Below are 57,671 nucleotides of genomic sequence, written 5' to 3'. Positions count from 1 at the left end.
AAGCTCGTAGCCCTCGCGACGCATGTTTTCCAGCAGGATGGTCAGGTGCAGTTCGCCACGGCCGGACACTTCGAAGACCGTGTCGTCGCCCGTCTCCTTCACGCGCAGCGCGACGTTGGACTTGAGTTCGCGCTCCAGACGATCGCGCAACTGGCGGCTCGTCACGAACTTGCCTTCGCGGCCGGCCAGCGGCGAGGTGTTCACGCAGAAATTCATCGTGAGGGTCGGCTCGTCTACCTTCAGCATCGGCAGCGCGTCCGGTGCTTCGGGTGCGCACACCGTGCAGCCGATCCCGATGTCTTCAATGCCGTTGATCAGCACGATGTCGCCGGCTTCGGCTTCAGGCACGATCTCGCGCTCCAGGCCACGGAACTTCAGCACCTGGTTGATGCGGCCCTTGATCGGCGCACCTTCCGGGCCGAACTTGACCACCACATCCTGCAGCGGGCGCACGCGGCCGCGCGTGATGCGGCCCACGCCGATCTTGCCGACATAGCTCGAATAATCGAGCGAGATGATCTGCAGCTGGAACGGGCCGTTCGGATCGTCGTCGCGCTGCGGCACCTTCTCGAGGATGGTCTCGAACAGCGGCTTCATGTCGCCGCTGCGCACGTCTTCGGTCAGGCCGGCATAGCCGTTCAGGCCCGAGGCGTACACGACCGGGAAGTCGAGCTGGTCGTCGTTCGCGCCGAGCTTGTCGAACAGGTCGAAGGTCTGGTTGATGACCCACTCCGGACGCGCGCCCGGGCGGTCGACCTTGTTGATCACGACGATCGGCTTCAGGCCCAGGGCCAGGGCCTTGCGCGTCACGAAACGCGTCTGCGGCATCGGCCCCTCCACGGCGTCGACCAGCAGCAGCACGCCATCGACCATCGACAGCACGCGCTCGACCTCGCCACCGAAGTCCGCGTGGCCCGGGGTGTCGACGATGTTGATGTGCGTGCCGTTGTACTCGACCGCGCAGTTCTTGGCCAGGATCGTGATGCCGCGCTCTTTTTCGATGTCGTTGGAGTCCATCACGCGCTCGGCGATCTGCTCGTTCTCGCGGAACGTACCGGACTGGCGGAGGAGCTGGTCGACCAGCGTGGTTTTGCCGTGGTCAACGTGGGCAATGATGGCGATGTTGCGAAGCGCGCGCATGGGATGTGAACTCGAAAAGACGTGGCGCGAGCCCGGAAATTCGCTCGCGGAATAACCTGACATTCTAGCATGCTGCAATGCGCAAGACGTGACACCCCCTGATGAATCTATGAGCCGATGTTGCTCGAGAGACGTTTCGCTCACTTATTATTTCCAAAACTGAAATCGCACATTCAGTACCTTGCTGTTTGCTGCATCGATTCGTATATTTGTCCCGACAATGATTGCACATACATAAGATGTCCGAACAGACAAGCCGCACCACCGAAACCCCTGCCGCTGGAGCCCTGTTCCGCGTGGAGGACTACCGCATGTGCGAAAGCGTGGGCTACCTCGTCGGGCGTGCCAAGACGGCACTCTCCATGGCGATCGAACAGGAAGTCGCGCAGATGGACGTCACGCACTCGCAGGCCAGCTGCCTGGTGCTGCTAGCCAACGGGCGCTGCCAGACGGCCACCGATCTGGGCCGCGAACTGAACACCGACATCGGCTCGCTCACCCGCATGCTCAGCCGCATGGAAAAGCGCGGCCTGATCGAGCGCGTGCGCAGCGAGTCCGACCGCCGCGTGGTTCACCTGGAAGTGACCGAGGCAGGGCGTGAGCTGGCCGACCGCATGCCGGCCATCTATACGCATGTGTTGAACCGGTTCTTTGCCGGATTCACGCAGGGCGACGTGGACACGCTGCGCACGCTGCTCAAGCGCATCCTCGATAACGGCGCCGGCGCCGAAGGCAGCCGCTCGCGCGCCAGCCAACACTGACGTCTGGAATCCGGATGCCCACGTTTTCGTCTCTCCCGATCGCTTGACCTATCAACCAACATGAACGCCTCGACCTCCGCCACCCAGGCACCTCCGCTCCCAGGCCGTCGGCCTGCGTGCAGCATGGCTGTGGCGCTTTCCGCCATCGCAGTGGCCGTGCTGGCCGGCTGCGCCAATCTCGGCAATTCGCACAGCACGCAGACCCTGACCTCCCCCGGGCAACTGGCCAGCACCCGGACACTTCCGTCGCAGGGCGGCCAATGGCCGTCGGTGAACTGGGTGGACCAGTTCAATGACCCGCAACTGCGCGCGTTGGTGGACGAGGCGATCAAGGACAACCCGAACCTGCAAGTGGCCTTCGCCCGCGTGCACGCCTCGCGCGGCATGGCCGACGTGGTGCGCGGCAACCTGTACCCGAGCGTGGGCCTCGAGGCGGAATCCACGCGCCAGCGCCTGTCGGAGTACGACATGTTCGAAGGCACGCCGCTGGCCGGCCGCTGGTTCACGGAATCGAAGATCCAGCTCGGTGTGAGCTACGACCTCGACTTCTGGGGCAAGAACCGTTCCGCGCTGGAAGCCGCCCTGTCCGACGACAAAGCGATGGAGGCCGAAAGCCAGGCTGCGCGGCTGATGCTGTCCACCACCGTTGCGCGCACCTACGCCAAGCTGGCTGCGCTCTATGCACAGCGCGACGTGGCCGAACGCACCATCGCCCAGCGTAAGGACCTGACCTCGCTGGCCGGCCAGCGCCTGCGTGCGGGCCTCGATACACAGGTCGAAACGACGCAGGCCCGCGCCAACGTTGCAGCGGCGCAGACCGAACTCGAGCAGGTCGACGAACAGATCACGCTGGCGCGCAACCAGCTGGCCGCGCTCCTGGGCAAGGGCCCCGACCGCGGCCAGTCGATCACGCGCCCGACACTGCTGGCGCAACCCACGCCGCGGCTGCCGGACAACCTGACCATCGACCTCATCGGCCGCCGCCCGGATCTCGTGGCCGCGCGCTGGCGCGTCGAGGCGGCGTCCAAGGACATCGACGTGGCCAAGGCGGAGTTCCTGCCGGACATCAGCCTGACGGCGTTCCTCGGACTTGCATCCATCGCGCCCGAAAACCTGCTGCTCGGCGCGTCGCGTCAACTCGGCATCGGCCCGGCGCTGAAGCTGCCGATCTTCCAGGGCGGCAAGCTGCGCGCGAACCTGCGCGGCAAGTACGCCAGCTATGACGCGGCGGTCGCGAGCTACAACCAGACGCTGACCGAAGCCCTGCACGACACGGCCGACCAGATCACGGCGCTGCACAGCCTGGACTCGCAGATCGCCATCCAGCGCACGGCGCTCAGTGAGGCAGAACGTGCCTACAGCCTCGCACGCACGCGCTACAGCGCAGGCCTCGGCACGCAGCTGACCGTGCTCAACGCGGAGACGACCGTGCTGCAGCAGCGCAAGCTCGCGACCGACCTGCAGGCGCGCCGCCTGGACGCACAGATGGCCCTGATCAAGGCCCTGGGCGGCGGCTATACCGCCGAAGAACTGCCTGGCGCGAAGCGTGCACAGGCCACGTCGAACAGCTGACCCGGATTCCAGAACCCAACGTTCCAACGCATTCTTTCGAGCCAACATCATGAGTGACAACAAGCCCCAAGCCGCCCCGTCCGCTGCCCCCGCGCCGACGCCGGCGGCCGCCCCGAACGGCAATGGCAACGGAAAACGCAAGCGCATGCTGACCACGCTGGCCGCCGCACTGGTGGTGGCCGGTGTCGGCTACGGTCTCTACTGGGGCCTCTACGGCCGCTGGTTCGAGTCGACCGACGATGCGTACGTGCAAGGCAACGTGGTCCAAGTGACTCCGCAAGTGGCGGGCACCGTGGTGGCCATCCGCGCCGACGACACGCAACTCGTGACCGCCGGCCAGCCGCTGATCGAACTGGACCGCGCGGACGCACGCGTCGCCCTGGAGCAGGCCGAAGCCGCGCTTGCGCAGACGGTGCGCCAGGTGCGCACGCTGTATTCGAACACCAGCGCCTACACCGCCACGCTCGCCATGCGCGAAAGCGACCTCGCCAAGGCCAAGGATGACCTGGCACGCCGCAAGCAAATCGCCGGCACGGGCGCGGTCTCGCAAGAAGAGATCTCGCACGCGCAAACCGCCGTGCAGGCTGCGCAGGCTGCGCTCGAAGCCGCCAAGGAGCAGCTGCAGGGCAACCGCGTGCTGACCGAGCAGACCACGCTGGAGCGTCACCCGAACGTGCTGCAGGCCGCAGCCAAGGTGCGCGAGGCCTACCTCGCGTATGCGCGGACGAGCCTGCCCGCCTCGGTGACGGGCTATGTGGCCAAGCGCTCGGTGCAGGTCGGCCAGCGCGTCGCGCCGGGCACGCCGCTGATGGCGATCGTGCCGCTGGACCAGTTGTGGGTGGACGCGAACTTCAAGGAAGTGCAGGTGCGCCACATGCGCGTGGGCCAGCCGGTGGAACTGGTGGCCGACGTGTATGGCAGCAGCGTGACGTACCACGGCAAGGTGGTCGGCTTCTCGGCCGGCACGGGCTCGGCGTTCTCACTGCTGCCGGCACAGAACGCCACGGGCAACTGGATCAAGGTGGTGCAACGCCTGCCGGTGCGCGTGTCGCTCGATCCGAAGGAACTGAAAGAGCATCCGCTGCGCGTGGGCCTGTCGATGGAAGCCAAGGTCGATATCCACGACGAAGGCGGCCAGGCACTGGCTACCGCGGCGACGGCCTCTCCGCTGCAAACGACGGTGTACGACCAAGCCGGCAAGGAAGCCGACCAGGTCATCGCCAGCATCATCGCCGCCAACGCCGGCCGCGGCGCGGCAAGCACCGCACCGGCCGCCGCATCACGCACTTCGCAACCCGCACCCAAGGTCTGACGCATGGCAACCGCCGCGCCCAAGCCGCTACCGCCACTGACCGGCGCCAAACTGGCGATCGGTACGGTGGCGCTGTCACTGGCGACATTCATGAACGTGCTGGACTCGTCCATCGCCAACGTGTCGATCCCGGCCATCTCAGGCGACCTCGGCGTGGCTCCGAACCAGGGCACGTGGGTCATCACCTCGTTCGCGGTGGCCAACGCCATCTCGGTGCCGCTCACGGGGTGGCTGACGCAGCGTTTCGGGCAGGTGCGCCTGTTCGTCACGTCGATCATCCTGTTCGTACTGTCGTCGTGGGCGTGCGGTTTGGCGCCCAACATGGGCATGCTGATTGCCGCCCGGATCATCCAGGGCGCAGTGGCCGGCCCGATGATTCCGCTGTCGCAATCGCTGCTGCTGTCGACGTATCCGCCCGCGAAAAGCTCCATGGCGCTGGCGCTGTGGGGCATGACCACACTCGTTGCGCCAATCATGGGGCCGATCTTCGGCGGCTGGATCTCCGACAACATGACGTGGCCGTGGATCTTCTACATCAACATCCCCGTGGGGATTCTGGCCGCCTATGCGACCTGGGTCATCTACAAGGACCGCGAATCGCCCACGCGTTCCCTGCCGATCGACAAGATCGGTCTCGCGCTGCTCGTGCTGTGGGTGGGCTCGCTGCAACTGATGCTTGATCGCGGCAAAGAGCTGGACTGGTTCAACTCGACGGAGATCGTGCTGCTAACGGTCATCGCGGTCGTAGGCTTCGCGTTCTTCCTCGTCTGGGAGCTGACCGAAGATCATCCGGTGGTGGACCTGACGTTGTTCAAGGGCCGCAACTTCAGCGCCGGAGTGGTGGCGATCTCCGTGGCGTACGGGCTGTTCTTCGGCAACTTGGTGATCCTGCCGCTGTGGCTGCAGACCATCGTCGGCTACACCGCGACGGACGCGGGTCTGATCATGGCCCCGGTGGGCATCTTCGCCATCATCCTCTCGCCCGTGATCGGCAAGAACCTGCCGAAGATGGACGCCCGCTGGGTGGCAACCACCGCGTTCATGACCTTCGCGCTCGTGTTCTGGATGCGCTCGCACTTCACGACGCAGGTCGACACCTGGACGCTGATGATTCCGACGCTCATCCAGGGCGCGGCCATGGCGATGTTCTTCATCCCGCTCACGTCGATCATCCTCTCGGGCCTGCCACCCGAGCGGATTCCGGCTGCATCGGGCCTGTCGAACTTCGTGCGGATCATGTTTGGCGGTATCGGCGCGTCGGTCTCGACCACGGTGTGGGACAACCGGTCTGCCCTGCACCACGCGCAGCTGGTCGAACATGCGAATCCGTACAACCCTGCCTATGCTTCGTCGATCAACCAGTACACGCAACTGGGCATGCCGAACCTGCAGGCCAACGGCGTGATCGAGCGGGTGATCTCGCAACAGGCCGCGATGCTCGGCGCCAACGATATCTTCTGGATCTCGGCGGTGCTGTTCATCGTGCTGATCGTCTTCATCTGGCTGACGAAGCCGGCGAAGTCGGCGGGCGGGGCAGAGGCTGCGGCCGGGGCACACTGAGGCGGCCATCGCGTCAACAAAAAAGCCACGCAGCAACGCGTGGTTTTTTTGTCCGGATTCGCTCAGAGGTGCACCAGGCGTTCAGGGCGCAACACCCCGCCGCGCCACACCGCCACACCGAGCAGCGATGCAACCGCGCCATCGCGTACGCCATAGACGCGGACGTGATCGGCGTTCGGCAACGTCAAGTGCAAGGGCAGGCGCTGGCCATGCAGAAAACGGCGGCTCTGCTCAGCATCGAGTTCCAGGCGGGGCAGCGTTTGCAGCAACGCGTCCACCGGCGCCAACAAGGCGATGCGGGCGTCCTCCGTGGCAGCGTCCAGCGCTTCCAGCCTCACCGCACCGTCTAGCGTCAGCTCGCCTACCCGCGTACGGCGCAACGCAACGAGGTGCGCGCCGCAGCCCAGCGCCTCACCAATGTCTTCGCCGAGTGTGCGGATATAGGTGCCCTTGCTGCACGACACGCGCAAGGTGACCGTCGGCTCTGCGGCCTCCAGGTCCGTTGCGAGCACATCGATGGCATGAATCGTCACCCGGCGCGCGGCGCGGTCCACGGTCTGGCCGGCACGGGCGTATTCGTACAGCGGCTTACCGTCTTTCTTCAAGGCAGAGTGCATCGGCGGCACCTGGTCGATCTCACCGACAAAACCGGCGACGGCCGCCTGCAATTGCTCTGGCGTGACCGATACCGGGCGCTCACTCAGCACCTCGCCTTCCGCGTCAGCGGTGCTTGTCCTGATGCCGAGCCGCACGATGGTTTCATACGTCTTGTCGGCTTCGAGCAGATCCTGGGAAAACTTCGTCGCCTCGCCAAAGCACAGCGGTAGCAGGCCCGTGGCGAGCGGGTCCAGCGTTCCGGTATGCCCGGCCTTCTTGGCCCACAGCAGACGCTTGGCGCGCACGAGCGCATCGTTGCTCGACCAGCCGATCGGCTTGTCCAACAGGAGCACGCCATGCACGTCGCGGCGCGGCGGCTTCACCGGCTTGGGCGCGGGTTGCTCAGCCATCATCAGTCGTCTTTGGCTCGCGTGGCGTTGGCCTCGTCGATCAGGCGCGACATCTCGATCCCGCGCTCCACCGAGCCGTCAAAGTGGAAATGCAGCGTCGGCACCGTGTGGATGTGCAGACGCTTGAACAGCAGCGAGTGCAGATAACCGGCCTTCTCGTTCAGGATGGCGGCGGCGGCCTCGGGTTCGGCGCCCAGCACCGTGAAATAGACCTTGGCGTGCGCGTAGTCCGGCGTGAGCGTCACCGACTGCAGCGTCACCAGGCCCATCGCGGGGTTCTTGATTTCGCGCTGGATCAGTTCGGCCAGATCGCGCTGGATCTGGTCTGCGATGCGCACATTGCGGCCCGAGGCCGACCCGGATTTCTTCGGCATAGTGTGGTTCCTCACATGAGCGTGCCGGCATCATGGTCAGCCCGCCCCAAAAAACAAAACGGTGGCGCGGGACGCGCCCGGCCACCGTCGCAAATTCGTGCCGGACGCCATAGCGCCCGGCCACTGCATTACAGCGTACGCGCCACCTCGGTGATCTCGTAGATCTCGAGCTGATCGCCTTCCTTGACGTCGTTGAAGTTCTTGATCGACAGACCGCATTCAAAACCGGCCTTCACTTCCTTCACGTCGTCCTTGAAGCGCTTGAGCGAATCGAGCTCGCCCGAGAAGATGACCACGTTGTCGCGCAGCACACGCACCAGCGAGCTGCGCTTGACGATGCCATCGAGCACCATACAGCCGGCCACCGCACCGACCTTCGGCACATGGAAGACTTGGCGCACCTCGACGAGGCCCGTCGTTTCTTCCTTCTTCTCCGGCGAGAGCATGCCCGACATGGCCGCCTTCACCTCATCCACAGCGTCATAGATGATGTTGTAGTAGCGAATGTCGATGCCCTGATGCTCGGCCAGCTTGCGTGCACCCGCATCGGCGCGCGTGTTGAAGCCGATGATGACGGCCTTCGACGCGGTTGCCAGGTTGACGTCGGATTCGCTGATGCCGCCCACGCCGGCGTGCACGACCTGCACACGCACTTCGTCGGTCGACAGCTTCTGCAGCGAATGCACCAGTGCTTCCTGCGAACCCTGCACGTCGGCCTTGATGATCAGCGCAAGCGTCTTCACGTCGCCTTCGCTCATCTGCTCCAGCATGTTTTCCAGCTTGGCAGCCTGCTGGCGCGCCAGCTTCACGTCGCGGAACTTGCCCTGGCGGAACAGTGCGATTTCGCGTGCCTTGCGTTCGTCCGGCAGCACCAGCACTTCTTCGCCGGCACCCGGCACTTCCGACAGGCCCTGGATCTCCACCGGGATCGACGGACCGGCTTCCTTGGCCGGCTTGCCGTTCTCGTCAAGCATCGCACGCACGCGGCCATAGGCCGTGCCCGCCAATACGACGTCGCCCCGCTTGAGCGTGCCGCTCTGCACCAGCACGGTCGCGATCGGGCCCTTGCCCTTGTCGAGCTGGGCTTCGACCACCAGGCCCTTGGCCGGAGCATCCACCGGCGCCTTCAATTCCAGCACTTCGGCCTGCAGCAGCACGTTTTCCAGCAGGTCGTCGATGCCTTGGCCAGTCTTGGCCGACACCGCCACGAACGGCGAGTCACCGCCGTACTCTTCCGGAATCACGCTCTCGGCAACCAGTTCCTGCTTGACGCGGTCCGGGTTCGCTTCGGGCTTGTCCACCTTGGTGATCGCCACCACGATCGGCACGCCAGCGGCCTTCGCGTGGGAAATGGCTTCCTTCGTCTGAGGCATGACGCCGTCGTCGGCAGCCACGACCAGAATCACGATGTCGGTCGCCTTGGCACCGCGTGCACGCATGGCCGTGAAGGCCTCGTGACCCGGGGTGTCGAGGAAGGTGATGACGCCGCGCGGCGTTTCGACGTGGTACGCGCCGATATGCTGCGTGATGCCACCGGCTTCGCCCGCCGCCACCTTGGCGCGGCGGATGTAGTCGAGCAGCGAGGTCTTGCCGTGGTCGACGTGGCCCATCACGGTCACGACCGGCGGACGGGTCTGCGCCTCGGCATTCGTCTGCTCCTCAGCGCCCTCGATCAGCAGTGCTTCGGGGTCGTCCAGCTTGGCAGCAACCGCCTGATGGCCCATTTCCTCGACCACGATCATCGCGGTCTCCTGGTCCAGGACCTGGTTGATCGTGACCATCTGGCCGAGCTTCATCATCTGTTTGATGACCTCGGCGGCCTTCACCGACATCTTGTGCGCCAGATCGGCCACGGAGATGGTTTCCGGCACGTGCACTTCGCGCACCACCGGTTCCGTCGGCGCCTGGAAGGCGTTGCGATTGTCGTCGCCGTGACGGTTGCGGCCACCCTTGGAACCCGCACGCCAGCCGTCCACACCACCGCCGGTGTCGCCGCGCGTCTTCAGACCGCCGCGCTTGCCACCGCGGGAATCTTCCTGCCAACCCGACTTGCCGCGGCCACCCTTCTTGTCGCCGGACGGTGCGGCCGCAGGTGTAGATACCGGTGCAGCAGCCTTCTTGGCAGCGGGAGCGGTGCGCGCTTCGCCCGCCGGCTTAACCGGCTTGTGGAGCGTGCCCGATTGCTCGGCCTTCTTCGTTTCTTCGGCCTTGCGCTCGGCAGGCGTCTTCAGCACGCGCGCCGGCGCGTTCATCATTTCGCGGATGGCGCGCGCCTCGGCCTCGGCAGCTTCGCGGCGCTTGCGTGCAGCGTCCTCTTCAGCCTTGATCTTGTCGGCGGCCACGCGGGCCTCGTCGGCGGCCTTCTGCGCGGCTTCGCGCTCGCTCGCCAGACGTGCGGCGTCCTCCTCGGCCTTGCGGCGCGGGGCTTCGTCCGACGCTTCGGCTGCGGCGCGGGCGGCTGCAGCTTCTTCCTCCGCCTTCTTGGCGGCGAGTTCAGCCTGGCGCTTCTGCTCCGCTTCGGCAGCTTCCTGGCGCGCGCGACGCTCGGCCTCTTCGCGCTCCATCGCTTCCTGGCGCGCCTTGAGCTCGGCTTCCTGGCGGGCCAGCAACTCGGCCTGACGGCGTTGTTCTTCCTCGCGGCGCGCCATCTCTTCAGCATCGACCACCGGAGCAGCCGGTGCGGCTTCCGCGTCCGCGGCCGCCGAAGTCGGCTCATCACGCTTGACGAGCACGCGCTTCTTCTTGACTTCCACTTGCACGGTGCGCGTCTTGCCGGTGGCATCCGCCTGGCGGATCTCGCTGGTTTCGCGTTTCGTGATCGTGATCTTCTTGCGCGCGCCATCCTCGGCGCTGCCGTGTGCTCGCTTGAGATAGTCGAGCAGACGGGTCTTGTCCGATTCGGTGATGACGTCTTCCGGCGTCGCCTTTTGCACGCCCGCGGCCTGCAATTGTTCCAGCAGCGCCGAAGCGCTACGGTTCAATTCGCCAGCGAGTTGGGCAACTGTTGTGCTTGCCATTCAAACCCTTTCGATGCTTGGTTTCAGTGAGGATGCGATAGAACGATCAACGTTTATGCGGCTCACGAAAACCAGTGTTCACGCGCCTTCATGATCAGCGCCTTGGCCTGTTCTTCGTTGACGCCGGTCATTTCGACCAGTTCGTCTACGGCCAGCTCGGCCAAGTCGTCACGCGTCTGGATGTTCCCCTCGGCCAGCTTGCCGATCAGCTCCGGGGTCAGCCCCTCGAGGTCGCGCAGGTCTTGCGACACCTTCTCGACCTTTTCTTCCTTCGCCAGCTCCATCGTCAACAGCACGTCACGGGCGCGGTTGCGCAGCTCGTTGACGGTGTCTTCGTCGAACGCTTCGATTTCCAGCATTTCCTGCAGCGGCACGTAGGCAACTTCCTCGAGCGAGCTGAAGCCCTCTTCGATCAGGATGTCGGCCACTTCCTCGTCCACGTCGAGCTTGTCCATGAACAGCTTGCGGACCACGGAGCTTTCCTCGGCCTGCTTCTGTGCCGATTCGGCCGGCGTCATGATGTTGATCTGCCAGCCGGTCAGCTCGGACGCCAGGCGAACGTTCTGGCCACTGCGGCCAATGGCCACTGCGAGGTTTTCCTCGTCGACCACCACGTCCATGCTGTGCTTTTCTTCGTCAACGACGATGGACTGCACCTGCGCCGGCGCCAGCGCACCGATCACGAACTGCGCCGGGTCTTCCGACCACAGGACGATGTCCACAGCCTCGCCGCCGACTTCATTGCGCACAGCCGTCACGCGCGTACCGCGCACACCGACGCAGGTGCCGATCGGGTCGATGCGCTTGTCGTGCGCGACGACCGCGATTTTCGCACGCACGCCCGGGTCACGCGCAGCGGCCTTGATCTCGAGCAGGCCCTGTTCCATTTCAGGCACTTCGTTCTCGAAGAGCTTGATGAGGAACTCGGGGCACGTGCGCGAGAGCTCGATCTGAGGGCCGCGTGCGCTGCGGTCGACGTTCAGGATGTAGGCACGCACGCGGTCGCCGGTGCGCAGATTTTCCTTCGGGATCATCTGGTCGCGCGTCAGCAGCGCTTCGACGCGGCCGGATTCGACGATCAGGCCCTTCTTGTCGGCACGCTTGATGGTGCCGGTCATGATCTTCTCGCCGCGATCCAGGTAGTCGTTCAGGATCTGCTCGCGCTCCGCATCGCGGATGCGCTGCAGGATCACCTGCTTTGCCGCCTGGGCGCCAATGCGGCCGAACTCCACCGACTCGATCTGCTCTTCGATGAAGTCGTCGACATTGATATCCGGGTCCTGCTCCCGGGCTTCGAACAGCAGGATCTGCTTGTCCGGCTCCTGCAGCCCAGCATCGTCGGGAACGACGAGCCAGCGGCGGAAGGTTTCGTGTTCGCCCGACTCACGGTCGATCGCCACGCGCACATCCACGTCTTCTTCAAAGCGCTTCTTGGTCGCCGAAGCCAGTGCAGCTTCCAGCGCCCCGAACACCACATCCTTGTCGACGTTCTTTTCGCGCGCAAGCGCATCGACGAGCAACAGAACTTCGCGGCTCATTGCTTGTTCCCTTTGTTTCGATTTCCTTTGAAGTCCAGCACGGGCACGAGCCGGGCGCGGTCGAGTTCCGACAGCGTGAATTCCAGCAGCGCCGGGCCATCCTTGCCCTCGAATTCGAGGCCGATCCGTTCCTGGCCGGGCTCTCCCGTCGGAGCCTGAACGATTCCCGTGAAATTCTTCTGCCCACCCACCGGCAGGCGCAGCGTCACCTTGGCCTCGAGGCCTGCGAAACGCGTGAAGTCGGCCAGTGTGCGCAGCGGGCGGTCCAGCCCCGGCGAGGACACTTCGAGCCGCTCGTAGTTGACATTTTCAACTTCGAACACACGCGTGAGCTGATGGCTCACTTTTTCGCAATCTTCAATGACGATGCCGCGTTCCGCCTGATCGATATACACACGCAGCAACCCTGCCGGCGCGCGTTCCACTTCCACCAGTTCATAACCCATGGCGGCGAGGGTTTTCTCAATCAGATCAGTCAGATGCACGTTTTTCCTGAAGAATGTCCCGGTATTGCCAACCTGCCGAAGCAAAAAAAAATGGGCGCAACGCCCATATCATTCGCCCATCTTCTGCAGGATGACCTTTGATTAGACTCGCATTGTACTGCGTCTTGTGGCAAAACGCAAAAGTTGCCCACCATGGCTGCTCGGGCGGGCGCCGTGGCGAATTCCGCACACAACGCCCTTCAACGCCATCTCAGCGCTTGCCGCCACGTTTGCCGCCGCGAGCCTTGTTGCCGTTCGGCATGCCGCCGCCTTTTCCGCCCGGGCGCTTGTTGCCTGGCACGCGGTTTCCGTCTCGCATCGCCCCGCCTGGGCCGCGCCCGTCCGGGCGGCCGCCCATGCGGGTGCGCGCAGTCAGCGTGGTGGGGCCGCCCACGTTGATGTAGCCCATCGAGGTCTGCATCGGATCAGGCTGCCGGGGGCTGGACTGCCGGCGTTGCGGCGGCAGCGCGCGGTTGCCGTTCTCGATCCCGAGGCCGCGCGACTGGAAGTTCGCTTCGCCGGTGAAGCCGGAAGACATCGGCCCCATCAGCACGGGCGCCGGCTGGCGGCGACGATTGCCCTGGCGGTTCTGCTCACCGGAGCCGGCCGCGGGCACCTTCATGCCTAGCGTGCTCATCAGCGTACGCACGTCCTCGGCCGGCACCTCCTGCCAGCGTCCCCGCTTGAGGCCGCGCGGCAGCACGAAGCTGCCGTAGCGCGTGCGGATCAGCCGCGACACCGTCAGGTTGACCGCCTCGAACATGCGCCGCACTTCGCGGTTGCGGCCTTCGGTCAAGGCGACGTGATACCAGTGGTTGACACCCTCGCCGCCGCCGTCAACACAGCGCAGGAAGTTCGCTTCGCCGTCCTGCAGCTGGATGCCGTGAAGCAATTTCTGGCGGTCGGTTTCCGTCAGCTCACCAAGCGTGCGCACCGCGTATTCGCGCTCGACGCCGTACCGCGGGTGCATGAAACGGTTCGCAATATCGCCGGAGGTGGTGAAGATCAGCAGCCCTTCGGTGTTGAAATCCAGGCGACCAACGGCGACCCACTTGCCGGTCTTCATGCGCGGCAGCGCGTCGAACACGGTCGGACGGCCTTCCGGATCGGACTGGCTGACGATTTCGCCGGCCGGCTTGTGGTACAGCAGCACGCGCGGCGGCTTGTTGGGCAGCTTGCGCTGGATGAGCTTGCCGTTGACCCGCACCTGATCGGTCGGAAGGATACGCTGACCGATGTGCGCTGGAAGCCCGTTCACGGAAACACGGCCCTGCAGGATCAGGTCTTCCATGTCGCGGCGCGAGCCCAGGCCGGCATCCGCCAGGATCTTGTGCAGCTTGGGGGCGTCGTCCTCGGCGGTGAGCTCCCGGACCTTCGGCGGCTGCGGATTGCCGCCCGCGTCGGTCTCGGAGTCATACGCGCCCGAAATGACATACTGGAAGACATCCTCGGCGCCCTTGACACCCTTGGGGCCCTTGCCGCCGCGGTTCTGGTTCTGCGCTCCAGCCTTGCCCTGCGGCTTGCCGCTGCGGTTTTGCCCCTTGGCGCGGCCGCCCGCGTTCTTGCCAGCCGCGCCCTCGGTACGCTCGGCGCCTTGCTGGCCATCGTTCTGGCGACGGCGGTTCTTGCCGAAGCGGCCCCGCGGGCCCCTGCGCTCGTCCTGGCCCTCGGCTGACGCAGGCTCGGGCTGCGCAGCGCCCTCTGCTGCCGCCACCTCAGCGGGGGCTTCCTTGGGTTTCCGCGTGCGCGGCGCGCGGCTCTTGCGCGGCTGCGCCGACTGGTCGGCATCGGGCGCAGCGGCAGCATCCGCCCCCTCACCTTCCGGGCGGCTGTCCTGCTGCTGGCGTCGCGAAGCGACAAGGTTGCGCAGACCGCGGCGCAGTCCCTTGCGACGAGGCGCGGACGATTCGGCGCCGTCGCTGCCTTCTTGTCGGGGCGGCTGCGCGTCGGCGTCGGCCGGCATACGTGTATCCATGGAATCTGGCTCGGTGCTCACAACGTCTTTCAAATTTGGGGGTTCAGGCCACGCGCCGACTGAGCGGCTGGCGCGGCATTAAGAGTGTTCGTTGGCGGGGGCCGAAGGTGCCTCCGCCATTGCCTTGTGTTCGTCGACCGGCGTGTCTTCATCGACTTCCGGCTCAGGTTGCGCTGCGGCGTCGGCCGGCATGGCCACATGGGCGGCCTCCGCTTCTGCCTGCGCTTCGGGCACCGCTTCGGCGACGGCCTGTTCCGCCTCGGCCACGCCCGACGATTCGGCCGCCTCGATGGCCTCGACCGCCGGGCCCGCGTTGGCGGCGCCGTCATCCGGCGCCCCGTTGACGAGCGCCGTCAGCTCGTCCACTGCAGCCGCGCCGCCCGCGCCACCGTCGAACTCGATGGCGCCTTGCTCCAGCAGACTGGCTTGCGCCTGGGCACGCGCATCTTCGAGCGGCGGCAGCTCGTCGAGCGAACGCAGGCCCAGGTCGTCGAGGAATTGCTTGGTGGTTGCGTACAGCGCCGGACGGCCAGGCACGTCACGATGGCCGATCACCTCGATCCAGCCGCGGTCTTCGATCTGCTTGATGACCTGCGTGTTGACCGTCACGCCGCGGATATCTTCGATGTCCCCCCTGGTAACGGGCTGGCGGTAAGCGATGATCGCCAGCGTTTCCATCACTGCACGCGAATACTTGGGCGGCTTTTCCGGATGCAGGCGATCAAGGTACACGCGCATCTCGGGGCGGCTCTGCAGGCGCCAGCCGGAGGCCAGCGCAACGAGCTCCACACCGCGATTCAGCCAGTCCTGTCGCAGTTCTTCGAGAAGCACGCGGATCGTGTCTGCCGAGACGTCCTCGTCGAAGAGCTTGCGCAAGTCATTGACTCGCAACGGGTCCTGCGCGCAGATCAGCGCGGTCTCGAGGACGATCTTCGCCTCTTGGGTATTCATCGGGTTGAGCGGCTCGTCATTGCTCGCGCGCGGCCGGTTGCCGTCACGCTTGAGGTTTGTCGTCCCACCGCGAAGCACGCGGCATTTCTGAATGCTGTTGCCCACCCGGGCCCGGCGCGCGAGGGCCAATGACGCCATTGGGCCTTGCACCGAAACGCAGTGGCTGTGCCCGCAAAATAGGGCCGGAGGAGCGAGTTGATCCGGTGCCGGTCAGGCACCACAAGGGCAATTTCTTCCGCCGCCGCGAGGGGCGGATACTGCGCCGGGCGGCCGCCAACGAAGAATGGCGGCTTGCCCGAATCGACTGTCCAGGGCGGCCTCTCGCGGCCTTTGCGCTGGATGGCATCGCTGGGCGCCGCGCTTGGCATTGTTGATGTGCGCGGCTGGCGAGTCGAACTGTTGTCGATTGTAGGGCAATTTCGCGCGGCGCCGCAACCAGGAAGATCTTGAGCGCCCATCCCCTGCGCCGGATGGCGGTTGGCCCGTGCTTCAAACGGCTACAGCACAAGACAAAAGCCGTGTGAAGAAAGCATCTCGGGCAGCCACATCGCACGCGCAAGCCCCGCGAGGCCAAATGCGGCAATGGCGGCGGCGGCCAGGCGGCGCGCCCAGCGCCTGCGTGAGAACTCGCGTGCCCAGCCCGCCACGCCCGACATCAACAGCAGGTTGGGCAGTGTGCCGGCACCAAAGGCGAGCATGACGATCGCGCCCGACGCCGCGTTGCCAGCCAACAACGCTACAGCCAATGTGCCGTACACCATGCCGCAGGGCACGAGGCCCCATGCCAGGCCGGTGACGTAGCGCTGCACGAGCGGCGGTTGCCCGCGCAGCTTGGCACCCAAAGCTGCAGCCACGCCAGATACGCTGCCGGTCAGCCGGCCGAGCACGCGCTCGAGCCGCGAACTGCGCCACGCATCCCCGCCCGATCGCACAAGCAGCAGCAACCCGTAGGCAAGCAGCAATGCGCTGGCGAACGCAAACAGACCGCGCTGAATGGGCAGCCACTGCTGGCGCCAGACCGTTGCACCCATCGCTCCCATGGCCGCACCGAGCACGCCGTACATGGTCAATCGTCCGGCATGCATGACTGCCTGCTCAAACCACAGGCGGCGGCGCGAGACCACGCGCACCACCACGCCACGCTCTGCGGCCAGCGCGATACCACCGCACATCGCCACGCAATGCACGCCGCCCAGCAGCGCAATCAGGAAGACACTCGTGAGGACAGCCGCCGTCATTTTTCTGAGGTAATTTTGATATGGCGCAAGGTTGGTGTTTTACCGCGACAAATCCGCGGCAAATCGTGCGCTTTACGGAATGGGAGCTGCCCGATAACGGGGAGGCCGCCGCTATAATGGGCGCCAGTTGCGCCAAACGCATTACTCATCCCGACCTCCTGATAATCACAATCACTGCGCCCTGTGCTCACACGAATCGCCCTCTCCGACCAAGCCTCGCGTTGTTCCACCTGCGTTCTCGGGCAAATCTGCCTGCCGGTGGGAATGAGCTCGGATGACGTGCGCAAAATGGACGAACTCGTCGAAGAGCGCATCCGCATCAAGAAAGGACAGACGCTCTACGCGCTCGGCGAGCCGCTCGAAGCGGTGTATGGCATCCGTTTCGGCACGCTCAAGACGCATGTGACGCTCGAAGACGGGCGGCACCAGATCACCGGTTTCCATCTGCCGGGCGAGATCGTCGGGCTGGACGGCATTGGCGAGATGCGGCACGTATCGGACGCCACGGCACTCGAAGACACCGAAGTGTGCGTCGTGCGTTACGACGACCTGCAACAGCTCTCGCGCCGACTGCCCTCGCTGCAGCATCAGTTCCTGCGCATCATGAGCAAGGAGATTTCGCAGGATCACCTGATGCTGCTGACACTCGGTTCCATGCGCGCGGAAGAACGGCTGGCGGCGTTCCTGCTGAACCTTTCCAAGCGCTCGGCGCAGCGCGGTTATTCTTCGACCGAGTTTGTGCTGCGCATGAGCCGCGAAGAGTTGGGCAGCTATCTGGGCCTGAAGCTCGAAACCGTGAGCCGGCTGTTCTCGCGCTTTGCCGAGGCCGGGCTCATCCAGATCCGCCAACGCCACGTCAAGCTGATCGACCTGGCAGGCCTGCGCCAGGTGATGAGCGGCCAGGCTGCCTAAGCTGCCACTCACCGCCCGCCCCTCTTACACGAGCGGGTGTTCATGCGCTTCGAGTTTGCCGATGCCCGGCGACACGTACAGCGTGAGCGCGCTCGACAATCCGCACAACAGCCAGAACACGAAGAACGACACGGTATAAACGGCCTCGTCTGATACCGTGATCTGCTCGCCAAAGAAGCTCAGGTCGGCCGGGTTCACGACCGCGAACACGACCAACTCGGCCAGCGCGGCGCACAGGAACGCCGGCCACAGGATCCACATCAGCAGCCGACGCTTCATCGAGCGCCTCCGCGAACGTCATGGACCGGCACCGCGACAGGCTTTTCGACGACGAGCCCGCGTCGCACCACGTTGTCGTGGATCACCGCATCCGGGTGCGATGCCGCCAGCCAGATGGTCACGCCGCAGCCGATCATGGCAACGAACGGGCCGGCCATCAGGAGCCACGGCCAGGGTTCGCGCCACCACGGCCGGGCGGACGAGGAAGATTGCGTTGCATGCATCGTTGCCTCCTGTTGAGATGCCGCCTCAGCGCGGCACGATGAAACTGGACGGCTCGCGCAGCACGAGGCTGTGGCTGTCATTGTCTGCGTGGATGACAAACTGAATCTTGTGTGAACCGGGAGCCGTGTCATCAGCCGGTCGGCGCACGCGCACCGGCAGCAGACGGTTGGCTGCGGGAGGCAGCACCAACGTGGTGGATTCCCCCCGAGCGCCCTGCACGTCGAGTTGCGGCAACCCTTCTGCGGCAATGGTCACGTGCAGCGGCTGCTCGGAAGCGTTCATCAATTGGAGGCGATAGACGTTCTCGATCTTGCCGCCATCCACTTCGCGCGCGAGCGCACCGCGATCGCGGATGACGTCCACCTTGAGCGGTTGACGCATGGCCAGCGCAGCAACAAAGCCGGCGACGAGCACCACCATGATGGTCGCGTACACCAGCACACGCGGGCGCAGCATGTACCGGCGAGCCTCCTTCGGGTTGAGCCCCTCGAGCATGGCCCGCTCAGACGTGTAGCGGATCAGGCCGCGCGGATAGCGCATCTTGTCCATGACCTGATCGCACGCGTCGATGCAGGCACCACACCCGATGCACTCGTACTGCAAGCCCTGGCGGATGTCGATGCCGGTCGGACACACCTGCACGCAGATGCTGCAGTCAACGCACGAACCCAGGCCTTGCGCTGCAAAGTCGGCATTGCGCGAACGGCTGCCGCGCGGTTCGCCGCGCTGCGTGTCGTAGGTCACGACGTAGGTGTCGCGGTCGACCATCACGCTCTGGAAGCGTGCATACGGGCACATGTAGCGGCACACCTGCTCGCGCATGAAACCGGCATTGCCCCACGTGGCGAAGGCGTAGAACAGCATCCAGAACATTTGCCACGGCCCGAGCGAGAGCGTCCACACCTGCAGGCCCAGTTCGCGGATCGGCGTGAAGAAGCCGACGAAGGTGAAGCCCGTCCATAGCGCGATCAGCAGCCAGGCGGCGTGCTTGGCTGCCTTCAGGCGCAGCTTGCGCAGGCTCCAGCGCTCGCCGTCGAGCCGGATGCGGGCGAAGCGGTCGCCTTCGATGCGCCGCTCGATCCACATGAAGATTTCGGTGTAGACCGTCTGCGGACACGCATAGCCGCAGAAGAGCCGCCCGGCCACCGCCGTAAACAGAAAGAGCCCCAGCGCGGACAGCACCAGCAGCACCGTCAGGTAGATCACGTCCTGCGGCCACAGCACGAGGCCGAACAGGTAGAACTTCCGTGCGCCCAGGTCGAACAGCACCGCTTGGCGGCCATTCCACTGGAACCACGGCAAGCCATAGAAGACGGCCTGCGTGGCGAGCACCAGCCAGACGCGCCAGCGGGCAAACGCCCCTGTCACCGCGCGCGGGTAGATCTTGCGCCTGACCTCATAGAGCATCTGCTCGGTCGGGCCTTCGTCTGCGCCCGCGGCTGCAGTGGCCGGCGCCATCGGGCGCCAGGCGGCTTCCCGATCGCTCATGGCCGTGCGCCCGCGCCCGTGTTCGACAGGCCCCACACGTAGGCGGCGAGCATGCGGATCTTTTCGGGGGACAGCAGGTTCTCGTGTGCCGGCATGGTGTTGCTGCGGCCCTTGAGGATGGTCTCGACGATGGTCGCTTCGGAACTGCCGTACAGCCACGTGCGGTCGGTCAGGTTGGGCGCGCCCAGTGCCTGGTTGCCCTTGCCGGTGGCCATGTGGCAGGCCGCGCAGACGGACTTGAACGTGGGCTCGCCGCGCGCTGCCTTGATCGGGTCGTACGACAGGCCCGAGAGCGAGCGCACATAGTTCGCCACATTCACCGCCTGGTTGGCATCGACCACACCAGCCAGCGACGGCATCGTGCCCTGCCGCCCCTTGGTGATCGTCGTCAGGATCGTGTCCGGATCGCCGCCGTACAGCCAGTCGTTGTCGGTCAGATTCGGGAAGCCCTTGGAGCCGCCGGCGTCGGAGCCGTGGCACTGCGCGCAGTTGTTCAGGAACAGGCGCTGGCCGATCTCGTGCGCCTGCGGGTCTGCGGCGATCTGCTTGATGTCCATGCTCGCGTAGCGCTCGTAGACGGGCCGTACCTGCGCATCGGCCGCGGCCCGATGCGCGGCCAGCTCGCCACGCGTGGAGAACCCGAGCACGCCGCCATAGGCACCGAGCCCTGGATAGAGGATCAGGTACGCCACGGCAAAGATGCACGACAGCAGGAACATCCACATCCACCAGCGCGGCAGCGGATTGTTCAGCTCGCGCAGGTCGCCGTCCCATACGTGACCGGTATCGTCGCCCGCCTTCTGCCCCGGGGCGATCTGGATACGCCGCTGCGAGAACAGCAGCCACACGCACCACGCGATGCCCACCAGGGCTATCGCCGCGATGTAGTACCCCCAGAAATCGGAAATGAAGTCGCTCATGATTGGGTGTCCTTATTGACGCGGGTGCGACGCATCGATGCTCGCCCCGGCGACCTCAGCCTCATCAGGCAGCATGAAGGGCAGCATCGCCGATTCGGCATTGGCGGCGCGACGATGCGCCGAGAATGCCCACCAGGAGATGCCCACGAACAGCACCAGAAACACTGCCGTAGCGATTGCACTCAACATGGCCATGGTTTACTCCTTTGCCGCCACCGTGGACGGCGCGGCGGCTGCGGCCACATCGCCCACGTTGCGCAGTTCCACGCCGAGGCCCTGCAGATAGGCCACCACGGCGTCTTCCTCGGTCTTGCCGGCAAGCTGCTCGCGTGCACCGGCAATCTGCGCATCGGTGTACGGCACGCCAAGCTGGCGCAGCACATGCATCTTCGTTTCGATGTCGCGGTTGTCGAGCGGCGTCTTGGCAAGCCACGCGTAAGACGGCATGTTCGACTCAGGCACCACCTCGCGCGGGTCGCGCAGGTGGATGCGATGCCAGTCGTCGGAATAGCGCTGGCCCACCCGCGCCAGATCCGGACCGGTACGCTTGGAGCCCCACAGGAACGGGTGATCGAACACCGATTCTCCGGCCAGCGAGTAGTGCCCGTAGCGCTCGGTCTCCGCACGCAGCGTGCGCACCTGCTGCGAGTGGCAGCCGACGCAGCCTTCGCGGATGTAGATGTCGCGCCCGGCCAGCCGCAGCGGCGAATACGGCGCGATGCCCTTGACCGGCTCGGTGGTCGAATGCTGGAAGAACAGCGGCACGATCTGCACGAGCCCGGCAATGCTGACGACGACGAGCGTCAGCGCGATCAGCAGACCGACGTTTTTCTCCAGTGTCTCGTGCGAGAAGAACTTCTTGGATGCGTTGCTCATGTTCGTCTCCTCACTGTGCCGCGACCAGCGGTGCCTGCGCGGGTTGAGGAATGGGTGCGTCGACCGCCTTGCTGCCCTGGATGGTCTTGAACACGTTGAAGGCCATCAGAAGCATGCCGCCGAGGAAGCACAGCCCCCCGAGCAAGCGGATCACGTAGAACGGATACGTTGCCTTCACCGCTTCGACAAAGCTGTAGGTGAGCGTACCGTCGGCCTCGGTGGCGCGCCACATCAGGCCCTGCATCACACCGGCAACCCACATGGCAGCGATGTAGAGCACCACGCCGATGGTCGCCACCCAGAAGTGCACTTCGATCAGGCGCGTGCTGTACATGCGCTGCTGGCCGAACAGGCGCGGAATCATGTAGTACATCGAGCCGATGGTGATCATCGCCACCCAGCCCAGCGCGCCGGAGTGCACGTGGCCGATGGTCCAGTCGGTGTAGTGCGACAGCGCGTTGACGGTCTTGATGGACATCATCGAGCCCTCGAACGTCGCCATGCCGTAGAACGACAGCGCCACCACCAGGAACTTGAGGATCGGATCGGTGCGCAGCTTGTGCCAGGCACCCGAGAGGGTCATGATCCCGTTGATCATGCCGCCCCACGACGGCGCCAGCAGAATCAGCGAGAACACCATGCCGAGCGATTGCGCCCAGTCCGGCAGCGCGGTGTACTGCAGGTGGTGCGGGCCTGCCCACATGTAGGTGAAGTTCAGCGCCCAGAAGTGCACGATCGACAGACGGTACGAATAGATCGGGCGCTCCGCCTGCTTGGGCACGAAGTAGTACATCATCCCGAGGAAGCTGGTGGTCAGGAAGAATCCCACCGCGTTGTGGCCGTACCACCACTGCACCATCGCGTCCTGCACGCCCGCATAGGCCGAATACGACTTCCACAGCGACACCGGCAGCTCTGCGTTGTTGACGATATGCAGCAGTGCAATCGTGATGATGTACGCGCCGAAGAACCAGTTCGCCACGTAGATGTGCTTGGTCTTGCGTTTGACGATGGTGCCGAAGAACACGATGGCATAGGCCACCCACACCACGGTGATGAGGATGTCGATGGGCCATTCCAGTTCGGCGTATTCCTTGGAACTGGTGATGCCCAGTGGCAGCGTGATGGCCGCTGCCAAGATCACCGCCTGCCAGCCCCAGAACGTGAACGCCGCGAGCTTGTCGGAAATCAGCCGCACCTGGCACGTGCGCTGCACGACGTAGTACGACGTGGCAAACAGCGCGCTGCCGCCAAACGCAAAGATGACGGCATTGGTATGCAGCGGACGCAGCCGGCCGTACGTCAGCCATGGCACGCCAAAATTCAGTTGCGGCCAGATCAACTGGGCCGCGATCAGCGCACCGACCGCCATCCCGACGATGCCCCACACGATCGTCATGATCGAGAACTGGCGCACTACGCGGTAATTGAAGGTCTGGGTGTGCCGCAACGCGCTGGACGATTCCATGCTTGCTCCCCAAGAGTGTTGGTGTAATACGACCATGTTAAGAAGCGGGCGGCCACCCGGCCTTGACGTGCATCAAGGCTGCGGGCCACGCGCTGTCAAGAAGTTCCATCTCGCGACACGGCGTCGCGCGCAGGCGTGTCGGGGTCGAGCAGGATCGATTCAGCGGGGGCCCGGAGGTCGTCGTACTGGCCGGAACCCACAGCCCACCACAGCGCACCGACGATCGCCGCCACCAGCATCAGCGAGAGCGGAATCAGCAGAAGCAGCGTTTCCATGAGCCCGCCTAAGCCGCGCGTGACAGGCGCCACGCGTTGAGCGCAACCAGCAGCGACGACACCGACATGCCGATGCCCGCAGCCAGCGGCGAGAGCCACCCGAGCGTGGCAAGCGGGATGCTGATCGCGTTGTAGGCGAACGCCCAGCCGAGGTTCTGGCGCACCACGCGCATGGTGCGGCGTCCGATCGATATGGCTTCACTGATGGCGACGAGGCGCGGCTCCGTCAGCACGGCGTCCGCGCCGGCCTGCGCGAGCGGCGCGCCCGAGCCGATCGCGATGGAGACCTGCGCCTGCGCGAGCAGCGGCGCATCGTTGATGCCGTCGCCCACGGCCAGCACGTGTGCGCCTCGCGCCTGCAGCCTGCGCACATAGGCACGCTTGTCTTCGGGGCTGGCACCGCCGACGGCATGGTCTATGCCAAGGCCGTTCGCCCACCACTGCACGGTTTGAGGCGAATCACCCGACACCAGATGCAGGCACAGCCCCTGCGCACGCAGCGCGTCGAGGCAGGCACGCGCATCGGCGCGCGGCACATCGGCCAGCGTGAAGCACGCCAGCGGCGACCCGTCGCGGCCAAGCCAGACCGACGTGCACGCCGCATCGGGCGGTGCCTCCTGCATCGGCGGTTCGCAGCCATAGCGCAGCGAGCGCGGGGGCTCATCCGCATAACGCCGTGCCGCGAACGACCGCACACCCAAGCGCATCGTGCTGTCTCCGACACGGGCGTGGACGCCCTGTCCAGGCACATTTGTCACGGCCGACACCTCGGGCTCGGCAGCCCATCCGGACGCGGCCGAGCGCAGCGATTGCGCGATCGGATGGTTTTCGGATTGCTCCATGGCCGCGGCTATCGCGAGGCACGATTCCGCATCGACGTCGGCGAAGGTCTCGATGCGCACCAGGCGCAGTCGGCCTTCGGTGAGCGTGCCTGTCTTGTCCAGCAGCACATCGGTGACGGCGGCGAGGTGTTCGATGGCGTGGCCGCGCGTGACCAGCACACCGCGCCGCGCCAGCGCTCCACTGGCTGCTGCCAGCGCAGAAGGCGTTGCCACCGACAGCGCACACGGACAACTCACCACCAGCACCGCCACCGTGACGGCAAACATGCGTGACGGGTCGATCCACCACCACGCCACTGCAGCCAACAGCGCCCAGCCGAGCACGACCGCCACAAAGCGCCCCGCTACCCGATCGGCGAGTTCCGCAATGCGCGGCTTGTCAGTCAACGCACGTTCGAGCAGATCGACAATCGCGGACAGGCGCGTCTGCGCTCCAACACGCCCCACGCGCACGCGAATGGCACTGGCCACGTTGTAGCTGCCGGCCAGCACCGTCGCACCGACATCGCGCGGTTGCGGCAGGCTTTCACCGGAGAGGAGCGATTCGTCGATCTCGGTAGCGCCCCGCTCAATGGCGCCGTCGGCCGGCAGGACTTCGCCGGCGCGCACTTCGACGCAATCGCCCGGCTGAAGCAGCGCCACCGGAATGGTCTCGAGGGCGCCTGTCGCCGCGTCGATCCGTCGGCACGTGGCCGGCAACTGGCGCACCAGCGCTTCGGCGCCGGACACTGCGCTCTGCCGGGCGCGCAGCTCGAGATAACGCGCCGCGAGCAGGAAGGCGACGAACATCGTCACCGAGTCGAAATACGTTTCACCGTGACCGCGCACGGTGGCCAACACGCTCGCGCCAAAGGCGGCGCCTATGCCGAGCGCGACCGGCACATCCATGCCGACATGCGCGTGGCGGAGTTGCTGCCACGCACTGACGAACATCGGCCGCGCCGAAATCAGCATCACGGGCACCGTCAGCGCAAGGCTTGCCCACTGCATGAGGCGCGTCTGGCTAAGCGGAATATCGCTACCATGCAGATACACCGGCCACGCATACATCATCACCTGCATCATCCCGACCATGGCAATGCCCAGGCGGATCAGCAGGCTGCGGCGCTCACGGGCCTCGGCCGTGCGGCGCACCGAGGGCTGGTCCGGCCATGCCTCGTAACCGACGTCCGCAATGGCGGCAAACACGCTGGAGAACTGCGTGGCGCCGGCATCGCAAACGATGCGCGCACGTTCCGTGGCGTAGTTCACGGTCACGTCACGCACGCCCTTCACCTGCGACAACGCACGCTCGATGAGCCAGACGCAGGCCGCGCAACGCATGCCGACCAGGACGAGAGCCAGTTCTTCCGTGCCATCAGCACGCGCACGCACGAAGCGTTCGCGCATGACCGGCAGATCATAGGTCGCCCACACGGCTTCGGCCTCGGTGCGGCGCTCGCCGTCGATCGGCTTGGCAAATGCGATGGGGCCGTCGTAGACGTGCCCCATGCCGGAGGCGTGCAGCGTCTGTGCGACGACCTGGCAGCCGGCGCAGCAGAAGTCGCGCCGCTGTCCGGCGATATCAGCGCGCAGCGGAGCCGCCCCTTCCAACGGCGCCGCACAGTGATAGCAAGCGACGCTCGAGGCCCCCGCAAGGCGAAGCGACCCTCCGCCATCGACCGGCAGGGAGGGGCTGGGGGCAAGGGTGGTCCTCATGATGAAGACCATGCTAGCGGGCCCCGGCGTGCTGGCCCTTGATGCGTATCAAGGCTTGGCGATTCAAGGCGTGGGAGCATTTGCGGCGATTACTGCACTCGCCGCGGCTGGTCACCCTCACGCAAGAATGAATCGGCGCCTATAGTAAAAAACTGCACCGGGCAAACAGGAGGGCGCGACGTGGCAACCGAATTCAGCCTGTACAACATCCACTGTGAATGGGGCGAGCACGGGGCCTCTGCCCTGGCGCCGCACTGCGACGCAGTCATCGTGGTCGACGTGCTGTCGTTCTGCACCTGTGTGGACGTCGCCGTGGCGCGCGGCGCACGTATCTATCCATACCCCTGGCGAGATGGCAGTGCAGAAACGTTTGCCCGGCGCGCCGGCGCCATGCTCGCGGGCAATAACCGGAGCCAGCCGGGCTATACGCTCTCGCCGGCGTCACTGCGTGGACTGCCGGCGGGCAGCAGCCTCGTCCTGCCGTCCCCCAACGGGGCAACGCTGGCGCTGGCCACGGGTTCCACGCCGACATTCGCGGGCTGCCTGCGCAATGCGCGCGCAGTGGCGGAAGCCGCTTCGCGCCTGGGCCGGCGCGTGGCGGTCGTCGCTTCGGGCGAGCGCTGGGCGGACGGCAGTCTGCGCCCAGCCCTTGAAGACTGGCTCGCAGCCGGGGCCATCGTGCATCACCTGTCGGAAACGGTGGCGGGCTTCCTGCCGCAGGCGCTGTCGCCCGAGGCGCTGGCGGCGCGCGCGATCTACCGTGAAGCATCGCAGACCGGCATGATCAAGACGTGGCTGCTCGATTCGGTGTCCGGCCGCGAACTGTGCGAACGCGGCTTTGCAGAAGACGTGACCATCGCTGCGCAGACCGACGTGAGCGACGTCGCGCCGATGCTCGTGGAAGGCGCATTCCGCAACGTGAACCGCAAGACCGAGCGCGCGCCGCAAGATTTCTTTGGCGCGAGCCTGCGCCCGGCCCCGGTGCCGCCGTCGCACCGCAATCCGCCGCTGCCGCACTGATCGGCCGGCACGCGGCGGCGGAGGTGCCGTCAGGTCAGTGACGTATCGATGTCGCGCCGCGGCGACTCGAGGTATTCGCGCGACTGCATCTCGATGATGCGCGAGACAGTGCGATGGAACTCGTGGGCCATCTGGCCCTCGGTGTACAGCTCGTCGGCGGGCACCTCGGCCGACATCAGCAGCTTGACCTTGTGGTCGTAGAACACGTCGATCAGCCAGGTGAAGCGGCGCGCCTCGGACGCCATGCGCGGCGTCATCTTCGGCACATCGGCCAGGATGACGGTGTGAAAGCGCGAGGCGATCTCCAGATAGTCGTTCTGCGAGCGCGGCCCGCCACACAGCGTGGCGAAATCGAACCACACCACGCCTCCCGCCTTGCGCTGGGCGCGGATTTCGCGATGTTCGATATGCAGTACCGGCGATTCGTCCGGCACTTCGGCCACGGCGGCAAACGCATCGCGCAGCGCCGAGTTGGCCTTGGCGCCCAGCGGGGTGTGATACGCCTGCACCTGCTCCATCGCGCGCTTGCGGTAGTCGACGCCGGCGTCGACGTTCAGGATGTCGAGCTTCTCCTGCAGCAGCGCAATCGCGGGCAGGACGCGTTCGCGGTGCAGCCCGTCGGGGTACAGCTGGTCAGGCCGATAGTTCGACGTCATCACGAACTGCACGCCGTTGGCGAACAACTGGTCCAGCAAGCGGTGCAGGATCATTGCATCGGCCACATCGCTGACGTGGAACTCATCGAAGCAGATCAGCCGGTACCGCTTTGCGATGCGGCGTGCGAGTTCGTCCAGTGGATCGGCGCGACCGCGCAGCTCCTCCAGCTGACGATGCACCTCGCGCATGAACTCGTGAAAGTGCAGCCGCGTCTTGCGCACCACGGGCACGCAGCTGTAGAACGCGTCCATCAGGAACGACTTGCCGCGCCCCACCCCGCCCCACATGTAGACGCCGCGCGGCAGGTCCGGACGCACCAGCATCTTGCGCAGGGCATTCGAGCGCCGAGCCTTGTAGGCGACCCATTCGTCGTAGCACTGCTGCAGGCGATCGACGGCACGCTGCTGCGCCTCGTCGGGCTGGTAGCCCCGTGCCTTCAGTTCCTGTCGGTAGGTTTCCTGGACGTTCATCTGCTTGAAAGTGCGTAGCGCCGGCCTTTTAGCGGCTCAAATGGACCGATGCCCGGCATCTTGTGGATGACCGGGCACCGTGTGCTCGCCTGGCGGCGTGCGATTACATGTTGAGCTGACGCTTGTCGACGGCCAGCGCGGCTTCGCGCATCACTTCCGACATCGACGGGTGCGGGTGGCAGATGCGGCCGATGTCTTCCGACGCAGCCTTGAACTCCATCGCCACCACAGCTTCGGCGATGAGGTCCGACGCGTTGGCGCCGATCACGTGCACGCCCAGGATCTCATCGGTCTTCGCATCGGCGATGACCTTGACGAAGCCATCGGATGCGCCCATGCCCAGCGCACGGCCGTTGGCCATGAACGGGAACTGGCCGGCCTTGATCTCGCGGCCCTCGGCCTTGAGCTGCTGCTCCGTCTTGCCGACCCATGCGATTTCCGGGTACGTGTAGATGACCCACGGAATGCAGTTGTAGTCGATGTGGGGCTTCTGGCCGACGATGCGCTCGGCGACCGCCACGCCTTCGTCTTCAGCCTTGTGCGCCAGCATCGGGCCGCGCACCACGTCACCGATCGCCCACACGTTGGGCAGCTTGGTCGCGCAGTGGTCGTCCACCTCGATGAAGCCGCGTTGGTCCGTCGCCAGGCCGATCGCTTCCAGACCCAGGTTGTCGGTGTTCGGCACGCGGCCGATCGAGACGATCAGCTTGTCGCACTCCAGCACCTGCGCAGCGCCGGCGGCGTCGGTGTAGTTGACCTTCACGCCCTTGGCGGAGGATTCGATCTCGCCAACCTTCACGCCGACGTTGATCTTCAGGCCCTGCTTGGTCAGCAGCTTGTTGGCTTCCTTGGCTACGGATTCGTCCGCCGCACCGAGGAAGCTCGGCAGCGCTTCGAGGATCGTCACTTCGGCACCCAGACGGCGCCACACCGAGCCCAGCTCCAGGCCGATCACGCCAGCGCCGATCACGCCCAGCTTCTTCGGCACTTCGGCAAACTTCAACGCGCCTTCGTTGTCGGCGATGGTCACGTTGTCCACCGGCACGTTCGGCAGGTGGCGCGCCTTCGAGCCCGTGGCGATGATCACGTGCTTGGCAGTCACGACTTCCGTGCCGGCCTTGCCCGCGATCTCGACCTGGTAGCCGGCGTCGGTCTTGCCGACGAACTTGCCGTAGCCCTTGAGCAGCGTCACCTTGTTCTTGCGGAACAGGAACTCGATGCCCTTGGTCATCTTGCCGACGATGTCGTCCTTGCGCTTGAGCATCTTGGCCACGTCGACCTTGACGCCGTCCACCGTGATGCCGTGGTCGGCCAGGTGGTGGTTCACGTTCTCGAATTCTTCGGACGAGGCCAGCAGCGCCTTGGACGGAATACAGCCCACGTTCAGGCACGTGCCGCCCAGACGCGGCTCGCTCTTCGGATCGTCATAGGCATTGCCTTCGCAGCACGCCACGTTCAGGCCCAGCTGGCCAGCGCGGATGGCGGCGATGTAGCCGCCGGGGCCGGCGCCGATCACCAGCACGTCAAATTGTTTGCTCATGGAGAAATCCTTTGGTCCGTCGTTTCCACTCAAGCGGAAACGTCAACAATCGGTTTCAACCTGTTCACGTCCGTTGCGAGCGGCCCGAAGTTGATCCGAGACGTGCAACCGTACATGGGTACGGTGAACATCGCAGGTTCAAGATCGGGTCGCGCAACAGGACCGTGGGCAGGTTTACAGATCCAGCAGCAGGCGGGCCGGGTCTTCCAGCGCTTCCTTCATCGCCACCAGGCCCAGCACGGCTTCGCGGCCGTCGATGATGCGGTGGTCGTACGACATGGCGAGGTAGTTGATCGGACGGATCACGACCTGGCCGTTCTCGACCACCGGGCGCTCCTTGGTAGCGTGCACGCCCAGGATGGCCGATTGCGGCGGGTTGATGATCGGGGTGGAGAGCATCGAGCCGAACGTACCGCCGTTCGAGATCGAGAACGTGCCGCCGGTCAGGTCGTCCAGCGTCAGCTTGCCGTCCTTGGCCTTCTGGCCGAATTCGGCGATCTTCTTTTCGATGTCGGCCAGGCTCATCTGGTCGGCATTGCGCAGGATGGGCACCACCAGGCCGCGCGGCGAGCCGACCGCGATACCGATGTCGAAGTAGCCGTGGTAGACGATGTCGTTGCCGTCCACCGAGGCGTTGAGGATCGGGTACTTCTTCAGCGCGTGGACAGCCGCCTTCACGAAGAACGACATGAAGCCCAGCTTCACGCCGTGGGTCTTCTCGAACTGGTCCTTGAACTTGGCTCGCAGGTCCATCACCGGCTTCATGTTGACTTCGTTGAAGGTGGTGAGGATTGCGTTGGTCGACTGCGACTGGATCAGGCGCTCGGCAATACGGGCGCGCAGGCGGCTCATCGGCACGCGCTCTTCCGGACGGTCGCCCAGGGCAGCGAAGTCCACGGGCGCCGCCACTTGCTGCAGCGCCGGACGTGCGGCTTGCGGAGCCGCGGCAGCAGCCGGCTTGGCGCCACCGGCCACGGCACCCAGCACGTCGCCCTTGGTGATGCGGCCATCGCGGCCCGTGCCGGCCACCTGGCCAGCCGACAGGTTGTTCTCGGCCATCAGCTTGGCGGCCGACGGCATGGCCACGCCACCCGTGGCTGCGGCAGCCGGTGCCGGCGCAGCGGCGGCCGGAGCCGGTGCAGCTGCTGCAGGCGCCGGTGCGGCGGCGGCCGGGGCGGCAGCGCCAGCCTTGCCTTCGGTGTCGATCTTGGCCAGCAGCTGCTCCGACGTGACGGTCGCGCCGTCCGCCACCAGCACCTCGGCCAGCACGCCAGCGGCCGGCGCCGGCACTTCCAGCACGACCTTGTCGGTTTCGACTTCGATCAGGATTTCGTCCTGGGCCACGGCTTCGCCCGGCTTCTTCTTCCAGGAGATCAGCGTGCCTTCTTCAACGGACTCGGAAAACTGCGGGACCTTGACATCAACGATAGCCATTTCAGTGGTTCCTTGGATTCATGTGCGCGCGCTCGATTGCATTTGCGACGCGGCGCTTCTATTCGGTAAACGGTGAAATCGGGAGCGGAGATGCGCCAAGGCGACAGCCGAAGCTGCCGCCCTGGTGCGCGCGTCGCTTACTTGGTCAGCACGAAGCCCTTGAGCTTGGCGAATGCTGCGTCGATCAGCGCCTTCTGCTGCTCGTTGTGCTTCGCGTAGTACCCCACTGCCGGCGATGCAGAGGCCGGGCGGCCCGCGTAGCCCAGCTTCTGACCTTCTGTCATGTTTTCCATGATGTAGTGCTGCACGAAGAACCAGGCGCCCTGGTTCTGCGGCTCGTCCTGGCACCACACCACCTCGGTCAGATTCGGGTATTTTTTCAGCTCAGCCGCGAACGCCTTGTGCGGGAACGGATAGAGCTGTTCCACGCGGATGATCGCGGTGTCGGTCAGGCCACGCTCCTTGCGGGCGTTGACGAGGTCGTAGTAGACCTTGCCCGAGCATGCGACCACGCGCTTGACCTTGGCCGCGTTCAGGTCTTCGGCCGTGTCGCCGATGACCGTCTCGAAGTGGCCCTTGGCCAGGTCCGACAGCGGCGAGACGGCATCCTTGCTGCGCAGCAGCGACTTCGGCGTCAGGATGATCAGCGGCTTGCGGAACAGGCGGATCATCTGGCGACGCAGCAGGTGGAAAATCTGCGCCGGCGTGGTCGGCTGCACCACTTGCATGTTGTGGTCTGCGCAGAGCTGCAGGTAGCGCTCCAGGCGCGCCGAGCTGTGCTCCGGGCCTTGGCCTTCATAGCCGTGCGGGAGCATCAGCGTCAGGCCCGAGGCGCGGCCCCACTTCACTTCACCCGACGAGATGAACTGGTCGATGACGACCTGCGCACCGTTGGCGAAGTCACCGAACTGGGCTTCCCAGATGACGAGTGCATTCGGCTCGGCCGTCGAGTAGCCGTACTCGAAGCCCATCACGGCTTCTTCGGACAGCACCGAGTCGATCACGGTGAACGGTGCCTGGTTGTCCGACACATTCTGCAGCGGGACGTACGTACCGGCATCCCAGCGCTCGCGGTTCTGGTCGTGCAGCACAGCGTGGCGGTGCGTGAACGTACCGCGGCCGGCATCCTGGCCGGTGATGCGCACCGGGTAGCCCGATGCCACCAGCGACGCAAAGGCGAGGTGTTCGCCCATGCCCCAGTCCAGCGGCAGCTCGCCCTTGCCCATCTTGGCGCGGTTGTTGACGACGTTCTCCACCAGCGGGTGCAGCTTGAACTGCTCGGGGATCGTGGTGATGCGCTCGGCCAGGCGCTTGAGCTCGGCCATCGGCACGGCGGTGTCGGCGGCATCCGTCCACTTGCGGTTCAGGAACGGCATCCAGTCCACGGCGAACTTGTTCTTGAAGTTCGACAGGACCGGGTCGACCGTGTGCTTGCCGGCGTCCATGGCGGCGCGGTATTCCTGCACCAGCGCGTCCGGCTCTTCCGGCTTCAGCGTGTTCTGCGTGACGAGCTTGTCTGCGTACAGCTTGCGCGTGCCGGGGTGCTGGCCGATCTTCTTGTACATCAGCGGCTGCGTCATTGCCGGCGTGTCCTGCTCGTTGTGGCCGAGCTTGCGGTAGCAGATGATGTCGACCGCCACGTCCTTCTTGAACTCGGTGCGGAAGTCGATGGCCAGTTGCATGGCCAGCACGACGGCTTCCGGATCGTCGCCGTTCACGTGCAGCACCGGCGCCTCGATCATCTTGACGACGTCGGTGCAGTACAGCGTCGAGCGCGAATCGCGCGGGTCCGACGTCGTGAAACCGATCTGGTTATTGATGACGATGTGGATCGTGCCGCCCGTGCCGTAACCGCGCGTCTGGGCGAGGTTCAGCGTTTCCATCACGACGCCTTGGCCGGCGAAGGCCGCGTCACCGTGCACCTGCACGGCCAGCACCTGCTCGCCGGTCTTGTCGCCGCGGCGCTCCTGGCGCGCCTTGACGGAGCCTTCCACGACAGGGTTGACGATTTCCAGGTGCGACGGGTTGAACGCCAGCGACAGGTGCACGGGGCCGCCCGGCGTGGTCACGTCGCTCGAGAAGCCCTTGTGGTACTTCACGTCGCCGGCCGGCAAGTCGTCCACGTGCTTGCCTTCGAATTCGGCAAACAGGTCGGCCGGCATCTTGCCGAGCGTGTTGACCAGCACGTTCAGACGGCCGCGGTGGGCCATGCCGATGACGATTTCCTGAACGCCCTTGGCACCGGCGTGCTGGATCAGTTCGTCCATCGCCGCGATGAAGCTCTCGCCGCCTTCGAGCGAGAAGCGCTTCTGGCCGACGTACTTGGTATGGAGGAAGCGCTCGAGGCCTTCGGCGGCCGTCAGGCGTTCCAGGATGTGCTTCTTCTTTTCAGCCGAGAAGGTCGGCTTGGAGCGGATCGACTCCAGGCGCTCCTGCCACCAGCGCTTCTGCGCCTGGTCGCTGATGTACATGAACTCGGCACCAATGGAGCCGCAGTAGGTTTCGCGCAGGTTGTTGATCAGCTCGCGCAGGCTCATCGACTCCTTGCCGAAATACGTGTTGCTGGCATTGAAGATGATGTCCTGGTCGGCTTCGGTAAAGCCGTAGAAAGCGGGGTCGAGGTCCGGAACCGGCGGGCGCTCCTGGCGCTTGAGCGGATCCAGGTCGGCCCAGCGCAGGCCCACGTTGCGGTACGCGGCAACCAGCTGCGTCGCGGCCACGCGCTTGCGGCCCATGTCGGAGTCGGCAGAGGCGACGATCGTGCGGATCGGGCCTTGCTTGGCGCGCTCGGCAAACGACGTGATGATCGGGGCGTGGGGGATATCCCGGGCGTTCGAGCCGTCGACGGCGGGGACGTTCTGCAGCGCATCGAAATAGGCGCGCAGTGCCTCGCTAACGGACGTGGGATCTTGCAGATACGCTTCGTACTGGTCTTCAACGTAGGCGGCATTGCCACCGGACAGGTACGAGGTGTCCAGGTACTGCTTGTACAGCTCAGTCATGGGGCGCTCACTTTTCTCCGGGTCTGCCGGAGTTCAGCGGGTTCATCAACCTTCCGCGACACGGCTTGACCGGTTAGCGGATCGCAAACTTTGAATCGCCTGAAATCACCTGGTCGGACCGGATCTCGCGTGGCGGGAAGGAGGGACCGAGACAGCTTTTACAGACAAGTTGTGCGGGAAGGACCTAAGTCTTCACGGACAGGAAGCATAGCACGTTTATGATCAATATTCCGGTTCTTTGACGCGACAATGAAACGTTGCTTTATCGCGTCGAAAGCATGACTTTGATCACATTCCGGCCGGCGAGATGCGGTCCACCCAATCGGTGATCAATCCGTCCAGTCCGGCGCTCCACAGCCGCTGCGCGCGGTCGACGTCGTTGACGGTGTAGCAACAGACGCGGAAGCCTGCCGCGTGGGCCTGCGCGATGATCTCCGGCGTCAGTTCGCGGTGGTTGGCGTCGAGCGCCACGCAATCGAGGGCACGCAGGCGAGCCAGCCAATCCGCTGGCAGCTTGTCGAGCAGCAGCGCACGCGGCAGTTCCGGCGCGGCATCGCGCGCGGCGGCCAACGCCTCTTCCGAGAATGACGACAGCAGCGGCGGCACGTCCGCGCCCGCCCACAGCGCGCGGGCATCGAGCGCAACCGCCGCCCCCGTGCGCCATTCCGCGCCCGGCACCGGCTTGATCTCGATGTTGGCGAGCAAGCCGTTGGCGCGCAGATAGCGTGCGATGGCCGCAAGCGTCGGCACCGGCTCGCCGGCGTAGGCAGCGCTATGCCAGCCGCCGGCGTCCAGCTGGACGATCTGGTCGAGCGTGAACGCATCGAGCCGGCCGGTGCCGCTGGTCGTGCGATCCAGCGTCGCGTCGTGCAACAGCACCGCAACGCCGTCGCCCGACAGCTTCACGTCGAACTCGAACATGCGGTAGCCGAAGGAGGCGCCGTGGCGGAACGCGGCCAGCGTGTTTTCCGGCGCGAGCTTGCCTGCGCCACGGTGCGCGATCGCGCGCGGATACGGCCAAGCCGGCAAGGGGCGCACGTCGCTCATGCCAGGGCCTCGATGCGGCGCGTCGTCTGCGGGTCGAACCAGTGCAGGTGATCGGCCGAGGCCGTGATCGGCAGCTTGTCGCCTGCCTTCACCGTCGCGTGCGGTTCCAGGCGCACGACGATCGGGTGCCCGGCCAGGGAGCCGTACGCGAACGCATCGGCGCCCAGCGCTTCCACCACGCGCACATCGACGAAGGCGATGGCCTGATCCGCCGAGCATGGCTCGATATGCTCCGGACGCAGGCCCATCAGCGCACGCTCGGGCAGGTGCAAGCCCATCGGCAGGTGGCCCAGCGTTGCCGCGGCATCACCCTCCTTCGCGCCATCCACGCGGATCTGCGTGCCGCCGCCGGCATGGCGTGACACGGGCACCAGGTTCATCGGCGGCGAACCGATGAAGCCTGCCACGAACGTGCTCGCGGGGCGCGAATACACCTCCAGCGGCGTGCCGATCTGCTCGACGCGGCCAGCGTTGAGCACCATCATGCGGTCGGCCAGCGTCATGGCTTCGACCTGGTCGTGCGTGACGTACAGGCTGGTGGTGCGCAGGCGGCGGTGAAGCTCCTTGAGCTCCAGGCGCATCTGCACGCGCAGCTTGGCGTCGAGGTTGGAGAGTGGCTCGTCGAACAGAAACACCGCCGGCTCACGCACGATCGCACGGCCCATGGCCACACGCTGGCGCTGGCCGCCAGAGAGCTGCCGCGGCTTGCGATCGAGGAGCTTGCCAAGTTCGAGAATGCCCGCGGCCTGCTCCACACGGGCTTGAATATCTGCCTTGGGCAAGCCGCGGATCTTCAGCCCATATGCCATGTTGTCGAACACGCTCATGTGCGGATACAGCGCGTAGTTCTGGAACACCATCGCGATGTCGCGCTCGGCCGGTTCCAGTTCGTTGACCACGCGGTCGCCGATCCACACCTCGCCGCCGGTGATGGGCTCCAGGCCCGCCACCATGCGCAGGAGCGTGGACTTGCCGCAGCCCGAGGGGCCGACGATGACGATGAATTCACCATCGCCGATTTCCATGTCGATGCCGTGCACGACCTGGAGGTTGGCGTAGTGCTTCTGGACGTTGCGTAGAGACAGTTTTGCCATCTTGAGTCTTCGATTCTTTTATTTCTCGGTTTCCACCAGGCCCTTCACAAACCACCGCTGCATGCCGATCACCACGGCAGCAGGCGGCAGCATGGCGAGCATCACGACGGCCATTAGCAGGTTCCAGTCGGTGGCGGAATCGCCGGAGCGCGAGATCATCTGCGTCACACCCAGCACGATCGGCGTCATGTTCTTTTCCGTCGTGATGAGCAGCGGCCAGAGGTACTGGTTCCAGCCGTAGATGAACTGGATCACGAACAGCGCCGCGATGCTCGTGCGCGAGAGCGGCAGGACCACGTCCCAGAAGAACTTGAGCGGGCCGGCGCCGTCGATGCGCGCGGCTTCTGCAAGCTCGTCCGGAATGGTGAGGAAGAACTGCCGGAACAGGAACGTGGCCGTCGCCGATGCGATGATCGGAATCGTCAGGCCGAAGTAGCTGTTCAGCATGCCGAGGTCGGACACGACCTTGTATGTCGGCAGGATGCGCACTTCCACCGGCAGCATCAGCGTGACGAAGATCAGCCAGAAGAAGGTCTTGCGCAGCGGAAAGCGGAAGTAGACGATCGCGAAGGCGGAGATGATGGAGATCGCGATCTTCCCGAGCGAGATGCCCAGCGCCATGATGAGGCTGTTCATCAGCATGGTGCCGACCGGCGTGGCGGAGTTGCCCATGCCGTGCGTGAGCACTTCGCTGTAGTTGTCGATGAGGTGCGGACCGGGAATCAGCGTCATCGGCGCCTGCAGCACGTCTTCGGCCGTCAGCGACGAGGCGACGAAGACCACATACACGGGAAACGCCACGACGATCACGCCCAGGATCAGCACGACGTGGGTGAGGAAGTCCAGGAATGGACGGCGTTCGATCATGAAGTGTGCCCTCCTTTCAGTATTGGACTTTGCGTTCAACGTAGCGGAACTGCACGATCGTCAGCACGATCACCAGCACCATCAGGATCACCGACTGCGCCGCCGAGCCACCGATGTCCAGCCCGCGCACGCCGTCCTGGTACACCTTGAAGACGAGCGTCTCGGTCGCCTTGAACGGGCCGCCCTGCGTGACCGAATCGATGATGGCGAAGGTATCGAAGAACGCATACACGACGTTTACGACCATCAGGAAGAACGTGGTCGGCGAGAGCAGCGGAAAGATGATCGACCAGAAGCGCCTCCATGGCCCGGCACCGTCGATGGCCGCTGCCTCGATCAGCGATTTGGGGATGCTCTGCAGCCCGGCCAGGAAGAACAGGAAGTTGTAGCTGATCTGCTTCCACGCCGCGATGATGACCACGAGCAGCAGCGCCTGGTTGCCGTTGAGCACGAAGTTCCAGTCCACGCCCATCTTGCGGATGACGAACGACACGATCCCCAGCGACGGGTTGAACAGGAAGCTCCAGAGCACGCCCGCCACGGCCGGCGCAATCGCATACGGCCAGATCAGCAGCGTCTTGTAGAACGTGGCCCCACGCAGCGCGCGGTCGGCAAAGTACGCCAGCGCCAGCGAGATCCCGAGCCCGACCAGCGTCACGCCGATGGCAAACACCGCCGTGGTCTTGAACGAGCCGAGATAGTTCGGGTCGGCAATGAGGTCGTGGAAGTTCTCCAGCCCGACAAACTCGAGGTTGATGCCGAAGGCGTCCTGGCGCAGCAGCGACTGATACAGCGCCTGCCCTGCGGGCCAGAAGAAGAACACCAGGGTGATGACGATCTGCGGGGCCACCAGCGCATACGGCAGCCAGCGCGATCGGAAAACGACGCGTTTTTCCATGCGACATTCCAAAAACGCACCGCCGGCCTGCTGCTAGCAAGGCCGGCGGTTGACGACAAGCGCAGGGCTGCGCTTATTCCTTGACGGTCTTCTCGAAGCGGGCGAGCAGCTCGTTGCCGCGGGCAACGGCTGCGTCCAGCGCTTCCTTCGGCTGCTTCTTGCCGGCCCAGACGGCTTCCAGCTCCTCGTCGATCACCTGACGGATCTGAGGGAAATTGCCCAGGCGGATGCCGCGCGACTTGTCGGTCGTCTTGACGATCATCTGTTTGACGGCTACGTCGGCGCCGGGATTCTTGTCGTAGTAGCCCGACTTCTTCGTCAGCTCATACGCTTCCAGCGTCACGGGCAGATAGCCCGTCGACTGGTGCCAGTCGGCTTGCACTTCCGGACGGGACAGGTACGTGAAGAATTTCGCCACGCCCTTGTACTCCTCGGCCTTGTGGCCGCCCATCACCCACAGCGAAGCGCCGCCGATGATCGTGTTCTGCGGGGCACCCGCCACGCCGGCTTCGTACGGAAGCGGCGCGGGGCTGAAGCTGAACTTGGCGTTCTTGCGGATGTTCGCCAGCGCCGCGGACGAACCCGTGTGCATGGCGCACTCGCCGGCGATGAACTTCGCCTTCGGCTCGTCCTTGCGGCCGGCGTAGGTGAAGTAGCCCTTCTTCTGCATGTCCAGCAGGTTCTCGATGTGCTTGATCTGCACCGGCCCGTTGAAGTTCAGGCGAGCCTTTGCACCACCAAAGCCGTTGTTCTCCGTGGCGAACGACACGTTGTGCCACGCCGAGAAGCTCTCCAGATGCACCCACGACTGCCAGTCCGTCGTGTAGCCGCAGGAGTAGCCGGCCGCCTTCAGCTTGGCTGCGTCGATGGCCACTTCCTGCCACGTTGCGGGCGGCTTGTTGGGGTCAAGGCCGGCCTTCTTGAAGGCGTCCTTGTTGTAATACATGATCGTCGTCGAGCTGTTGAACGGGAACGACAGCATCTCGCCCTTGTTCGACGTGTAATAACCCGCCACGGCCGGCACGTAGGCCTTCGGGTCGAACTTCTCGCCGGCGTCCTTCATGATCTTGGCGACCGGCACGATGGCGCCCTTGGCGTTCATCATCGTTGCGGTACCGACCTCGAACACCTGCAGGATGGCCGGTGCATTGCCGGCGCGGAAGGCCGCGATGCCCGCAGCCAGCGATTCATCGTACTGGCCCTTGTAGACCGGCACGACCTTGTAGTCGGACTGGCTCGCGTTGAACTTGTTGGCGATCTCATTCACCTTGTCGTTCAAGGCGCCTTCCATCGAATGCCACCACTGGATTTCCGTCACTGCGTACGCGCCTTGCGCAAACGTACACGCGGCCAGCACTGCCGCCGCCCCCGCAATCCTTTTGATCGTCATTGTTTCTCCTGTATTACGACGTTCTGGCGGGCTGCCTCGCTCCGCCCCACGGCGCGCCGACTCTAAACGAACGGTCGGACACTTTTATGACAGCGGGATGTTACGTCTCTTTCTGTCACAAAGACATCGGGAAATCCCTCCAAAGCTTGCCGACAAAGCGCCGTTAGAATGGATTGAAGGCAATCTTTCCCCGCTTTTTTTGCACTTGCAGCATGCTCGCTCCGCCCACCACACCTGCCGCCCCCGACTCGCCTGAAACCGCGCCGGTCCTTGCCGCACGGCGCGTTCCGCTACCGCTGCGCCAGCTTCCCGATGATGCACTGCGCAACATCGTCGGCGTCTTCACCGACGTGGACGGCACGCTGACAACGCGGGGCAAGCTCCCCGCGCTGACGTACTCCGCGCTCGAGCGACTGCACCGCGCCGGCATCAAGGTTGTACCTGTGACGGGGCGTTCGATCGCGTGGTGCGAGGTCATTGCGCGGCTGTGGCCCGTCGATGCGGTGATCGGCGAGAACGGCGCGTTCGCCATGCGCGTCGATTCGCGCGGGCACCTCGCCACCGATTTCGTCGACGATGCCCAGACGCGCGCACGCAATCTCGAGCGCATCCGCGAGGTGGGCGCGGAGATCCGGCGCGCGGTACCGGGCTCGGCGCTGGCGTCGGACCAGGCGTGGCATGCCGCGGATCTCGCCGTCGACCATGCGGAGCAAGTCCCGCCGCTGCCCCCGCACGCCGTGCAGCACATCGTCGACATCATGCGCACGCACGGCATGCATGCAACGGTGAGCTCGATCCACGTCAACGGCTGGTTCGGCAAGCACGACAAGCTCAGCGCCAGCGTGTCGCTCGCGCGCCGCGCATTCGGCATGGACCTGCACGTCGAGCGCGAACGCTGGGTGTTCGTGGGCGACTCGGCCAACGATGCGGCGATGTTCGAGTTCTTTCCGCTCTCCGTGGGCGTGGCCAACGTGGTCGACGTGATGGATCACCTGCCGATGCCGCCCGCCTACCTCACCGTGGCCGAAGGCGGCGGCGGTTTCGCTGAAGTGGCGGAGCGCATTCTTGCCGCGCGGCCGCCATCCCTGCCCGCGCCGCGCGCCTGACCACTCCTGCGTTCCCTGCCGCACGCGGCACGGTGCTTGCGCCGAAATTGGGCGTTGCACCGCTTTGCATCACGTGACGGCCTCATAACGGTGCAGACGGCGGCAGCGCCCTTTCAACGTCCCGACAGGAGGTTCCCCATGCAAACCCAGGAACTGCGGCAGCGGTTCGAACACGCTGAGAACACCATCGCCGAACTCGCACGGACGTGCTCCACGCACCAGGACGTGCCACAGTCGCTGAAGCAGTCGATCCAGGAACTGGACCAGCAAGCCCGCGAGTGTCACTCGCGTGTGCAGGACGGCAACGAGCAGACGTTCATTGAGGCGGTCGACAAGCTCGAGGCCTGCTCCGACCGCGCCAAGATGGCCTGCCAGAACGCCAGCAACGTCGACCAGACCGTGCAGTCCGCGGTGATGCGCACGCACCAGGAACTCTCGCAGCTCAAGCACAGCCTGCATTGAGCGCCCGACGGCATTCACGCAAAAAAAGAGGCGGATTCCCTCATCGGAAATCCGCCCAATCCCAATCGCCAAGCTCGACGATATTCAGCGCAGCCGGCTTCGATGATGCTTCAGTCGAAGCCGAGCTCCTGCAACTTGCGTGTGATGGTGTTGCGCCCGATGCCCAGGCGCGTCGCGGCTTCAACGCGGCGGCCGCGCGTGACGCCAAGGGCCGCCTCCAGGATGGCCTTCTCGAAGCGGCGCGTGAGGAGATCCATCACGTCGGGCTGACCGGCCTCCAGCATGGCCTTGGCTTCGCCGGCCAAGGCGCGCTCCCAACCCGCCGTCGACGAGGCGCCCGCGGCGACGGTGGTCGTCAGCACGTCGCTGGCCGCAGTCGCGCCATACGGCTCGTGCGACGGCTCGCTGACGAAGACCGGCCGTGCCGCGCCCTCGCCCGTGGCAGGCAGCATCTGCGCGCTGCCGCGCACCAAGTCCGCCGGCAGGTCCTTGATCTCGATCATCTGCGCCGGCGCCATCACGGTCAGCCAGTTGCAGAGGTTTTCCAGCTGGCGCACGTTGCCCGGAAACGGCAGCGTCGCGATATGCGCCAGCGCCTCATCCGACATGCGCTTGGGCTCGACGCCCAGCTCCTTTGCGCTCTTCTGCAGAAAATGGCGCGCGAGCAGCGTGATGTCTTCCGGGCGCTCACGCAGGGCCGGCAGGCGCAGGCGGATCACGTTGAGGCGGTGGAACAAGTCCTCGCGGAACAGGCCGTCCTTGACGCGCGTCTCCAGGTTCTGGTGCGTGGCCGCGATGACGCGCACGTTGGCCTTGAGCGGATTGTGGCCGCCGACGCGATAGAAATGCCCGTCCGACAGCACGCGCAGCAAGCGCGTCTGCAGGTCGAACGGCATGTCGCCGATTTCGTCGAGGAAGAGCGTGCCACCCTCCGCTTGCTCGAAGCGACCGCGGCGCATGGTCTGCGCGCCGGTAAAGGCGCCGCGCTCGTGGCCGAACAGCTCGGACTCGAGCAGGTCTTTCGGGATCGCGGCAGTGTTCAGCGCGATGAAGGGGCCGCTCGCCCGCGGGCTGTGCTTGTGCAGCGCGCGCGCCACCAGCTCCTTGCCCGTGCCCGATTCGCCGGTGATCAGCACGGTCACATTCGATTGCGACAGCCGGCCGATCGCCCGGAACACATCCTGCATGGCCGGCGCCTGGCCCAGGATCTCGGGCGCATCGCCGAGGCGGTCGTCGATCTCTTCCTCACGCAGGCTTTCTTCCAGCGCGCGCCGGATGAGCTCGACCGCGCGGTCCACGTCGAACGGCTTGGCGAGGTATTCGAACGCCCCGCCCTGGAACGCTGCGACGGCGCTGTCCAGATCGGAATACGCCGTCATGATGATGACGGGCAGCCCCGGGTGCCTCGCGCGGATGGTCTGCAGCAGATCGAGCCCGGAGCCACCCGGCATGCGTACGTCGGAGATCAGGACTTGCGGCGTCTCTTCATCGAGCGCATTGAGCGCATCGCGCACGTTGGTGAAGCTGCGCGAGAGCAAGCTCTCACGCGCGAGCGCTTTTTCGAGGACCCAGCGGATGGATTGATCGTCGTCGACTATCCAGATTGGCTTCATGTGTTGGTTCGTCTGCTTGACTTCGTCTCGCCTGATCCCTCGCGCCGCTTCAATGCAGCGGCACGAGAATACGGAAATCGGTCTGCCCCGGTCTGCTCTCGCACTCGATTAGACCGTCGTGCTGCTGCACGAACGTCTGCGCGAGTGTCAGGCCCAGCCCGCTTCCGCCTTCCCGCCCCGACACCAGCGGAAAGAAAATGCGTTCGCGGATGTCGTCCGGGATACCAGGACCGTTGTCCACGACATGCAAGTCCAATGCCAGCTTGTAAAGCTGTTTTGCGATCGTGACTTTGCGGGCGACGCGCGTGCGCAGGATGATTTCCGCATCGCCCTGGGCCATGCGGGGACCAAGCGCATGCGCCGCGTTGTGGACGATGTTGAGCACGGCCTGGATGAGCTGCTCCTTGTCGCCGCGGAACTCCGGCAGGCTCGCGTCGTAGTCGCGCACGATACGCAGCCCTTGCGGAAACTCCGCCAGCACCACGGAGCGCACGCGCTCCAGCACCTCGTGGATGTTCACGTCGCCCACGATATGCGGGTGCCGGTGCGGCTCCAGCAAGCGGTCAACCAGCGTCTGCAGCCGGTCGGATTCCTTGATGATGACCTGCGTGTACTCGCGCAGTGAGCGCTCTGGCAGTTCGAACTCCAGCAGTTGCGCGGCCCCGCGGATGCCACCCAGCGGGTTCTTGATCTCGTGCGCGAGGTTGCGGATCAGTTCCTTGTTGGCGGATGACAGGTCCAGCAAGCGCTCCTCGCGTTCGCTGCGGATCTTCTGCTCGTTTGGCAGCAACTCCAGGAGCACCGCGCCCGGCGCAAAGTCGATCGCCCCGACCACGGCGTGCGCGTGCAGCGTCTCCTGGCCCAGGCGCTCGAGCGACACATCGCGGCGCTTGGCGTCGAACTGCCGCCCCGCCACGGTGGCGATCATCTCGGCCAGCTCGGACGGCTCCGCAAACAGCTCGTGCAGCGACATCTCCACCAGCTGGCGACGTGACACGGCCAGGGCAGCTTCCGCGGCGGGGTTGGCGTAGAAGATCGTCAGCGCCGGATGGCGGACGAAGAGGACGGGATTGGGCACCGCGTCGAGCCCGGGGTACGACGGGGGTGCGCCATGCGAAAACGGAATGGAGGGCAGCCCGTCGAGAGATTCGGGAACACCTGCCGACGGCGCGGAAGGCGTCGTCTGTTCCTGGACATCGCGGCGTGCCGCTTTGGGAATCAGTCGACGCGTCACTCAGCTACTCCTTTAGATTGCCCAGCTCCCGGCGGATCGAGTCGACATTCGCCTGGCTGCGTTCGATGTCACTCTTCAACTGCGCGGTGCGGTCCAGATATTTCTGGTAGTTGCGTTCGTTGCCCTGGCGCTCGGGCTGGCCGTTGTTGTATTCGGTCTTCAACGCCTGGAGCTTGCGCTCCTCTTCAGCCAATTCTGCTTCCAGCACCTGGCGGCGCTCGCCGTCACGCGCCTTCTGCGTGGCGCTGTCCACCCGCGGGAAACCGTTGCTCTGCGCCGGCGCCGGAGCGGCCCCGGCACTGCGCGGGCTGCGCGTCCCCGGCACGGTCACCACGTCGGGCAGCGTCAGTTTCCGGCACCCCTTGACGTTCCCGCTGTTGCGGTACTCCGGCACGCCGTTCGGGCCGGTGCACAGATAGACGTCATCGGCGTACGCGGGGGCCTGCGCGGACAGCGTGGCAAGCACCGCGGCAGCGGTGGCAAGCAGTCCGAATGCGATGCGTGAGGAAGGACGGAACATGAGTGGAACCTGGCTGAAACGTCGATCGGGCGCCGCTGTTCGGCAAACGCGGCGGACGCTCATTCTAGCCACAAAACCCCTCGCGCCAACAGAAAAGGGCGACCTGCGCCGCCCTTCTCCCTCAACGATGTCATGTCCTTGCCCCACGGTTGCATCGCATGGGGCAGCGGCACATTACAGCGAGTAGTACATCTCGAACTCAAGCGGGTGCGTCGTCATGCGGAAGCGCGTGACTTCTTCCATCTTGAGCTCGATGTAGGCGTCGAGCATGGCGTTGGAGAACACGCCGCCGCGGGTCAGGAACTCGCGATCCTTGTCCAGGTACTCGAGGGCCTGGTCCAGGCTCGAGCACACGGTCGGGATCTTTGCGTCTTCTTCCGGCGGCAGGTCGTACAGGTTCTTGTCGGCAGCTTCGCCCGGGTGGATCTTGTTCTGCACGCCGTCCAGACCGGCCATCAGCAGCGCAGCGAAGCCCAGGTACGGGTTCATCAGCGGATCCGGGAAGCGGGTCTCGATACGACGGCCCTTCGGGTTCGCCACGTACGGAATACGGATCGAAGCCGAGCGGTTACGCGCCGAGTAGGCCAGCTTGACCGGAGCCTCGAAGCCTGGCACCAGGCGCTTGTACGAGTTCGTGCCCGGGTTGGTGATGGCGTTCAGCGCGCGAGCGTGCTTGATGATGCCGCCGATGTAGTACAGCGCGAATTCCGACAGGCCTGCGTAGCCGTTGCCCGCGAACAGGTTCTGGCCGTCCTTCCACACCGACTGGTGAACGTGCATGCCCGAACCGTTGTCGCCCACGACCGGCTTCGGCATGAACGTAGCCGTCTTGCCGTAGGTGTGCGCGACGTTCTGGATCACGTACTTCTGCAGTTGCGTCCAGTCGGCGCGTTGCACCAGCGTGCTGAACTTCGTGCCGATTTCGTTCTGGCCCTGGCCAGCCACTTCGTGGTGGTGCACTTCAACCGGAATGCCCAGCGATTCCAGGATCAGGCACATTTCCGAACGCATGTCCTGGAACGTGTCGATCGGGGCAACCGGGAAGTAGCCGCCCTTCTTGCCCGGACGGTGGCCCGAGTTGCCGTGCTCGAACTCCTTGCCCGACGACCATGGTGCTTCTTCGGAATGGATCTTCACGAAGCAGCCTTGCATGTCGACGTTCCACGTCACGCCGTCGAAGATGAAGAATTCGGGTTCCGGACCGAAGTAGGCGGCGTCGCCCAGGCCGGAGCTCTTCAGGTAGGCTTCAGCGCGCTTGGCGATCGAGCGCGGATCGCGGTCGTAGCCCTTGCCGTCCGACGGTTCGATCACGTCGCAGGTCATCACCAGCGTCGGCTCTTCGTAGAACGGGTCGATGTGGGCGGTGCTGGCATCCGGCATCAGCAGCATGTCCGACGCTTCGATGCCCTTCCAGCCGGCGATCGACGAACCGTCGAAGGCGTGGCCGCTTTCGAACTTGTCTTCGCCGAAGTGCGAAACGGGGACCGAGACGTGCTGCTCCTTACCCTTGGTATCGGTGAAGCGGAAATCGACGAACTTGACGTCGTTTTCCTTCACGAGCTTCATCACGTCTGCAATGCTTTGGGACATGCCATTCTCCTGGTAGCGCGATAACGCAAATCATTGTGAGCCGGTTGTGTGACGGATCGCTGCCATATCGGCTGCAACTCGCGCTCACCCCCGAAACATCTTCTTTCTGGCAAGGTCGCCCGGCATGGCCCGACGCCCCTGAAAAAGACCGCGGGAATCTTAGCAGAAACCATGCCAATTTCCGTCCGCCGAGGGGCATGCGCTCCCGCAAACAGTGCAGGCCCGCAGGAGCCCAGGCCCCGGGCGGGAGAGTCGCGTTCCCGACCGGACCGCCCCGGCTCCGACGCCGCACCACGGTGAGCCGGCAGGCTGTCTGACCAGCATAGCCAATGCACGAAGGCGGTGCATAAAAACCGAATCAGCACTATTTGAGTGCGAGCGAACCATGATGGCACCATTACGGGGATTTTCGCCCGCGCCACAGGGGCCCAGCGCTAAAATGATCGCTTTCCATTTCGCCGTCCGATGCCATGACAGCCACCACACTCACTCGCGAGTCCCTGCTGGAAGCCGCCGCCGCGCGCCGCCAGGCCGATCAGCTGCCGTATTTCGGGGCGCTGTCACCGCAGGAGACTGCTGCGCTCCTGGCTGCCGACCCGCAGGCCCGGCTGGTGGACGTGCGCACGCGCGCCGAGCTGGACTGGGTGGGCACGCCAGATGTTGCGCCGGGCCAGTTCGTGCATGTGGAGTGGAACCAGTATCCGGGCGGCGTGCGCAACCCGAACTTCCTGAACGCTCTGGAAGCGGCTGTACCGAAGGACGCACCCGTGCTGTTCCTGTGCCGCAGCGCTGCACGCTCCAAGCACGCCGCCGCCGCCGCTGCACAAGCGGGCTACACGCTGGCAATGGACGTACTGGAAGGCTTCGAAGGCGCGAAGGACAGTGAAGGCCACCGCAAGACCGTGGAAGGCTGGTGCTTCCGCGGCTTGCCGTGGCACGGCGCGTAAACCGGCTCGGGCCTGGTCAGGAGGCCGCTGCGGCGTCCGCCTCGAAGATCTCGCCGCCGAGCGCCAGCGCGCCTTCTCGCAGTACCGCGTAGGCGCGCGCCACGGCCTCGGGCGTCCCCTTTACCCCCAGGTCGATGTGCGAGCGGGCATAGCGCTCGCCGCGGGCCGCATCGCCGACGCTCGGCAGGCTGAAGACCTTCACGCCGTCGAACTCGGCTTCGATGCGCTCCATCAGCGGTGTCAGCCGCGACTCCGGCAGGCCGAACACCAGGAACGATCGCTCTTCGCGCGGCGCGCTGTGGAATTGGTCGGCGTAATACGTGTCGAGCACCCACTCCATCATCGGCCACGCCATCACCGGAAAGCCCGGCATGAAGTGGTGATGCGCCACAGAGAACCCGGGGATCTTGTTGTAGCTGTTCGGGATGATGCGCGCGCCCTTTGGAAACTCACCCATCTTGAAGCGATGCTGGTTTTCGGGCGTGGAGATATCCGCCTTGACGGGATCGCCGCCGGCCGTGTCGATGATGCGCTGGGTGATCAGTTCGCGCGCTTCGCTGTGCAGCTCCAGCGGCACGCCGAGCGCCGCGGCGGCGCATTGACGCGTGTGGTCGTCGGGCGTGGCACCGATGCCGCCGGTGCAGAACACCACGTCGTCGCTGGCGAACGTGCGCTTGAGCACGCTGGTGATGCGCGCGGGCTGGTCGCCAACGTACTCGGCCCACTCCAGTGCTAGGCCGCGCTCGCCAAGCACTTCGATCAGCTTGCGCAGGTGTTTGTCTTCGCGGCGGCCGGAGAGGATCTCGTCGCCGATGATGATCATGCCGAAAGCCATGTCAGTCCTTGTTGCTTAGTCGCGGGGCAGCTCAATGGTGTGCACGTCGATGACCGATGCCTCGACCCGGCGTGCAGGGGGTGCCTCTGCGCGCAACCGCGTGAGCGCGCGCAGGCAGAAGTGCCCGAACCAAAGCGCCGAAAAGATGAAGATCAGCACATACAGCCAGATGACCGCGATGGCGATGATCGGGAACAGCACGATCGTCACCACCGACGACACCCACAGCAGTGTCGGCGCCGAGCCCAGCATGCCGACCGCAATGCCGATGCCCAGCAGCGGCAGCCGGTAGCGCTGCATGATCGCTCGGCGCTCGTCTGCGCTGGCGTGGTCAGCCAGCGCGTCGTAGGTCATCAGCCGATACGTGAGCCAGCCCCAGAGCAAGGGCGGGATCAGGGCAAAGAACGGAGGGATCAGCCACAACGGCAGCGTAAGAATCGCCACCAGGATGAACACGGCCGTGCACAGCAGCGCATGCAGCACGCTACCCGCGATGGAGCCGCCCTTGCGCCGTTCGAGCTGCGGGTAGCTGCGATCGAGAAACCGCATGACCGAAGGCACCGACGTCACGCTCACAAAGACGAGGATCGACACGACGATCACCGGCACAAGCAACGTGATGACAAGCAGCGGTGCGACGGCCGACCACAGGCCCGTCATGCCGATGGCACTGAGGCCGCTCTTGATCCAGCCCATGAAGGCCCAGCTTTCGACGGCGCTCCGGGCCATGCCGTTCATGGCATCCCAGCCGAAATACAGAACGCCGCCCCACACCACCAGGGCCACGATAAACGGCAGCACGGTCAGGAACAGCATGCGCGGATGCAGTTGCGACAGCAGCGCGCGGCCAAACGAGCGAATCAGGTCGTTCATGCGGGAATCGGAGAATCTGCGAGCGGACAGCCTAGCACAGCGCGCCGACATGACGCGCGCGCTGCTTCGCTCGCACTTAGGCGCGGCCGAAAAGCCGCTTGATGCCCAGCCACTGCTGGCGCAGCACGCCGCGGCCGTAGTCGCGTGAGCGGCCTTGCGGCGCCGGAAGCTGATCGCGGATGCCGGTGGCGTGGTACTCCGGCGAGAAGACGGCGGTGCCGAACAGCATGTCCCACCACGGGAACAGCACGCCGAAGTTGCAGCCGCCCAGCACACCCGGCTTGCCGGGCACCTCGTGCCCCAGCCCGATGGCGTGGTGCAGCCGGTGGAAGCGCGGCGAGATCAGCAGCCGCTCGCCGAGCCAGCCAAAGTGCAAACGTACGTTGGCGTGCTGCAGGCTCTGCAGCAGTTGCGAGATGGCGACCAGCAGCACGTACTGCGAAGGCTCGACGCCGATGACCAGCGCCGCGATGGCAAACACCGCGCCGCGCAGCACGTCGTCGATGATGTGAGCGCGGTCGTCCGACCACAGCGTCATCTGCCGCTGGCTGTGGTGCAGCGCATGCAGGCTCCACCACCAGTGGAACTTGTGCGATAGCCGGTGATACCAGTAGTCGAGCAGGTCGAACAGCACCAGATAGACCAGGAAGCTCACGATGGCGATGGACGTCACGCCCGGCCACCAGTCTTCCACGTTCAGGTGCGCCCAGCCCCAGAAACGCAGCTCGCCGTCCAGCGCATCGATGAGCGGCTGCAGCGTGAAGAACATCAGCAGCGGAAAAAAGCCGAGCCGGTGGAACAGCGTATAGATGACATCGGCGCGCACGGCCTTGCGATCGTGCATCGGCTCTACGGGACGCCAACGCTCCAGCGGACGAAAGACGAGCAGCAACACGGCGATCTGCAGGAGACCCATCAGTAGCCACTCGGTGCCGGGGTAGGCATCCTCGACATAACCGCCGAGGCCGATGGCATAGGTGAGCGGCATCACGACATGCTGAAACAGCAGGTCCTGCGCTTGCGTGAAGGTGTCGGCAATCCAGTCGAACATGTCAGTGTGCCGCCGGGTGAGCGGCAAACCAGGCCTTGTACTGCGGATGATCGCGCAGGGTGGCAAAACAGAAACCCTTGCGCTCCAGGCCGGTGATCAGCGGCTCCAGATCGGCGGGCGCCCACGGGTCCTTGCGCGACCAGATGCCCAGGTGCGCCATCGTGATGTCGCCATCGCGCAGGCTCGCGAGCGCCTTGTCGAGCAAGGCCGCATTCGAATACCGCTCGGACGGCAGCTCGTCGCCGAGAAAGCCCGCCGGCGCCCATGCCACATGCGCAAAGCCGCATTGCTGGGCCCAGCGTTCCGTCGTCGCAGAAAGATGGCCGCCGGGCGCGCGCCACAGCGGGTCCATCGGCTGGCCGGTCATGGCCTTGAAGCGTTCGGCGCTGCGCTTGAGTTCGGCGCAGAATTCGGGCTCGCCCCAGACGACGCTGCGGCCGCCCTGCTCGCCGAACTGCGGGCGGAAGCGGACCTTGCCGGCGCCAGCCTCGCCCTTGTAGTAGACGTGATCGAAGGTGTGCGTACCGAAAGCGTGGCCGTCGGCCGCGAGCGATTTCCAGTACGGCACCCATCCGTCATCGAGCGTGCTGTCGCCGTGGATCGTCTTCTCGTTGGCAAGGAAGAACGTGGCGTGGACGCGGTGGCGGCGCAGCGTGTCGGCAATCAGCTGCGCCTGGCTCATGCTGCCCGTGTCGAACGTCAGGTACACCGTGCCCTTGCAGGCGCCGGCGTTGACCCCACCCGGCGCAGCCGTGGCGATCGCGCACAGGCTCAGCGCCGCTGCGGCAGCCACCGTACGCAGGATCAGGCCGGGCTTCATGATGACCACGCCTCAGATGAGCGGCGCGCGCGAACGGAAGTAGATGCCATGCGGCGAGCGGCCGACCTTGATCTCTTCCACCACCTTGCGGCTGGCAACGTCAACGATGGCCACGCGCTTGGCCCAGCGGCACGTCACCCAGAGCTGCTTGCCGTCGGCGGTGAGTTCCATGTCGTCGGGGCCTGGTGGCAGTCCGGTGATGTCGCCCACCTTGGTCAGCGTCTGCTGATCGACGATGCTGATCGTGCCTGACACGCGGTTCGACAGGAACAGATGGCGCTTGTCGCCCAGCGCGCGGAAGTTGTGTGCACCCTTGCCGGTCTGGATGCGCTTGACGCTGGTGCGGTTGCGCCAGTCAATGACTTCGACGTAGTCCGCGCCCGTCATGCCGACGAGCAGGTATTTCTGGTCGGTCGTGACCCACACGCCTGCGGGGGCCGAGCCGATGGTCATGCGCCACATCACGGTCTGCGTGGGCAGGTCGATGGCCATGACCTCGTTGGAATCCTGCAGCGTGATGAAGGCGATCTTGCTGTCGGCCGTGAACGCAATGTGGCTCGGCGTCTTGGCGGCGGGAATCTGCTTGGCGATGGTGAGCGCATGGCCGTCCCAGCGGTACACGTCGACCCGGTCCAGGCGGTTGCCGGTGGTCAGAAACCACTTCTGGTCGGGCGAGAAGCCGATCTGGTATGGGTCATCAATGCGCGGCACCCGCTGCTGAATCTTGCCCGTGATCGGGTCGAGGAACACCAGATCGTTGCCGACCGCGTTCGCCACGATCAGCGATTTCTCGTCTGGTGTCGCAATCAGGTGGTGCGGCTCCTTGCCGACGGGGAAGGTCTCCAGCACCTTGCGGGTGTCCTTGTCGATCAGGGTGACGCTGGCGTCTCCCGAATTGAGCACGGTGACGACTTCAGCACGCGCGGCATGCGTTGCCGCCAGGGCGGCGGCCGACAGGACAAGCGTGGAAAACCAGCGGGAGGCAAACGAGGCGCGCACAGCGGACATAACGAGAAGATTCAGCGACTTAGCCAGCCATTCTAACGCCGGCCCTCAGGCGGTCGCTGACACAAATCAAAAAAGAAAATGGGAACTTTCAGCGCGCAAGACAATGCACAGCCGGGCTACCGCTGCATCGACTCCCATACCTTCTGCAGCCGCTTGACCGACATCGGCACGGGCGTGCGCAATTCCTGCGCGAACAAGGCGATGCGCAACTCCTCCAGCATCCAGCGGAACTCTTCCATGCGCGGGTCGGTGCCGCCCTGCCCTTGCACGCGCAGCGCCTTCTCGGCGCGCTGGTATTGCTGGATGAGCGGGGCCATCTCGTGCATGCGCTGCGTGTCGCGCGTGGGATCCGCCTTGAGCTTGTCGATGCGCAGGGCGATGCCCTTGAGGTAGCGCGGAAAATGCGTCAGCTGCGCATACGGCGTCGCTTCGATGAAACGCTTGTGCATCAGCACCTTCAACTGCGCGTCGATGTCCGCATAGGCGGCGGCAAACGGTTTGGCGATCTGCAGCTTGCGCGGCAGGTGGGCGTACTCGGCCAGGATGGCGCCCACCAGCCGCGCAATCTCCTGCGCCAGCAGCGTAAGGCGTGCTCGGCTCTCGTCCTTGCGGGCGCCGAAGCTGGCGTCATCGGTGGGCAGTGGGTCCTGCAGGCAGGCGCGCTCCAGCGTGGCGTCCAGGATCTGGTTACGCAGTTCATCCTGCGTGCCCAGGTTCATGAACTGGATCGCCATCTGCGACAGGCCGGGGATGTTCTTCTCCAGGTACTTCAACGGCTCGCGCAGCTGGATCGCAAAGAGCCGGCGCAGGCCCAGGCGGTGGATGCGTGCCGCCTCGGCGGGGTCGTCGAAGACTTCCACGTCGCAGTGATCGCCGGCGTCGACGAGTGCCGGGTAGCCGAACAGCGTCTGGTTGCCCTTGCGGATTTCGAGCAACTCCGGCAATGCCCCGAAATTCCACGTCGTGAGACCCGAATACAGCGCAGCGTTCGAGGGTGCGTCGCCCTTGCTGCTCTTGGCCGGCTTGGCACCATCCTGCGCGCCGGCCACGGCCGCGTCCTTGGCGGCGATCGACTGGAACGTCTGCTGCGCCCGCCCGCCCAGTTCCGCGCGCAGCTGGGCCAGGTTGCGGCCCATGTCGAGTTGGCGGCCGTGCTCGTCGATCACCTTGAAGTTCATGAAGTGATGCGCGGGCAGCGTTTCGAGCTTGAAGTCGGCACGCTTGAGCGGCGTGCCGGTCTGCTCGCGCACGTCGGCGATCAGGCGGTCCAGCAGATCGCCGTCGCCGAGCTTCACACGCGAGACGAATCCGGCCGCGTAATCGGGCAGCGGCACGCAATGGCGGCGCAGCTTCTGCGGCAGGCTCTTGAGCAGCAGGTGCACCTTCTCCTTGAGCATGCCGGGCACCAGCCATTCCGCCCGCTGCGCGGGCACCTGATTGAGCGCATACAGCGGCACCGTCAGCGTCACGCCGTCGCGCGGGCTGCCGGGCTCGAAGTGGTACGTCAGGCCCATGTCGATGCCGGCGATCGGCAGCGTCTTGGGGAACAGGTCGGTGGTGATGCCGGCCGCCTCGTGCCGCATCAGGTCATCGCGATTCAGGTACAGCAGCTTCGGATTACCCTTGGCCGCCTCGGCATACCAGCGCTCGAACGAAACCGTGTGGTAGACGTCCGCCGGAATCTGGCTGTCGTAGAACGCGTAGATCAGTTCGTCGTCCACCAGCACGTCCTGCCGGCGGGACTTGTGCTCGAGATTCTCGATCTCGCGCACCAGGCGCTGGTTGTGCGCAAAGAAGGGCAGGCGCGTCTCGAATTCGCCATCGACGAGCGCCCGGCGGATGAACAGCTCGCGCGCCTCCTTCGGCTGCATCGGCCCGAAATGCACGCGGCGCTGCTGGTAGATCGGCAGGCCGTACAGCGTGCCGCGCTCGAAGGCCATCACCTGGCCGGCCTTCTTCTCCCAATGCGGATCGCTCCACGACACCTTCAGCAGGTGCGCGCCGACCTTCTCGACCCACTCCGGCTCAATGCGTGCGAGCGTGCGGCCGAACAGGCGGCTGGTCTCCACGAGCTCTCCCGCCACCACCCACTTGCCGGCCTTGCGTGCGATGGCCGAACCGGGCCACAGGAAGAACCTGATGCCGCGTGCGCCCAGGTATTCGCGGCCTTTGCCGTCGGCCTCTTCAATGCGCACGCCGATGTTGCCGAGCAAGCCCGTCAGCAGCGCCAGATGCAGTTGCTCGTACGTCGGCTCGGATTCGTTGAGCTTCCAGCCCTGCTCCGCCACCGTGGTGTGCAATTGCGAATGTACATCGCGCCATTCTCGCAGCCGTACGTGCGAGAGGAAATGCGCGCGGCAATTCTCCTGCAACTGCTTGTTCGATTTCTTGTGCGCGACCGCCTCTTCAAACCACTTCCACAACTTCACCCAACCGAGAAATTCAGACTTCTCGTCGGCAAACTCGCGGTGGGCCTGGTCGGCCTGCTGCTGCAACTCCTGCGGGCGCTCCCGCGGATCCTGCACCGACAACGCGCTCGCAATGATGAGCATTTCGCGCAGGCACTGGTGGTCGCGCCCGGCCAGAATCATCCGCGCGACACGCGGGTCCAGTGGCAGGCGGGCGATCTGCTTGCCCAGGGGGGTCAGCGCATTCTCGTCGTTGACGGCGCCGAGTTCCTGCAGGAGCTGGTAGCCATCCGCAATCGCCCGGCCCAGCGGCGGCTCGATGAACGGAAACTGCTCGACGTCGGTCAGCCGCAGCGCCTTCATGCGCAGGATCACCGACGCCAGCGACGATCGCAGGATCTCCGGATCGGTAAAGCGCGGCCGCGCGATGAAATCGGCCTCTTCATACAGACGGATGCACACGCCGTCGGCCACCCGGCCGCAACGGCCCGCGCGCTGGTTCGCCGCGGCCTGCGACACCGGCTCGATCTGCAATTGCTCGACCTTGTTCCGATACGAATAGCGCTTGACGCGCGCCAGCCCCGTATCGACGACATACCGAATGCCCGGCACCGTGAGCGACGTCTCCGCCACGTTGGTGGCCAGCACGATGCGCCGCGCGTTGGACGGGCGAAACACGCGTTCCTGCTCCTGCACCGACAGCCGCGCAAACAGCGGCAGGATCTCGGTATGCGCCGGATGGTGCTTGCGCAGCGCCTCGGCTGCTTCGCGGATCTCGCGCTCGCCGGGCAGGAAGATCAGCACGTCGCCGGGGCCTTCGCGGGCCAGTTCGTCCACCGCGTCGACGATGCCGTCATAGAGGTCGCGGTCCTTGTCATTCTCGTCGCGCTGAACAGGGCGATAGCGCACCTCGACCGGATACAGCCGGCCGCTGACCTCGATGACCGGCGCCGGCCCTTTCGGCCCCGCAAAGTGCTCGGCAAACCGCTGGGCGTCGATGGTCGCCGAGGTGATGATCACCTTCAGATCGGGCCGGCGCGGCAGCAACTGCTTCAGGTAGCCGAGCAGGAAGTCGATGTTGAGGCTGCGCTCGTGCGCCTCGTCGATGATGATCGTGTCGTACGCGCGCAGCAGCGGGTCGTTCTGCGTCTCGGCCAGCAGGATGCCGTCGGTCATCAGCTTGACCGACGCGCCCGCCGAGAGCGTGTCGTTGAAGCGCACCTGAAAGCCGACGTGCTCGCCCACCGGCGTGCCGATCTCCTGCGCGATGCGCTTGGCGGTCGACGTGGCGGCAATCCGTCTGGGCTGCGTATGGCCAATGAGCCCGGTGCCACCCGCCCCGATGCCTCGCCCGATCGACAGGCATATCTTGGGCAGCTGCGTGGTCTTGCCCGAGCCCGTCTCGCCGGAAACGATTACCACCTGGTGTTTGGCGATGGCCCCGGCGATTTCGTCGCGCCGGGCCGACACGGGCAGCGCTTCCGGAAACGTGATCGGCGGAACGGGATTGGCGCGTGCGCGGCGGGCCTCGAGGGCGGCTGCGAGCGCTTCCGGCGTCGGCGTGGGGCGGCGCGGGCGGCGGCCATCACCGCCCGGCTGGCGTGCAGGCCGGTTGGCGTCGTGGGGCTGCGGTCGGGAGGGTGCCGCAGAGCGCGGCCGGGCGTGGGAATCTGACATCGGCCGGGATTATAATCCGCGCATCTTTCCTGCACCGGCCGCGCTCTGCGCCTACCCTGCCCCCGCCCGTGACCGCTCGTTCCTCCGCCCCCGCCGCCGGCGTTCCGCCCAGTGTTTCGCTGGTCGCCCACACGCCAGCCCCCGACGTCGCCCCGATTGCACCCACGCCAGAACAGCAGCAGTTTGTCGACTGGCTGCGTGCCGTGGCGCCCTACATCCATGCGTTCCGCGACAAGACCTTCGTCATCGGATTTGGCGGCGAATTGGTCAAGGCCGGCATGCTGGGTTCGCTGGTCAACGACGTCGCCCTGCTGCACGCCATGGGCATGCGCATCGTGCTGGTGCACGGCTCGCGCCCGCAGGTGGAAGAGCAACTGGCGCTGCGCAACGTGCAGACGCAGTTTGTCGACGGCGTGCGCGTGACCGACAACGCGGCGCTTGAATCGGCCAAGGAGGCCTCGGGCGAACTGCGCCTGGATATCGAGGCGACTTTCAGCCAGGCGCTGCCCAACACGCCGATGGCCGGCGCGCGCATCTCGGTGGTGTCCGGCAATTTCGTGACGGCGCGGCCGGTCGGCATCGTCAACGGGGTGGACTTCCAGCACACCGGGCTCGTGCGCAAGATCGACGCCGATTCGATCCAGCAATCGCTGTCGAACCGCAAGATCGTGCTGCTCTCGCCGCTGGGCTTCTCGCCGACGGGGCAGGCGTTCAACCTGTCGATGGAAGACGTGGCCGCCAATACGGCCGCGGCGCTCAAGGCCGACAAGCTGATCTTCATCACTGAAGTGCAAGGCCTGGTGGACCGGGTGGGCAAGCTGCAGCAGGATCTGTCGATGGAGATGGCCATCGAGCGCCTGCGCGACGGCAGCCTGTCGCACGACGTGGCGTACTACCTGCAGCACATCGTCAAGGCCATGCGCGGGGGCGTGCGCCGCGCGCACCTGATTCCGTTCGCGCTGGACGGCAGCATCCTGCTGGAGCTCTTCCTGCACGATGGCGTGGGCAGCATGGTCTCGCACACCGACCTGGAATACCTGCGCGAAGCCACGCTGGACGACGTGGGCGGCATCGTGCAGTTGATCGAGCCGCTGGAAGCAGACGGCACACTCGTGCCGCGCGAGCGCCGCCTGCTCGAACGCGACATCGCCAACTTCTCGGTCATCGAGCACGACGGCATCATCTTCGGCTGCGCGGCGCTGTATCCGTACCCGAAGGAAGGCGTGGGCGAAATGGCGTGCCTGACGGTGTCCCCCGACAGCCAGGGCACCGGCGACGGCGAACGCCTGCTCAAGCACATCGAGGCGCGCGCGCGCGCCATCGGCCTCAAGCACCTGTTCGTGCTCACCACGCGCACGGAACACTGGTTCCTCAAGCGCGGCTTCGTGCGCGCCAGCGTGGACGATCTCCCGGAAGACCGCCGCAAGCTGTACAACTGGCAGCGGCGCTCGATGGTGCTGATGAAGAAGCTCTGAGCCGCGGTATGTCCCCGAGCGGCGTGCCGGAATCGCAGGCGAACCGGCTGCGCGCCTTACAATAGCGGGATTCGCGCGCGCCCCATGGCGACGCATCCGCCACAAGAGTCAAAGAGAGGAACCCCATGGCCCGCATGGTCCACTGCGTCAAGCTCAACAAGGAAGCCGAAGGCCTCGACTTCCCGCCCCTGCCCGGCGAACTGGGCAAGAAGATCTGGCAAAGCGTGTCGAAGGAAGCCTGGGCCGGCTGGCTCAAGCACCAGACCATGCTCATCAACGAAAACCGCCTGAACATGGCGGATTCCCGCGCCCGCCAGTACCTGCTCAAGCAAACGGAAAAGTACTTCTTTGGTGAAGGCGCCGACCAGGCTTCCGGCTACGTGCCCCCGCCCTCGGCCTGATCCGCCCTGAAGAGCAGAAAAGCCGTTCAGTATGCGCTGAACGGCTTTTTTTGTTGGCTGACCCGTCCTGAATAAGGTTGACACTTTTTCCTGGTGGAGCAAGGAGAGTCAAGATGCAAGGGGCAAAGAAGCGAACGCAGCGGGACTACAGTCTCGGTTTTACGCTGTCGGTCGTGGAGCAGGTCGAAAGAGGCGAACTGAGCTACAAGCAGGCGCAGCAGCGGTACGCAATCCAGGGTCGCTCGACGGTGCTGTCCAAGGGCTGAGTGTCGAGCGGGCCTGCCGATACATCGGCATCAGCCGCCAGGCGTACTACAAG

General features: G+C 65.2%; 48 protein-coding genes and 1 pseudogene (1 of these 49 running past the window's edge). 12 read left to right on the top strand and 37 right to left on the bottom strand.

Going from position 1 to position 57,671, the window contains the following annotated elements:
* A protein-coding gene (typA, locus tag KHN96_RS20730; protein ID WP_045786658.1) for a translational GTPase TypA crosses the window boundary here: on the bottom strand, positions 1 to 1,140 show its 5' portion. 681 nt of this gene lie to the left of the window's left edge; 1,140 of the gene's 1,821 nt are visible here — the first part of the coding sequence; it begins with the start codon at positions 1,138 to 1,140; its stop codon lies beyond the left edge, outside the window.
* Positions 1,141 to 1,451: 311 nt separating this feature from the next.
* Here typA and KHN96_RS20725 point away from each other — a divergent pair, with 311 nt between their 5' ends.
* Genes KHN96_RS20725 through KHN96_RS20710 form a run of 4 tightly spaced genes read left to right on the top strand, consistent with a single transcriptional unit; the run spans position 1,452 to position 6,345 of the window.
* A complete protein-coding gene (locus KHN96_RS20725) occupies positions 1,452 to 1,901 on the top strand; it encodes a MarR family winged helix-turn-helix transcriptional regulator (RefSeq protein ID WP_045787842.1) in 450 nt (149 codons plus the stop codon).
* A 60-nt stretch (positions 1,902 to 1,961) separates the two neighbouring features.
* Positions 1,962 to 3,473, top strand: a complete 1,512-nt coding sequence (locus tag KHN96_RS20720) for an efflux transporter outer membrane subunit (protein WP_062737537.1) — start codon at positions 1,962 to 1,964, stop codon at positions 3,471 to 3,473.
* A gap of 49 nt (positions 3,474 to 3,522) precedes the next feature.
* Entirely contained in the window at positions 3,523 to 4,785 is a 1,263-nt protein-coding gene (locus KHN96_RS20715) for an HlyD/EmrA/EmrK family protein (protein ID WP_045786656.1), read from the top strand.
* A gap of 3 nt (positions 4,786 to 4,788) precedes the next feature.
* Complete coding sequence (locus KHN96_RS20710) at positions 4,789 to 6,345, top strand: DHA2 family efflux MFS transporter permease subunit (protein ID WP_045786655.1); 1,557 nt, start codon at positions 4,789 to 4,791, stop codon at positions 6,343 to 6,345.
* A gap of 62 nt (positions 6,346 to 6,407) precedes the next feature.
* Here the strand turns inward: KHN96_RS20710 and truB are convergent, their stop codons facing one another.
* The 8 genes from truB to KHN96_RS20670 all read right to left on the bottom strand — a co-directional run bounded on the left by truB (position 6,408) and on the right by KHN96_RS20670 (position 16,930).
* Positions 6,408 to 7,352 carry a tRNA pseudouridine(55) synthase TruB gene (truB, locus tag KHN96_RS20705; RefSeq protein ID WP_045787841.1) on the bottom strand — a complete coding sequence of 315 codons (945 nt, stop codon included), beginning with the start codon at positions 7,350 to 7,352 and terminating at the stop codon, positions 6,408 to 6,410.
* A gap of 2 nt (positions 7,353 to 7,354) precedes the next feature.
* Positions 7,355 to 7,726 (bottom strand): 30S ribosome-binding factor RbfA, encoded by a 372-nt coding sequence (rbfA, locus tag KHN96_RS20700; protein ID WP_045786654.1) that lies wholly within the window; start codon positions 7,724 to 7,726, stop codon positions 7,355 to 7,357.
* A gap of 128 nt (positions 7,727 to 7,854) precedes the next feature.
* Positions 7,855 to 10,743, bottom strand: a complete 2,889-nt coding sequence (gene infB, locus KHN96_RS20695) for a translation initiation factor IF-2 (protein WP_062737536.1) — start codon at positions 10,741 to 10,743, stop codon at positions 7,855 to 7,857.
* 62 nt (positions 10,744 to 10,805) lie between these two features.
* Complete coding sequence (gene nusA / locus KHN96_RS20690) at positions 10,806 to 12,281, bottom strand: transcription termination factor NusA (RefSeq protein WP_045786652.1); 1,476 nt, start codon at positions 12,279 to 12,281, stop codon at positions 10,806 to 10,808.
* Entirely contained in the window at positions 12,278 to 12,766 is a 489-nt protein-coding gene (gene rimP / locus KHN96_RS20685; protein ID WP_045786651.1) for a ribosome maturation factor RimP, read from the bottom strand. Before rimP ends, nusA begins: the two co-directional genes overlap by 4 nt.
* Positions 12,767 to 12,977: 211 nt before the next feature.
* The gene (locus tag KHN96_RS20680) at positions 12,978 to 14,729 is read right to left on the bottom strand and encodes a pseudouridine synthase (RefSeq protein ID WP_045786650.1); all 1,752 of its coding nucleotides are present in this window, start codon (positions 14,727 to 14,729) and stop codon (positions 12,978 to 12,980) included.
* Between the two features lie 90 nt (positions 14,730 to 14,819).
* Positions 14,820 to 15,692, bottom strand: coding sequence for an SMC-Scp complex subunit ScpB (gene scpB, locus KHN96_RS20675; protein WP_045787840.1), 873 nt, complete (start codon positions 15,690 to 15,692; stop codon positions 14,820 to 14,822).
* 497 nt (positions 15,693 to 16,189) lie between these two features.
* Complete coding sequence (locus tag KHN96_RS20670; protein WP_045786649.1) at positions 16,190 to 16,930, bottom strand: sulfite exporter TauE/SafE family protein; 741 nt, start codon at positions 16,928 to 16,930, stop codon at positions 16,190 to 16,192.
* 183 nt (positions 16,931 to 17,113) lie between these two features.
* Between KHN96_RS20670 and fnr the strand changes: the two genes are divergently transcribed.
* Positions 17,114 to 17,842, top strand: a complete 729-nt coding sequence (fnr, locus tag KHN96_RS20665; RefSeq protein ID WP_082062820.1) for a fumarate/nitrate reduction transcriptional regulator Fnr — start codon at positions 17,114 to 17,116, stop codon at positions 17,840 to 17,842.
* Between the two features lie 24 nt (positions 17,843 to 17,866).
* Here the strand turns inward: fnr and KHN96_RS20660 are convergent, their stop codons facing one another.
* From KHN96_RS20660 to KHN96_RS20620, 9 genes are all read right to left on the bottom strand, one after another.
* Entirely contained in the window at positions 17,867 to 18,121 is a 255-nt protein-coding gene (locus KHN96_RS20660; RefSeq protein ID WP_045786647.1) for a hypothetical protein, read from the bottom strand.
* On the bottom strand, positions 18,118 to 18,345 hold the full coding sequence (locus KHN96_RS20655) for a FixH family protein (RefSeq protein ID WP_045786646.1): 228 nt from the start codon (positions 18,343 to 18,345) through the stop codon (positions 18,118 to 18,120). Before KHN96_RS20655 ends, KHN96_RS20660 begins: the two co-directional genes overlap by 4 nt.
* Before the next feature lie 25 nt (positions 18,346 to 18,370).
* Entirely contained in the window at positions 18,371 to 19,834 is a 1,464-nt protein-coding gene (ccoG, locus tag KHN96_RS20650; RefSeq protein WP_045786645.1) for a cytochrome c oxidase accessory protein CcoG, read from the bottom strand.
* Positions 19,831 to 20,754, bottom strand: coding sequence for a cytochrome-c oxidase, cbb3-type subunit III (gene ccoP, locus KHN96_RS20645; RefSeq protein ID WP_045786644.1), 924 nt, complete (start codon positions 20,752 to 20,754; stop codon positions 19,831 to 19,833). Before ccoP ends, ccoG begins: the two co-directional genes overlap by 4 nt.
* A gap of 12 nt (positions 20,755 to 20,766) precedes the next feature.
* Positions 20,767 to 20,949 (bottom strand): cbb3-type cytochrome oxidase subunit 3, encoded by a 183-nt coding sequence (locus tag KHN96_RS20640; RefSeq protein WP_062737534.1) that lies wholly within the window; start codon positions 20,947 to 20,949, stop codon positions 20,767 to 20,769.
* Between the two features lie 3 nt (positions 20,950 to 20,952).
* Complete coding sequence (ccoO, locus tag KHN96_RS20635) at positions 20,953 to 21,630, bottom strand: cytochrome-c oxidase, cbb3-type subunit II (RefSeq protein ID WP_045786642.1); 678 nt, start codon at positions 21,628 to 21,630, stop codon at positions 20,953 to 20,955.
* 10 nt (positions 21,631 to 21,640) lie between these two features.
* Positions 21,641 to 23,098 (bottom strand): cytochrome-c oxidase, cbb3-type subunit I, encoded by a 1,458-nt coding sequence (gene ccoN, locus KHN96_RS20630; RefSeq protein ID WP_045786641.1) that lies wholly within the window; start codon positions 23,096 to 23,098, stop codon positions 21,641 to 21,643.
* Between the two features lie 95 nt (positions 23,099 to 23,193).
* Positions 23,194 to 23,373 carry a cbb3-type cytochrome oxidase assembly protein CcoS gene (ccoS, locus tag KHN96_RS20625; protein ID WP_045786640.1) on the bottom strand — a complete coding sequence of 60 codons (180 nt, stop codon included), beginning with the start codon at positions 23,371 to 23,373 and terminating at the stop codon, positions 23,194 to 23,196.
* Positions 23,374 to 23,381: 8 nt separating this feature from the next.
* Positions 23,382 to 25,913, bottom strand: coding sequence for a heavy metal translocating P-type ATPase (locus KHN96_RS20620; RefSeq protein ID WP_062737541.1), 2,532 nt, complete (start codon positions 25,911 to 25,913; stop codon positions 23,382 to 23,384).
* Between the two features lie 180 nt (positions 25,914 to 26,093).
* Here KHN96_RS20620 and KHN96_RS20615 point away from each other — a divergent pair, with 180 nt between their 5' ends.
* Positions 26,094 to 26,933 (top strand): 2-phosphosulfolactate phosphatase, encoded by an 840-nt coding sequence (locus KHN96_RS20615; protein WP_045786639.1) that lies wholly within the window; start codon positions 26,094 to 26,096, stop codon positions 26,931 to 26,933.
* Positions 26,934 to 26,962: 29 nt separating this feature from the next.
* Here the strand turns inward: KHN96_RS20615 and zapE are convergent, their stop codons facing one another.
* The 9 genes from zapE to ugpB form a co-directional block, all read right to left on the bottom strand.
* Entirely contained in the window at positions 26,963 to 28,060 is a 1,098-nt protein-coding gene (zapE, locus tag KHN96_RS20610; RefSeq protein WP_045786638.1) for a cell division protein ZapE, read from the bottom strand.
* Between the two features lie 103 nt (positions 28,061 to 28,163).
* Positions 28,164 to 29,600, bottom strand: a complete 1,437-nt coding sequence (gene lpdA, locus KHN96_RS20605) for a dihydrolipoyl dehydrogenase (protein ID WP_045786637.1) — start codon at positions 29,598 to 29,600, stop codon at positions 28,164 to 28,166.
* Between the two features lie 174 nt (positions 29,601 to 29,774).
* On the bottom strand, positions 29,775 to 31,034 hold the full coding sequence (gene odhB / locus KHN96_RS20600; protein ID WP_045786636.1) for a 2-oxoglutarate dehydrogenase complex dihydrolipoyllysine-residue succinyltransferase: 1,260 nt from the start codon (positions 31,032 to 31,034) through the stop codon (positions 29,775 to 29,777).
* 137 nt (positions 31,035 to 31,171) lie between these two features.
* Positions 31,172 to 34,036: a 2-oxoglutarate dehydrogenase E1 component gene (locus tag KHN96_RS20595; protein ID WP_082062819.1), complete on the bottom strand. Its 2,865-nt coding sequence runs from the start codon at positions 34,034 to 34,036 to the stop codon at positions 31,172 to 31,174.
* A 288-nt stretch (positions 34,037 to 34,324) separates the two neighbouring features.
* Complete coding sequence (ugpQ, locus tag KHN96_RS20590; RefSeq protein ID WP_062737533.1) at positions 34,325 to 35,083, bottom strand: glycerophosphodiester phosphodiesterase; 759 nt, start codon at positions 35,081 to 35,083, stop codon at positions 34,325 to 34,327.
* The gene (locus tag KHN96_RS20585) at positions 35,080 to 36,177 is read right to left on the bottom strand and encodes a sn-glycerol-3-phosphate import ATP-binding protein UgpC (protein ID WP_045786634.1); all 1,098 of its coding nucleotides are present in this window, start codon (positions 36,175 to 36,177) and stop codon (positions 35,080 to 35,082) included. The genes ugpQ and KHN96_RS20585 overlap by 4 nt, the downstream gene beginning before the upstream one ends.
* An 18-nt stretch (positions 36,178 to 36,195) precedes the next feature.
* Entirely contained in the window at positions 36,196 to 37,044 is an 849-nt protein-coding gene (ugpE, locus tag KHN96_RS20580; RefSeq protein ID WP_045786633.1) for a sn-glycerol-3-phosphate ABC transporter permease UgpE, read from the bottom strand.
* Between the two features lie 16 nt (positions 37,045 to 37,060).
* The gene (gene ugpA / locus KHN96_RS20575) at positions 37,061 to 37,942 is read right to left on the bottom strand and encodes a sn-glycerol-3-phosphate ABC transporter permease UgpA (protein WP_062737532.1); all 882 of its coding nucleotides are present in this window, start codon (positions 37,940 to 37,942) and stop codon (positions 37,061 to 37,063) included.
* Between the two features lie 73 nt (positions 37,943 to 38,015).
* A complete protein-coding gene (gene ugpB, locus KHN96_RS20570; protein ID WP_062737531.1) occupies positions 38,016 to 39,332 on the bottom strand; it encodes a sn-glycerol-3-phosphate ABC transporter substrate-binding protein UgpB in 1,317 nt (438 codons plus the stop codon).
* A gap of 212 nt (positions 39,333 to 39,544) precedes the next feature.
* Between ugpB and KHN96_RS20565 the strand changes: the two genes are divergently transcribed.
* The gene (locus tag KHN96_RS20565; protein WP_062737530.1) at positions 39,545 to 40,438 is read left to right on the top strand and encodes an HAD family hydrolase; all 894 of its coding nucleotides are present in this window, start codon (positions 39,545 to 39,547) and stop codon (positions 40,436 to 40,438) included.
* Positions 40,439 to 40,576: 138 nt separating this feature from the next.
* A complete protein-coding gene (locus KHN96_RS20560; RefSeq protein ID WP_045786629.1) occupies positions 40,577 to 40,900 on the top strand; it encodes a hypothetical protein in 324 nt (107 codons plus the stop codon).
* Positions 40,901 to 41,010: 110 nt separating this feature from the next.
* Here the strand turns inward: KHN96_RS20560 and ntrC are convergent, their stop codons facing one another.
* The 4 genes from ntrC to KHN96_RS20540 all read right to left on the bottom strand — a co-directional run bounded on the left by ntrC (position 41,011) and on the right by KHN96_RS20540 (position 45,857).
* Positions 41,011 to 42,513 carry a nitrogen regulation protein NR(I) gene (gene ntrC, locus KHN96_RS20555; protein WP_045786628.1) on the bottom strand — a complete coding sequence of 501 codons (1,503 nt, stop codon included), beginning with the start codon at positions 42,511 to 42,513 and terminating at the stop codon, positions 41,011 to 41,013.
* 49 nt (positions 42,514 to 42,562) lie between these two features.
* Positions 42,563 to 43,747, bottom strand: a complete 1,185-nt coding sequence (gene glnL / locus KHN96_RS20550; RefSeq protein WP_045786627.1) for a nitrogen regulation protein NR(II) — start codon at positions 43,745 to 43,747, stop codon at positions 42,563 to 42,565.
* Between the two features lie 4 nt (positions 43,748 to 43,751).
* Entirely contained in the window at positions 43,752 to 44,267 is a 516-nt protein-coding gene (locus KHN96_RS20545; RefSeq protein ID WP_062737528.1) for a hypothetical protein, read from the bottom strand.
* Positions 44,268 to 44,441: 174 nt separating this feature from the next.
* The gene (locus tag KHN96_RS20540) at positions 44,442 to 45,857 is read right to left on the bottom strand and encodes a 3-hydroxylaminophenol mutase (protein WP_045786625.1); all 1,416 of its coding nucleotides are present in this window, start codon (positions 45,855 to 45,857) and stop codon (positions 44,442 to 44,444) included.
* A 470-nt stretch (positions 45,858 to 46,327) separates the two neighbouring features.
* Between KHN96_RS20540 and KHN96_RS20535 the strand changes: the two genes are divergently transcribed.
* Positions 46,328 to 46,804: a rhodanese-like domain-containing protein gene (locus KHN96_RS20535; protein WP_045786624.1), complete on the top strand. Its 477-nt coding sequence runs from the start codon at positions 46,328 to 46,330 to the stop codon at positions 46,802 to 46,804.
* A gap of 16 nt (positions 46,805 to 46,820) precedes the next feature.
* On the opposite strand, the gene KHN96_RS20530 is transcribed toward KHN96_RS20535, so the two are convergent.
* The 6 genes from KHN96_RS20530 to hrpA all read right to left on the bottom strand — a co-directional run bounded on the left by KHN96_RS20530 (position 46,821) and on the right by hrpA (position 55,476).
* Positions 46,821 to 47,639, bottom strand: a complete 819-nt coding sequence (locus KHN96_RS20530) for a competence/damage-inducible protein A (protein WP_062737527.1) — start codon at positions 47,637 to 47,639, stop codon at positions 46,821 to 46,823.
* Positions 47,640 to 47,654: 15 nt separating this feature from the next.
* Positions 47,655 to 48,512 carry an EI24 domain-containing protein gene (locus tag KHN96_RS20525; protein WP_045786622.1) on the bottom strand — a complete coding sequence of 286 codons (858 nt, stop codon included), beginning with the start codon at positions 48,510 to 48,512 and terminating at the stop codon, positions 47,655 to 47,657.
* A 76-nt stretch (positions 48,513 to 48,588) separates the two neighbouring features.
* A complete protein-coding gene (locus KHN96_RS20520) occupies positions 48,589 to 49,563 on the bottom strand; it encodes a sterol desaturase family protein (protein WP_062737526.1) in 975 nt (324 codons plus the stop codon).
* Between the two features lies 1 nt (position 49,564).
* Positions 49,565 to 50,383 carry a polysaccharide deacetylase family protein gene (locus KHN96_RS20515; RefSeq protein WP_062737525.1) on the bottom strand — a complete coding sequence of 273 codons (819 nt, stop codon included), beginning with the start codon at positions 50,381 to 50,383 and terminating at the stop codon, positions 49,565 to 49,567.
* A 12-nt stretch (positions 50,384 to 50,395) separates the two neighbouring features.
* A complete protein-coding gene (locus KHN96_RS20510; RefSeq protein ID WP_045786619.1) occupies positions 50,396 to 51,391 on the bottom strand; it encodes a YVTN family beta-propeller repeat protein in 996 nt (331 codons plus the stop codon).
* A 116-nt stretch (positions 51,392 to 51,507) separates the two neighbouring features.
* A complete protein-coding gene (hrpA, locus tag KHN96_RS20505; protein ID WP_062737524.1) occupies positions 51,508 to 55,476 on the bottom strand; it encodes an ATP-dependent RNA helicase HrpA in 3,969 nt (1,322 codons plus the stop codon).
* Positions 55,477 to 55,544: 68 nt separating this feature from the next.
* On the opposite strand from hrpA, the gene argA reads away from it, so the two are divergent.
* The 3 genes and pseudogenes from argA to KHN96_RS20490 form a co-directional block, all read left to right on the top strand.
* Positions 55,545 to 56,951: an amino-acid N-acetyltransferase gene (gene argA / locus KHN96_RS20500; RefSeq protein WP_045786617.1), complete on the top strand. Its 1,407-nt coding sequence runs from the start codon at positions 55,545 to 55,547 to the stop codon at positions 56,949 to 56,951.
* A 125-nt stretch (positions 56,952 to 57,076) separates the two neighbouring features.
* Positions 57,077 to 57,352 carry an oxidative damage protection protein gene (locus tag KHN96_RS20495; RefSeq protein WP_045786616.1) on the top strand — a complete coding sequence of 92 codons (276 nt, stop codon included), beginning with the start codon at positions 57,077 to 57,079 and terminating at the stop codon, positions 57,350 to 57,352.
* 113 nt (positions 57,353 to 57,465) lie between these two features.
* Positions 57,466 to 57,606, top strand: a pseudogene (locus tag KHN96_RS20490) (IS3 family transposase); the annotation flags it as partial.
* Positions 57,607 to 57,671: the final 65 nt, after the last annotated feature.

The sequence above is a fragment of the Ralstonia mannitolilytica genome, assembly GCF_905397375.1.
Lineage (GTDB): Bacteria > Pseudomonadota > Gammaproteobacteria > Burkholderiales > Burkholderiaceae > Ralstonia > Ralstonia mannitolilytica.
Note: the sequence above shows the minus strand (reverse complement) of the source record. Positions and strands in the feature narration are given on the sequence as shown.

Bases quoted from the DNA above. Each gene is read 5' to 3' on its own strand.
- KHN96_RS20725 (WP_045787842.1), top strand. From the start codon at position 1,452: ATGTGCGAAAGCGTGGGCTACCTCGTCGGGCGTGCCAAGACGGCACTC.
- KHN96_RS20720 (WP_062737537.1), top strand. From the start codon at position 1,962: ATGAACGCCTCGACCTCCGCCACCCAGGCACCTCCGCTCCCAGGCCGT.
- KHN96_RS20715 (WP_045786656.1), top strand. From the start codon at position 3,523: ATGAGTGACAACAAGCCCCAAGCCGCCCCGTCCGCTGCCCCCGCGCCG.
- KHN96_RS20710 (WP_045786655.1), top strand. From the start codon at position 4,789: ATGGCAACCGCCGCGCCCAAGCCGCTACCGCCACTGACCGGCGCCAAA.
- truB (WP_045787841.1), bottom strand. From the start codon at position 7,352: ATGGCTGAGCAACCCGCGCCCAAGCCGGTGAAGCCGCCGCGCCGCGAC.
- rbfA (WP_045786654.1), bottom strand. From the start codon at position 7,726: ATGCCGAAGAAATCCGGGTCGGCCTCGGGCCGCAATGTGCGCATCGCA.
- infB (WP_062737536.1), bottom strand. From the start codon at position 10,743: ATGGCAAGCACAACAGTTGCCCAACTCGCTGGCGAATTGAACCGTAGC.
- nusA (WP_045786652.1), bottom strand. From the start codon at position 12,281: ATGAGCCGCGAAGTTCTGTTGCTCGTCGATGCGCTTGCGCGCGAAAAG.
- KHN96_RS20680 (WP_045786650.1), bottom strand. From the start codon at position 14,729: ATGCCGGCCGACGCCGACGCGCAGCCGCCCCGACAAGAAGGCAGCGAC.
- scpB (WP_045787840.1), bottom strand. From the start codon at position 15,692: ATGAATACCCAAGAGGCGAAGATCGTCCTCGAGACCGCGCTGATCTGC.
- KHN96_RS20670 (WP_045786649.1), bottom strand. From the start codon at position 16,930: ATGACGGCGGCTGTCCTCACGAGTGTCTTCCTGATTGCGCTGCTGGGC.
- KHN96_RS20660 (WP_045786647.1), bottom strand. From the start codon at position 18,121: ATGAAGCGTCGGCTGCTGATGTGGATCCTGTGGCCGGCGTTCCTGTGC.
- KHN96_RS20655 (WP_045786646.1), bottom strand. From the start codon at position 18,345: ATGCATGCAACGCAATCTTCCTCGTCCGCCCGGCCGTGGTGGCGCGAA.
- ccoG (WP_045786645.1), bottom strand. From the start codon at position 19,834: ATGAGCGATCGGGAAGCCGCCTGGCGCCCGATGGCGCCGGCCACTGCA.
- ccoP (WP_045786644.1), bottom strand. From the start codon at position 20,754: ATGAGCGACTTCATTTCCGATTTCTGGGGGTACTACATCGCGGCGATA.
- KHN96_RS20640 (WP_062737534.1), bottom strand. From the start codon at position 20,949: ATGGCCATGTTGAGTGCAATCGCTACGGCAGTGTTTCTGGTGCTGTTC.
- ccoO (WP_045786642.1), bottom strand. From the start codon at position 21,630: ATGAGCAACGCATCCAAGAAGTTCTTCTCGCACGAGACACTGGAGAAA.
- ccoN (WP_045786641.1), bottom strand. From the start codon at position 23,098: ATGGAATCGTCCAGCGCGTTGCGGCACACCCAGACCTTCAATTACCGC.
- ccoS (WP_045786640.1), bottom strand. From the start codon at position 23,373: ATGGAAACGCTGCTTCTGCTGATTCCGCTCTCGCTGATGCTGGTGGCG.
- KHN96_RS20620 (WP_062737541.1), bottom strand. From the start codon at position 25,913: ATGAGGACCACCCTTGCCCCCAGCCCCTCCCTGCCGGTCGATGGCGGA.
- zapE (WP_045786638.1), bottom strand. From the start codon at position 28,060: ATGAACGTCCAGGAAACCTACCGACAGGAACTGAAGGCACGGGGCTAC.
- lpdA (WP_045786637.1), bottom strand. From the start codon at position 29,600: ATGAGCAAACAATTTGACGTGCTGGTGATCGGCGCCGGCCCCGGCGGC.
- odhB (WP_045786636.1), bottom strand. From the start codon at position 31,034: ATGGCTATCGTTGATGTCAAGGTCCCGCAGTTTTCCGAGTCCGTTGAA.
- KHN96_RS20595 (WP_082062819.1), bottom strand. From the start codon at position 34,036: ATGACTGAGCTGTACAAGCAGTACCTGGACACCTCGTACCTGTCCGGT.
- ugpQ (WP_062737533.1), bottom strand. From the start codon at position 35,083: ATGAGCGACGTGCGCCCCTTGCCGGCTTGGCCGTATCCGCGCGCGATC.
- KHN96_RS20585 (WP_045786634.1), bottom strand. From the start codon at position 36,177: ATGGCAAAACTGTCTCTACGCAACGTCCAGAAGCACTACGCCAACCTC.
- ugpE (WP_045786633.1), bottom strand. From the start codon at position 37,044: ATGATCGAACGCCGTCCATTCCTGGACTTCCTCACCCACGTCGTGCTG.
- ugpA (WP_062737532.1), bottom strand. From the start codon at position 37,942: ATGGAAAAACGCGTCGTTTTCCGATCGCGCTGGCTGCCGTATGCGCTG.
- ugpB (WP_062737531.1), bottom strand. From the start codon at position 39,332: ATGACGATCAAAAGGATTGCGGGGGCGGCGGCAGTGCTGGCCGCGTGT.
- KHN96_RS20565 (WP_062737530.1), top strand. From the start codon at position 39,545: ATGCTCGCTCCGCCCACCACACCTGCCGCCCCCGACTCGCCTGAAACC.
- KHN96_RS20560 (WP_045786629.1), top strand. From the start codon at position 40,577: ATGCAAACCCAGGAACTGCGGCAGCGGTTCGAACACGCTGAGAACACC.
- ntrC (WP_045786628.1), bottom strand. From the start codon at position 42,513: ATGAAGCCAATCTGGATAGTCGACGACGATCAATCCATCCGCTGGGTC.
- KHN96_RS20545 (WP_062737528.1), bottom strand. From the start codon at position 44,267: ATGTTCCGTCCTTCCTCACGCATCGCATTCGGACTGCTTGCCACCGCT.
- KHN96_RS20540 (WP_045786625.1), bottom strand. From the start codon at position 45,857: ATGTCCCAAAGCATTGCAGACGTGATGAAGCTCGTGAAGGAAAACGAC.
- KHN96_RS20535 (WP_045786624.1), top strand. From the start codon at position 46,328: ATGACAGCCACCACACTCACTCGCGAGTCCCTGCTGGAAGCCGCCGCC.
- KHN96_RS20530 (WP_062737527.1), bottom strand. From the start codon at position 47,639: ATGGCTTTCGGCATGATCATCATCGGCGACGAGATCCTCTCCGGCCGC.
- KHN96_RS20525 (WP_045786622.1), bottom strand. From the start codon at position 48,512: ATGAACGACCTGATTCGCTCGTTTGGCCGCGCGCTGCTGTCGCAACTG.
- KHN96_RS20520 (WP_062737526.1), bottom strand. From the start codon at position 49,563: ATGTTCGACTGGATTGCCGACACCTTCACGCAAGCGCAGGACCTGCTG.
- KHN96_RS20515 (WP_062737525.1), bottom strand. From the start codon at position 50,383: ATGAAGCCCGGCCTGATCCTGCGTACGGTGGCTGCCGCAGCGGCGCTG.
- KHN96_RS20510 (WP_045786619.1), bottom strand. From the start codon at position 51,391: ATGTCCGCTGTGCGCGCCTCGTTTGCCTCCCGCTGGTTTTCCACGCTT.
- hrpA (WP_062737524.1), bottom strand. From the start codon at position 55,476: ATGTCAGATTCCCACGCCCGGCCGCGCTCTGCGGCACCCTCCCGACCG.
- KHN96_RS20495 (WP_045786616.1), top strand. From the start codon at position 57,077: ATGGCCCGCATGGTCCACTGCGTCAAGCTCAACAAGGAAGCCGAAGGC.